Raw genomic sequence first — 57,671 nt, forward strand, 5'->3', positions numbered from 1 at the left:
AGTATTAATGTTTTGTTCCAAAACTTAATGTATGCCGCGGTTCGTAACCATCCCGCGTAAACAAAACTAGGAGGAGTTTAAGCAATATGTTTAATTTGATGTGGGGAGTTTTATTTGTTATTGTCAATTTTGCTTTTTTTCTACTCTGTTACCGCCTGTTCGGCAAAAGTGGAATGTATGCCTGGGTAGGTATCGCTACTGTAATTGCAAACATTCAGGTAGCTAAGACGATTGCTATGCCATTTGATATCGTGATGACACTCGGAAATACGATGTATGTCACTTTATATATGACCAGCGATTTGCTTAATGAGAAGTACGGAAGAGCAGAAGCACGTAAAGCGGTTTGGTTTGGCTTCTTCACTCTGCTTATGACGACAGTCATTATGCAGATGGTACTAGTATTTAAGCCACAAGAGACCGATATTGCTCAGTCTTCTTTGGAGACGATCTTTGGTCTGATGCCTCGACTAGCGTTGGGTAGTCTAACTGCTTACTTCATTAGTCAGTTCCTAGACGTTCGGTTGTACTCCTGGATTCGCAAATATTACAGCACCTCAAGTCAGTTGTGGATTCGTTCCAACGGCAGTACGATGGTTAGCTCCTTTGTGGATACACTAATCTTCTGTACCATTGCATTTGCTGGGTTGTATAACTGGAGTGTGTGGTTTGAAATTTTGCTTACAACGTATCTAGCGAAATTCTTACTAACCGCAGTAAGCACACCTATCTTATATATCGCCCGAACTTTTACTTTTGCTGAAGATGGAATACCATCATCCGCTCATAAGAAGGAATAAACAACAATACAGCCAGCGCGTACCGATCATAATCGATGCGCGCTGTTTGATTTTTTTAGTCGTAAGAGGGCTCAATCGTTCCATATAAATATGTACATAAAATTAATATAAAGCTAAAATAAGCTATCGTAGCCATTCTAATTGTATCCCGAGCGAAGAGAGTGTACATAATCGGTAGTCACAGAAATTACGAATAGGTGTGGTGAAGGATGAATCTAGTAGTTCCTATACTGCGTCATGCAGCAGAACAGCCCGACAGCATTGCCTTAACCCAAACCCAAGCAACTCATACCTATGCAACATTAGTGCAAGCGATGCGGAGAATTGCTAATGGTCTACAGCAAAAGGGCCTTAAGCATGACAAAATCGCTATTTTATCTACGAATCGCATTGAATTTGTCGAGGTTTTCTTGGGGGCTATTTATGCAGGCTGTGTTCCCATTCCTTTAGATCCTAAGTGGAGTGCAAATGAACTGCGGGTTATTATAGAGCAGTGCCAGCCGACAATGATATTTGCCGAGCCGGAAGCTGCAAAGAATTTGGTCTTCAAGGACCAAGCCATCCCAACGCTGACTTTTTCAAATGAACGAACAGGTTCCTATGATCAGTGGTTGAAGGCTCAGAAGCCAGAAGCTGAATTGGATGAGACGAACGAGTTATTATTTATCGGTTTTACTTCAGGCACAACTGGGCTACCCAAAGGATATATGCGTACCCATTTATCGTGGTTAAAGAGCTTTGAGGTATCGAGTGCTGCCTTTGAATTGGACGCTATGAAGGATGTTTTAGCACCGGGTCCGTTTGTGCATTCGCTGTCCTTGTTTGCTGTAATGCAGAGTCTGTATGGTGGAGCAAACTTTCATATTACGCAAAAATTTAGCGCCACACAGGTGTTAGAGCTGTGCAAGCAGATTCCGGGTGTGGTGTTGTTTGTTGTACCTACAATGCTTGAATCCATGATGCAGCAGGCTGTTCCTGGGCAGACGCAGATTGATGCGATTATTAGCTCAGGTGCAAAGTGGCCTTGGCTGTCCAAAAAAAGGGGCATAGAAGTGTTTGCTGGAGCGCGTCTCTATGAATCCTATGGTTCCTCAGAAGCGAGTTATATTAGTTATTTGGATGTTCTGGAGGAGCATAATCCGAACTCTGTAGGCAAGCCCTATCCCGGAGTGCAAATTTCCATTCGTGATGAAGAGTTCCGTGAAGTCCCTACGGGGGAGATTGGGCAGTTATATGTGCGAAGTGATATGATATTTCTAGGCTACCATCAATTGCCGAAGGAGACCGCAGCAGCTTTTCGAGAGGGATGGCTTGTGTTGGAGGATTATGTTTATCAGGATGAAGCTGGTTATTTATATCTGGCGGGTCGCTTGAAAAATAAAATCATCTCCGGTGGGCTGAACGTTTATCCAGAGGAAATAGAGCGGGTACTGGAGCATCTTCCGGAAATACAAGAAGTAATGGTGCTTGGCGTCCCTGACGATTATTGGGGAGAACAGCTGGCAGTCCTCGTGAAATGGAATGGTGCAAAGCATTTATCTATAGACGAAATAAAGAATTATTGTCGCCAGTATTTAGCAAGTTACAAAGCGCCGAAGCAGTTGCTGACAGTTGATGAGTTTATCTATACAAGCAGTGGCAAAATTGCCCGGCAAGCGATGAAAGACTATGTGAAAAGAGCGATGGTATGATAGAAGCAGTAATTGTTATGGCAAAACGTACACCGATTGGCAGGATGGGCGGCTTATTAAGTACATTTGAGCCGGAAGCATTACTGGCGCCGCTTATTCAGCATATTGTGGCAGAGACGAACCTGCCCGTCGATATGATCGATGATGTGATTATTGGAAATGTGGTCGGTCCGGGTGGAAATATTGCCCGGGTAGCTGCGCTTGAAGCGGGACTGCCTGTTTCGGTTCCGGGCGTTACTGTGGATCGGCAGTGCGGTTCTGGGTTAGAGGCCATTAATATAGCAGCACGGCTTATTCAAAGTGGCGCAGGTGAGATTTATTTAGCGGGCGGTGTTGAGAGCACGAGTCGTGCCCCTTGGAAAATGGCTAAGCCCCAAACCTTGATGGGGGTTCCGCAGCTATATACCCGTGCTCATTTTACACCTAGCGCTTACGGTGATCCGGATATGGGAATTGCTGCGGAAAATGTAGCGCGGAAGTATGGGATTTCGCGAGAAGAGCAGGATCAATATGCCTTGAAAAGCCATCAGAAGACCGTTCATGCTCAGCAAAGTGGCCGTTTTCAGCAGGAGATTCTACCTCTTCTGGTCGAGGGGGAGTGGGTGAACACTGACGAATGTCCAAGGGCTAATACGAGCCTGGACAAGCTGCGAAAGCTGCCTTCAATCTTCGAAGAAAAGGGTACTGTCACCGCTGGAAATGCCTGTCCTATTAATGATGGTGGGGCACTTCTATTAATGATGTCCCGTGAGAAATGTCGGCAACTCAAGCTTAAACCTATCCTGCGTATCGTAGATGCGCAAGCAGCAGGTGTAGATCCGAATTATTTAGGTATGGGCCCAGTTCCAGCTGTACAAAAGGTGTTACATCGTCAACAGCTGACCATAGCCGATTTAGATATCGTAGAGTTTAATGAAGCCTTTGCTTCGCAAGTTCTAGCCTCACTGAATGAGCTTCAGATCCCACAGGAAAAGGTCAATCTTGGAGGAGGCGCATTAGCTATCGGTCATCCATATGGGGCGTCCGGAGCTATTTTAATGACGCGTTTATGTGCTGAAATGCAGCATACGCCTTATAAAAGGGGACTTGCCACTTTGGGCATTGGCGGCGGGTTGGGGCTGGCTACGCTTGTGGAGACTACGGAATGAACAGCGTCCGACATCAGATTCTTATGACTGCTGAGTGGATATCGGATTACGCACAGAGTATTGAGGCACCTGTGCAGACGACTAATGGCAATCTGATTGCTCCTTCTACGATGCCTATTATTTTTTGGCAGGTCTTCGATATTCCTTGGCTTAGCAAGGGAGAGCCTTTGCTTCACGGCACTCAGAAATTCTCATATCAAGCTCCGATTACGGCAGGGATGACGTTAGATTGTGAATTAGCATTAACGAGCAAGGTGCAAAAAGATGGCCGGCAGGGCAAGCTGACCTTTTACACACATACGCTGGTTTGTAAATGTGAAGGCGAGCTTATAGTCACTGCCGAAACGGTGTTAATTCGGGTAGGTGATGATCATGATGAGAAAATGCATAACGGCTGAGGCCATCCGGCAATATGCAGCAGTTTCCCAAGATCTGGCCGCTATTCATCTAGATGAGGATGCTGCAGCTGAGGCTGGATTTAAGCGGCCCATTGCGCATGGGATGTATCTAATGGGATTAGCCCAATCCTTATATATCGAGGAGCATCAGGCACAGTGGATCACTCAATATGATATGAAATTTCATAAGCCTACAGAGGTCGATAATGTCGTGATTTTTGATTTTGCGGAGGATGACTGCCTGGTTAAAGTGACCCTTACAACAGAAGCTGGCGATGTTATTGCTTCGGGAGCTTTTTCAGTGAAAGAGGTGTAGTGATGAACAAAGTAGCCTTAATTACTGGAGCAACCAGAGGGATCGGGCGTAGTATTGCCGTGCAGCTCGGCAAGTCCGGTTATATAGTGGTTGTAAATGGTACAAAACAAGTCTTAATTGATGAGGTTGTCCACGAGATTCGTCAGGCGGGTGGTGAGGCATCAGGATACTCTGCTAATGTAGCAGATCCAGTTGCGGTCACTGCAATGGTGGATGAGGTTATTACACGGTATGGCCGTATTGAGGTATTGATAGCTAACGCTGGGAATTTGCAGGATCAGAAATGTCTACGGATGACGGATGAAGAGTGGAAGGCTGTGCTGGATGTGCATCTAAATGGCACCTACTATAGCATTCAACGCGTACTTCCATATATGCGCCAGACAGGTGGCGATATCCTGTTGATGACCTCTACGGCTGGACTAACAGGTTCTGTGGGTCAGGTGAATTATAGTGCAGCCAAAGCCGGAATACTTGGAATGACGTGGACACTAGCAGCGGAGCTGAAACGTGATCAAATTAGAGTCAATGCGATTTCGCCAGCCGCTTTAACAGATATGACTAGAACTGTCATTGATCATTTGAAAGCGAAACATGCCAGTCGTAATGAACCGTTCCCAGACTTTTGGCGAATAGGTGGCCCGGAGGATATTGCTTCCTTTGTGACTGCATTATTGAGTGAGTCTGACGCGGATTTAACCGGTGAAATCTTTGCTGTGAATGGATCAAAAGTGACGAAATGGGAGAAGCCTGCACCTGCATTTTCTGAGAACAGCATTGGGGCATTTTTCGCTACTTGGCATCGTCAAAAGGGGAGTGAATAAATGCTTACCTTCGATCAAGTTCATTTTTATTATAAAAAGGGTCAGCCTGTCCTAGAGGATATCAGCTTTACGATAGAAGCAGGAGAGTTTGTGGCGATTGTTGGCGCGAATGGCTCTGGCAAATCCACCATTGCAAAACTCATGGACGGACTGCTGCTGCCGCGAAAAGGGGCTGTACAGTTTAAGGGCCTAGACACCACAAAGGCAGCTGATCTTGCAGATATTCATCAGCAAATTGGCTTTGTTTTTCAGAATCCAGAGGATCAATTTATCACCACAACCGTTATGGATGAGGTGCTTTTTGGTTTGGAGAATGTTCGTGTGCCAAGGGAGGAAATGCGCAGCCGATTGGAGCATGCCTTGCAGGCTGTTCATATGGAGGATTATCTGGACGCTATGCCACATCAGCTCTCTGGAGGTCAGAAGCAACGTGTCGCTATTGCGGCTATATTGGCGATGCGCCCGCAAGTCATTATTTTTGACGAAGCCACCTCTATGCTTGATCCTCAGGGAAGGCAGCAGGTGCTTGCCATTATGCAAGAGCTGCATCGTCAAGGTCTGACCATTATTCAGATCACTCACCATATGGAGGAAGTGCTTTCAGCAGAACGATTATTACTCCTGCATCAAGGGCGACTTGTGTATGATGGTGCTCCACTGGCTTTTTTTGAAACGATGCCTGTTGCGGACTATCAATTACAACTGCCTTTTGCCGTACGTGTACATGCATTGCTCCATTCAGAAGTGCCGCCAACAGCCGATTGGAAGGGGATAATTCGATCACAATGGTCTACCAATTAGATAATTTAAGTGTAAACTATGCTGATCATATGGCTTTGCACAATATAAACTGCACCATAACTGCGGGCAAATGGATTTCGATTATCGGTCCCACGGGTGCAGGAAAGTCTACCTTTGTCAAAGTGCTGAAGGGCTTGATTCCCACCGTAAAAGGAGACTACTCCATTGATCAGCAGCCTGCTCCCAGAGATGCCAAAGGACAATTAAAGGTGCTCCCGGAGCTTGGCTTCGTGTTTCAATATCCAGAGCATCAGCTATTCGAAACTACGGTGCAAAAGGAGCTTTCTTTTGCTCTGAATCTGCAGGGTGCTTCACGCCAGCAAATCACGGAGGCGATTGAAAGGATTTTACCGCAAGTGGGTCTGTCAGAGGGCATTCTCCCGTTAAATCCATTCCAATTAAGCGGTGGAGAAAAGCGCCGTGTGGCCATTGCCTCCGTGTTGATGACGAATCCGAAGCTGCTAATTTTGGATGAACCGACAGCGGGGCTAGATCCAACTAGCCAAGTCTCTTTGCTGAAGCTACTGAAGACTTGGCAGCAGCAAAATCAGCGCACCATTCTCTTCGTTTCGCATCAGATGGAGGATGTTGCTGAGTACTCGGATGAGGTTTTGGTTTTTCATAAAGGTCAGCTAGAAGGACATTTTGACCCCAGAACATTATTTTTAGAAAAGGAACAATTATTGATGGAACTGGGCTTGTCTATGCCAGAACCCGTACAGCTTTTGAAGCTGGTAGAGGAATTATCCGGTCAAAAAATAGAGGTTTCTAGCTGTAAGGAGCAGGATATCTTTGATGCTGTTCTGCCAATTTGGCATTCGAGGGGGCGTCTACATGGCTGATTCTGTAATAGTGGGTCAATATGTGGAGACGCATTCGATTTTCCATCGTTTAGATCCTCGTATAAAGCTTGTTAGTATCGTGATTCTCATGCTTAGCTTTCTGATGCTTGGAACATGGCTTAGCTATGCAGTTGCAACTGTTTTTGTATTCGGAATTTTGCTGCTGTCGAAGGTTCCTATTCATTTCTTCTGGCGAGGGCTGCGGCCGTTATTATTTGTTTTGCTGTTTACCCTTCTGTATAATGCTGTGTTCACCAAAGGAACGATCCTCTGGTCTTGGTCCTTTATTGAGGTAACTGAAGAGGGACTGCGAACAGGATTACGTTTTGTTTGGCGTATTATATTGCTCATCTTATTAGCCTCAGTATTAACGTTAACGACTAAACCGCTAGACTTAGCATATGGTCTTGAAAAGCTACTTGCACCTCTATCCAAAATGGGGGTACCCGTAGAACAATTTTCCTTAATGATAGTGATTGCGATCCGGTTTATTCCTACCATCAAGGAGGAGCTGGATCGTATTCTTCTTGCACAAAAGGCTAGAGGTTATGATCTTACAGCATTATCACTACCAAAACGGTTATTTGCTTATGTCCCGATCATTATTCCTTTGCTCTTCACGACGATTCAACGTGCTGAACAGCTGAGCTATGCGATTGATGCGCGTGCTTATGGAAATGGTAAAGGAAGAACTTCTTATAGGGTATTGCAATTTCAGAAAATGGATTATCTGGCAGGGACAATTGCTCTTTTATTTGCTGTGATTCTGCTGTGGGTAAAGATAGGAAAGGTGTAGATGAAGATGAAATGGAACACCCGTATTACGGAGTTATTGCACATAGAGTATCCTATTATTCAAGGTGGGCTTGCTTATTTAGGTTATGCAGACCTCGCAGCTGCCGTTTCGAATGCTGGTGGATTGGGTCAGGTCACAGCGATGAGCCTTCCGAGTGCAGAGGCTTTACGTACAGAAATAGAACGGGTACGTACTTTGACGGACAAGCCTTTTGGCGTTAATTTTGCAATCGGTGTGCATGGTATCGGTTATGAAGATCGGGTGCAGGTCGCCATCGACGAGAAGGTTCCCGTGGTGAGTCTCACCGGTGGGAATCCGGCCCCAATACTGGAAATGCTACAGCAGACTAATATTAAAACGCTCGTGCTCGTCTCTTCACGCAGACAAGCCCAAAAAGCTGAACAATTAGGCGCATCTGCAGTTATTGTTGTTGGTCAGGAGGGAGGAGGCCACTTGGGACGTGATGATGTAGGGACTATGGTACTTGTTCCTCAAGTAGTTGATGCGGTTGATATTCCTGTGATTGCTTCAGGCGGGATCGGGGATGGCCGCGGATGGATGGCGGCCCATGCACTGGGGGCTGAGGGAATTGAAATGGGCACACGATTCGTTGCTACGGTTGAATGTGTTCATGCGGCGGCTTCTTATAAAAAAGCCCTAGTAGAAAGCTCCGAGTCAGATACAGTCGTAATCAAACGCTCTATCGGAGCGCCCGCGCGAGTGCTGCGTAGTGAATACATAGATAAGATTCTCGAAATTGAGCGTGTGACTCCGACTTATGAAGCCTTAAAAGAATATATTAGCGGTGCAGCCAATAAGCGCTGGATTTATGATGATATCAAAGAAGAGGGCATCGGCTGGGCAGGCCAAGTGACAGGGATGATCCATGATATTCCTACAGTCTCGGAGCTAATCGGCAGAATGGTCAAAGAGGCAGCGTCGATTCGCGGGATGTGGGGAATGCAGGCGTGAAGATGTCAGCAGAGCAGTTGTATCCAAAAGATGAATTAATGAACTGAAAGTTAGGTATTAGATTGACGCTGCTTTATTAAGCTAACGGGCAGGTTTGCTCAATCATCGGGCATTATCGGACTATATTTATGGGGAGCGATGGTGCGGCTAATCCGAGGCGTTATGCAAAAGAAGATAATAGTTGGTTGAATCTATCACGCTCCTCCAAAAAAGGGCAATGGCCGCTGTATTGGAATGGAACTAATTGCGAATTTTTAATCAGTTTATTTGTTTCCTGAGCTTGGGTAAACGGAACGACTTTATCATGAATTCCATGAATAATTAATGTGGGCACATCGATTTGTCCAAGATCGTTGTAAACATTCTCGTCTCTTAGCGTGACCATAATGGCGGAGGTCGACCAATTCGCAGCTTGTAAACCCATTAGAAAGAACCATTCGGATTTCGCTTCAGAAATGTACTGAAAGAAAAAAATCTCCGTTTGGTTTTGCAGCATTTTCGGACGGTCATTGTTTGTCTCTTCGATGATTTTATTCGTAAATTCTTTTGGAACGCTTGATGGAGACGCAGCGTCGATTAGGACGAGTTTAGATACCCCATACCCTTTATAACGAGCCATATAACGAATTGAGATCGCTCCTCCGGTAGAGTGTCCTGCCAGTGTTATGTTTTTTAGCTGTAACGCTTCGATGACCATACGAAGATCATCTGCTAATCTATCGAAACCGTAACCATCGAATGGTTTATCCGAATTGCCATATCCTCTCCAGTCCATTCCGATACAACGATATCCGAGCTTAGGAAGGAAATTGAACTGATATTCGAACTGGTTATGGTTTAGCGGCCAGCCATGAATAAAAAGTATCGTTTTATTTCCCTTCGGATTGATGTCCTCTATAAATACTTTTACGCCCGGTTCCACAGTAACGAAGTATCCCAAGTGTATCGCCTCATTTTTTTAATGTATTTCCCCGTTAAGATATTCGCCCTAGGCAAGGTTAATGCCTAATTTCTGCGTCAAATTGGGTTAAGATAGTACGTAGAGATTTCTGAGGAATAGCTTGAGTGAAACAATTTCTTCAGATCATTGAGCTCATGGGGTACGTTAGTGGAATAGCGGTTGCTTAGGCAGCCGTTTTTTTTATTTGTTCAACTAACTGGCAGTTTAGTTGAAAAGAACATGCTATAGTTTTCTTGTGAACAACAAACTCGCGAAATTCCAAGTCGGTATTTCTATATAATAGACATCAAGATGTCTTTATCGTCTGTTTCTCCTATATTAACTGTGGTAAATTATGGAGGGTGCTTATTTAAATATCTTAGAAGAAAATGACTAGGGGAGAAATACTTCGTGGAAACCCACTCATCCAAATATCAAATGAAAAAGAGCTATATCATATTATTGCTAGTTTTCATATTAGTTATTTTAACCGGTTTTCGCATTTTATGGATGGAAACGTTTCAATATCCCAAACAGGCGTCAATTCATAATGGGCAATTCGATTTACGCAATTGGAATGCAGAAGATGGCAGCATTCACTTGCTTGATGGGGAATGGGAGTTTTATCCCTCGCAATGGTTGATAGATGGTAGTCGGCAACAATTGTTAGGCGATAATGCGCCAAGACACATTCAGGTACCGGGAGGATGGAGTGAAGATTTGCATGCTGACAAGCCATCTCCATACGGGTATGGCTCTTATCGTTTGCTTCTTTATGTAGACCCGGCGAAGCATCTTAATTATAGTATTCGTGTACCCAGTGTACGCACTGCATCAGAGTTATATGTAAACGGTCGATTACTTACTAAATCCGGACAGGTTGCGACAACAAAGGATGAATATATTTCGAAGGACCTACCTTATTCTACAACCTTTACAGCAGATGACAACGGTGTAATCGAACTCGTGATTCAGGCGGCAAATTATGTGGATAGTCGAAGCGGGGGCATTGTCCGATCCATAAAGTTCGGTTCAGAAGAAGCCATTGCCAAAGAGATGAAGGCTTCTAATTTTATGCAGTTTTTGGCAGCAATTATTTTTATTATGCATGCTGTCTATGCACTTATTTTGTATTTGATAGGAAATAAGGAAAAGAAGCTGCTTTATTTTAGTTTGCTTGCATTATGTGTAACGATCACGAGTGTCTTTAGTACGGATGAGAAGTTGTTCCATCAGTTATTTTACATTGGAATTGATTGGGATTTTAGGCTGACTAATATTGCTTTCGTTATTGCAGCCTATGCTTTGCTCCAGTGTACGAATCATCGCGAGCTTCCATATTGGCGTAGGATGTATCCTGTCTATAAAATATTGAATCTAGGGACTGCCGGCATCACGTTGTTTTTAAATCCAACTCAGGTGATCATGCTCTTCCCTATTTATTATGTATTAGGTGGTACTGCTGCAGTTATAACGCTGATTACAATGTTTAAAAAATTAATTAAAGATTTAAAGAGCAATCTTTTACTGCTTTTCTCTTTTCTTGCGTTGATGAACTATGCTCTTTGGTCGTTAATCTTGCTGGATAGCGGTTTGAGTCTTGTCTACTATCCGTTCGATATGATTATTGCGATAGCTTGTTTAGCCTCTGTATGGTTTAAAGATTATTTTATCATGCATGCGAACACGAAAGAGCTTGCGACAACATTGCAAAGGATGAATGACCATAAAGATCAATTCCTAGCAAATACTTCTCATGAATTTAAAAATCCTCTTCATAGTATTCTTAATATGTCACAATCCGTTTTAAAACGGGAGCGGCATTTGTTGCAGGAAAGGAGTATCAAAGAGCTTGAAACGCTTTTATCTGTAGGACGTCGAATGACATTGATATTAGACGATTTAATTGATGTGATGAGTTTACGGGAAGGCAATCCGCGCATACACAAAAGAGTCATATTTATTCAGCCAATTGTGACCGGAGTACTTGATATGCTGCAATTAAATGCAGATGTGAAGTCTGTAAAAATTGCAAATCAAATTCCTGAAGATTTTCCTCCAGTAAATGCGGATGAGAACCGGGTTGTTCAAATCGTTTTCAATTTACTTCATAATGCTTTGAAATATACGAATGATGGAGTCATTTCGATTCAAGCTTTTGTAAAAGATGGACGAGCCTATATCGTTATTGCTGATACCGGGATCGGAATGGATGAGAACATGCTTAAGCGCCTATTCCGTCCGTACGAACAAGCCAGCACGAGTGAGACTATGATTGATGGTGGCTTTGGGTTGGGTTTAAGTATAAGCAAGCAACTGGTTGAGCTTCATGGAGGTACGTTAGTAGTGTCCTCTGTTTTAGGAGAGGGCTCAAAATTCACATTTTCATTAAGGCTAGCAGGTTTGGAAGAGGAGGAAGAGAATGATTTGACCAACTCATTTGAACCATTACAATCCATGCCGATTCAAGAAATAGCCTCCTCAGTGTATGTGGAGAAAGTGAAGATTCCGCCAGCTACGAATCAAACAACTTTAATAGAAATGAATTGTGAACGTCCGATTTTATTAGTTGTTGATGATGATCCTGTCAACCTTCAAGTACTTGAAGCCATACTACCACCAGACGAATATGATTTAACGATGGTAACGAGCGGTAAAGAGGCATTAGCTGTACTGGACACTAAGGAATGGGATCTGGTCATCTCCGATATCATGATGCCACAGATGTCCGGTTATGAGCTGACACGAATGATTCGTGGGCGTTTTACACTCACGGAGCTCCCTGTATTGCTCCTTACCGCAAGAAGCCAACCGAAAGATATTCAGAGCGGTTTTATAGCGGGGGCAAACGATTATGTGACGAAGCCAGTGGAAGCAATAGAAATAAAATCGCGGATTGAGGCGTTAGCTACGATTAAACAATCCGTTCGAGAACAACTGCGATTAGAAGCTGCATGGCTGCAAGCACAAATCCAGCCTCATTTTATATTTAATACGTTGAATGCTGTAACAGCTTTAAGTGATATTAATTTGGATAAGATGCGTATTTTGCTCGATGAATTTAGCAATTTTCTGAGGAATAAATTTGAATTTCAAAACATGGATAGGCTTGTTCCGATCGAAGAGGAGTTAAGTCTAGTACGTTCTTATCTATATATTGAAAAGGTTCGGTTTGAAGAAAGGTTACAGGTTAATTGGGAGACAGATGACTGTGGGGACATAAAAGTCCCATTTCTTACGATCCAGCCTCTCGTTGAAAATGCGATAAGACATGGCATAATGAAGCGCAATCGTGGAGGAACGATTCTTATTCGGATTTCTGTCTATGAGACGTATGCAGAGATAACCGTTGAAGACGATGGGGACGGAATAGACGGGGTCCAATTGCAACGAATATTAGAAAGGAAAGCAGATAGTCGTTCAGGCGTCGGATTGATTAATACTGATCTGCGATTAAAACGGCACTTTGGAACAGGACTCCATATCACAAGTACGTTAGGTACAGGGACAAAGGTAACTTTTCATGTACATAATAGGTTGAATAGCGGGGATAAAGCTAGATGATATATAAGTGATTTAATGAGGAGCAACCTTGGGTGCTCTATGCTACAGGGATCTGAAAATGTCGGCGGGTTGGAATTGTTACTGCTGGCTGCTCGGAAATCGCAAGGATAGTAAATTTTCCGAAGGGAAAAAAACCGATATTTTGGATGCGATGAGCGAAGAAACATGTGGAAAGGCGGGAGACGATGAACGCACTACAGGAAGAAGCGCTGGAAGAGATGAAAGCGGCAATTTATGAGTGGTTTGAGGAACAAGAGAAACGAAAGGACGTGGAGGGCGCTGTCAAGCGTACCACGCTGCAAGTGGGCATTTTTAACGACATTGTGCTGGATTATCGACCGGGTAGGACTAGCGTTGGCAGTTCGGATTTTAGAAGGAATGCTTCAGGGCGCAAGTCGATGAAGGTGTCTCCTTTTACACAGGAGGAGGTCTTGCATGAGGTGCAGCCCCGGTTGACGAGCATAGTAAGGGAGAAGCTGGACAAGTTGCATACGTCGGCCCTTATCGATTACCGATTTACCTTGAAGGGAAGATTCGCAACGGCAGACGGGCCCGTGAGATTAACGGTGTTTGACATCATATATGAAGAGAAAAAGCGGCAGCTTCTGGAGCGGGTCGAGTCCTATATCGAGCAAAAACTGGAGAAGGGCGCTTACCCGACAAAGCCGTTAGAAACTTTCTTTTTGACACGCCATCTGTTGGACCCATATTTGTTCAACGAACCGGACGTCGGACGGACGATTGCTATATTTGACCGGATTCAGGCGTTGAATAAAGAACGGGCGCAAGCGCTGAGGGAGCATCGAAGCGATATCATTCGAGCTTTAACCCACTGGACCGAGGAAGTATTCCTGCCACGTCACTATGATGTTACCCTTTCCGAATACAGAACCAATGAAAATGGAATCAAGCCGGATAAGGCTCTCAAGCATATGGATGAGCCGAACCAGCCTATCGATCTGCTGTTGTATGGCGCTGTAATGATTCTTCGTTACGAGCCAAGTTACAGTAAAGCCAAGGGCATGACTTTTCTGGAGCTTGCGAGGCAGCTGGGCAGCGGCAAAGCCGGACGCATGTTGAAGGAAGGTAGCGACACCTTCGCGCGAGAAGACGTTCATCTGCGTGACGAGTTGATTGAATGCAAGGCTAACGATGTGTTTTCCATCATTACGGTCGTTATTCGTAAAGAAGAGGCTGGTGCGTACGAACGGGCGATTTCGTTCATTCTCTCCCTACTCCGGAAGGGTTTCCCAAAAAGCTACAAAATCAAGCTAAAATCCAGCGTGAGAGAGGCATTACCCATTAAAGGACTTGCCAAATCGGATACGCATCGTTTTTTCGCAAATGCACTGGCCTATTCCGAGCTGTATCCGTTATTGGAGGAATACGCTCGTGAGGCGATGGAAGAGTTTGTGTGGTACGAGGATACGGAAGGTGAGAAAAGCGTCATGCCGGGCAGTTATGCCGTATTTGGGCTGGGACTCGCGGACGAGCGCTATTTTCCGTTGGTAGAGACCTACATGGCCCTTGTAGACGAGGAGCATCAGCTGGTGCAGGACAAGTTCACGGCTGTTTTCGCCGAGACCCATGGCATAACCGAACGCTCGATGCCCGCCTTGATCGCTTGCCTGCGATGCTCTCATGATTCGCTGAAGCTGAGGATTCAGCCTGAACTGGAAAGTGAAGACAAGCTATCGCTATTGGTGCAGCATGTCGAGGCTTTGGCGGATTACGAGGCCGAACGAGTGCTGTATCCGATTTTGGGCAAGGCGGAGAAGCTGGCTGCATTGGCTCGAAAGGCGCAGGAACCGCGTAAGGGGCTGTTGCTTCGTTTGCTAAAGGCAGCGGAACAAGCTTGACGATAGGGAGGCTATCCTGTGTGAAGATCATTTGCAAATTTGCATACCACGTCAAAAAACCTTGAGAAGACGATCGAAGCATTAAGAGCGTTAAACAAAGGAGCATGCCGCGGCAGCTCCTTTTACTTTTTTCGCCGCTAGCCCCGTTACGGTGAACCTACCCATAAGTGACATGTGATAGATCTTTTGAAACAAGAAGCCGAAAACTTCTGAATTTTAGTAGAGATTTCAAACACGTTTATCATAATAAAAAATACACCTACAGCGATTGGGGATTAGAAAACTTATAACTGTGAGAATTCTGGAAAATACAACTGCAGTTGTTAGGAACGTATTTTAACACAAAGTTTTTGAACAAACGGGAAACGTTAGTTCAATGACAATAGCAGCAGTCTATAACTTATTTTTCAAAAGCTGGCGATTCTTCAATTCAAAAACCACGCTAAATCTGAACGAAGGTGTAGGTATTACTGTAACTAATTGGGATCTCACTTATAAAACAAGAGTTTGTAAGGTTGAAAGGGGTTATAGATTTGAAAGGGTCTGAACAAGTCGAGTATGGTGCGGGAAAAAGACAAAGCCCATCACAGTAAGTTAAAAGTGATTCTTTTCTAACTTATTAGGGATAGGCTATCTTTGATTTTAATACTTATTGGATACTCTTGGTATCAATATTGGGCACAATTGAACTACGTCTATATTTTCTTTTCTATAAATGAAGAATAGTCAGTTCCTTAGGGAAGCTTGTTAAGGTTTCCGCACCTTCAGCTGTAATAATCAGATCATCTTCGATACGCACACCCGCTAGTCCCGGTACATAAATCCCTGGCTCGACAGTGAACACATTGCCGATCTCGATAATGTCATCGTTCTGTCCATGGAGTGATGGATATTCATGCACATCCATACCGAGTCCGTGTCCGACACGGTGCAAGAAATATTCTCCGAATCCGGCTTCCTCAATCACATCACGTGCAGCTTTGTCGACAGAACCGAAGGGAGCTCCAGGATTGGAAGCAGCGATCCCAGCTTCGTTGGCAGCCAGCACGGTGTTATAGATCGTGATTAGCTTGTCGTCCACGGATTCAATAGCAAAGGTACGTGTAATATCAGAAGCATAACCATCAGCATACACGCCAATATCAAACATCAGGAAGTCGCCTGGCTGAATGACCCGATTGCCTGGAACACCGTGAGGCAGGGCAGTTTTCGGACCAGAAAGCACCATAGTGTCGAAGGAAGGACCGGAAGCGCCAACCTTTTTCATTAGATATTCCAGTTCAGCTACTAAATCGTTTTCTGTAACGCCTGTTTTTACATGGGTAAGCACGCGGCGCAAAGCTTCCTCAACTAGCTCAGCGGCATGTTTCATGCGCTTCACTTCATCTGGGGTCTTTTTGGAGCGCATACTGCGCAGCAATGGACCTATATCACTAAAACGTTCTGCTGGAACGGCTGCAGTTAGATGCTCAAAACGGGCTACTGAGAAATGTTCCTTCTCTATACCAAAAGTACCTAGCTTACTGCTGCCGAAACAATCTTTAAGCAGGTTATAGGGATTATCGGTGTCATTATGTGTTAGGATTTTGGTGACCGAAGAAGCTGCTTGAGCCGCTTCTGCATCCAGTGCGGGTAGAATGAGCATCGGCTCTTCCCCGCGTATCAACAGCAGACCGAGAAAACGTTCATGCGGATCGCTGGCGAATCCGGTTAAGTAGTAGACATGTTTGGGATCTGTTACGAGCAGGGCATCAAGGCCTTCGCCCGCCATTTGCTGCTCTAGGCTTGTCAGAGCATTATTCATAGTTGGTGTTCCCCTTTCAATTTCACGATTAGAACTGCAATATTCCTATTATAGATCAAAAATAGACTAGACGCACGAGACGAACTACATCTATCGTTGGCTAATCATAACATGCCTATTCGCAAGCTTTCCGTAAACAAGGATGCATATTTGATCACCTATACTTTTAAAACCTGACAAGAAGCTTTTCTTGAGCCTACTAGTTGGTGTAACATAATCTTAAATATACTTCTCGTAAGGTTAGGCGGAAGCTTATTGGGGTACGGTTGTTGAGAGAGGAGTGATTCTTGGGATGAGAGGTAAAATTGCACTTGTAACTGGAGCGAATTCTGGTATGGGGCTAGCGACGACAGTTGAACTGGCTCGCAAGGGAGCCAAAGTAATTATGGTATGCCGTAATCGCCAGCGTGGAGAGGAAGCACTGGCTGCCGCCAAGCAAAAGAGCCACACCGAGGATATCGAGCTGATGTTGTGTGATCTGGCCTCGCTGGAGAGCATTCGCAGTTTTGCGGAGGAATTCACCCGGAAATATCCGATTCTAGATATACTCATCAATAACGCTGGGGTAGTCACGATTAAGCGTCAGCTTACGAAGGACGGCTTTGAGATGGATCTTGGTGTGAACCATTTGGGTCATTTTTTGCTCACGAATCTGTTACTGGAGCCTTTAAAAGCAGCAGAGCAAGGCCGTATCGTTGTGGTTGCTTCCGGTGCTTACAAAATAGGTGCACTTCACTATGAAGATCCAACTCTCGCACGCCGTTTCAATCCAGCAAAAGCCTATGCTCGATCCAAGTTAGCCAATATATTGTTCACAAAAGAGTTGGCAGCACGCCTGCAAGGGACAAGAGTAACGGTGAATTGTGTGCATCCAGGAGCAGTGGGCACAAATATAGGTGTTAACCGGGAGACAGGCTTCGGCAAGTCGATCCTTAAACTGCTGTCATACTTCTTTTTAACTCCTGAACAAGGAGCCGATACTGCGATCTATTTGGCTACAGAATCGGATTTGCAAGAGGTAACCGGTCAATATTATTATCGACGAAAGAATCAGGAGCTGACTCCCAGAGCGAAGAATAAACAAGAGGCGCAGCGGCTGTGGCAATGGAGCCAGGAGCAGGTCGGCCTGAGTGAATTAACACATTTGGAGGAATCAAGGGATGAATTGGGAGAATAGCAGGATTGAAGATGCAAAACCTACAGACTTAGCAGCTATTGTGGAGATTTATAACTCAACGATTGCTGGACGGATGGTAACTGCGGATCTGGAACCTATTACTGTTGCAGACAGAGAAAAATGGTTCAATGAGCATAACAGCCACCATCGTCCTTTATGGGTACTTAGGCAGGGAGATGAGATTGCGGCATGGTTCAGCTTTCAATCCTTCTATGGTCGTCCAGCGTATAATGCAACAGCAGAAATTAGTGTATACGTGAGTGAAAAGTTCCGTGGTGGTGGAGCTGGTAGAATTCTTTTGAAAGAGGCCATTGAGAAAGCACCTAGTCTCGGCATTAAGAATCTAGTTGGTTTTGTGTTCGGACATAATGATCCAAGCCTTGGTTTGCTAGAAAAATTCGGTTTTAAGCAGTGGGGATTACTACCCGGTGTAGCTGAATTGGATGGTATAGAACGTGATTTAGTGATTGTTGGACTTAAAATCTAATTGCCACAATTGAAACGCTTACATTTTGAGCGTTGAGCTTACGCTATTTGTGTCACAATCAATCCATATTTTTGACCAACGCTGCAAATCCCGGATAACGGTCTCCAAGGCAAGTCCTTTATCCGTTAAGGAATATTGGATTCGCACAGGTGTCTCAGGGAATACTTCTCGAAGGACAATCCCTTCCAGTTCCAGCTCTTTAAGTCGTTCGGAGAGCAATCTTCCGCTGATGGGTAAGGCTGCTTCAATCACATTGAAACGTTGCGGTCCTTGGAGGAGCTGGTAGATAATTAAACCTGTCCAACGCCTGCCGATAATATCCATACTTTTTTGTAGCTGGGGACATAAATCAGTGGACTTCATATGGATCACCTCTTAGTGAACATTATAAACGAAAAGACCAATAATTTAAACAAATTCCAATTTAATTCATTACTAGAAGGGATGATTGACAGTGGCTAAAAAAAAGAAAATGCCTACCACTCCGCGTCCTGCTGCGACCGATGCACCAGCTACGCTAAAAGACCTGTTGAGCAGTGATGTTCTTGGAAAGCTGAAGGCGCAATCTGATGCGTTGAAAGCGGAAGAGAATGACCGCAAGGAAGCTGCTCGTAAAGCGGTTGAAGATCAGCGAAAAGCTGAGCAAAAGCGGCTTGAGAATGATTTTGCACATCTGTTGGAGAACAGTAGTCAGGATTGGCACAAGTATAAATAACTGCTATAGCTAGCGGAAATAGATCATGTGATAAAGAGATGCCTATTAGGGTGTCTCTTTTTTAATGTAATTTATAAAATTCAATTGTTTTAAATTTTACTATACGAAAGGGTTGACCCTCAAAGTGGGCTTAGGTATAATCGAACATAGTGCAAATGAAAATCATTATCAATACAGATAATATCATCTATTTCCCAAACGATTTAACTATTAAACAGATAAGGAACAACTCATGAAACTAAAATATTTGTCCCTACTTCTAGTAGTATTCTCATTTATATCTTTGTTTATAGGCGTAAAAGACATTTCACCTTTGGATCTTTTTTCGCTTACGGAATCTCAGATGCAGACTCTGCTAGTCAGCCGGATTCCACGCTTAGCTGCACTGATTATAGCTGGTGTAAGCATGAGTATTGCCGGATTAATTATGCAGCAATTATCACGAAATAAATTCGTTTCTCCCACTACGGCGGGCACGATGGATTCTGCGAAATTCGGTATTCTCGTGTCCCTGATGCTGTTCACAGGGGCGACACCGATGCAGAAGCTGCTCGTTGCTTTTGTTTTTGCCCTACTGGGAACATTTATATTTATGAGAATCTTAGATCGGATTAAGTTCAAGGATAGTATTTTTATCCCGCTGGTCGGACTCATGTTCGGGAACATTGTAGGCTCGATTACTACATTTTTTGCTTACAAAAATGATTTGGTTCAGAATATCTCGTCTTGGATGCTTGGCGATTTCTCAACAATTATTAAGGGTCAATACGAATTGATCTATATCAGTATTCCACTTGTCATTCTCGCGTATGTTTTCGCCAATAAGTTCACCGTTGCCGGTATGGGGGAGGATTTCTCCGTCAATCTCGGTATGAACTACAAAGCGGTAGTAAACGTAGGATTGGTGATTGTAGCGTTAATCTCTTCAGTTGTTATTTTAACCGTAGGTACGATTCCATTCCTGGGTCTTGTTGTACCTAACATAGTAACGCTATACATAGGCGATAACTTGAAAAAAAATCTGGCGCATACTGCCATTCTCGGTGCGGTGTTCCTCCTGTTCTGTGATATTCTGGGCAGGCTCATTATATATCCATACGAAATATCCATCAGTCTCACGGTAGGCGTCATCGGAAGTGGTCTATTTATCTACTTGCTGATGAGAAGAAAGGCGAATTAGTGATGAAGACGAAACTAACTATATTATCCTTAAGCGCTGTTGCTCTCATCGTCTTGTTTATGACCTATCATGTTATGGGAAATTGGGATTATGTTCTACCCAGTCGGGGGAGAAAGCTGGCGGCCATTTTAATTACCGGAGCGGTGATAGCTGTCTCTACCGTAGTTTTTCAGAGCATTACGAACAATCGCATTTTGACACCTAGTATTCTGGGGCTAGACTCTTTGTACATGTTGATCCAGACGTTCGGTGTATACGCCCTAGGCTCATCAAATATGACGTTTATGAATAAAAATGTGAATTTCTTGTTCTCAGCTTGCATCATGGTTCTATTCTCAGGTGTGTTGTACAAGCTAATGTTCCGCAGAGAGGGTCAAAATATTTACTTCCTGCTGCTCGTAGGACTTATTATGGGGACGATGTTTCAGAGTGCATCTTCTTTTATGGAAGTGCTCATTGATCCGAATGAATTCCTGATTCTACAAGGAAAAATGTTCGCCAGCTTCAACAACGTCAGCAGTGATCTACTGATATTGTCTACAGTTGTTCTAGCGTTAACTACGCTGTATTTCATGCGATTTGTGAAGTATTTAGATGTTATTTCTTTAGGAAAAGATGAAGCCATTAACTTAGGGATCAATTATGACTATGTAGTCAAAAGGCTGTTAGTTATTGTATCCATCTACGTTTCGATATCAACGGCTTTAGTAGGACCGATCACTTTCTTGGGTTTACTAGTAGCCAATGTGGGGCATCAGTTGTTCCGTACGTATAAGCATTCCTATCTGATTCCCGGCACGATTTTGCTAAGCATTATTGCTCTTGTCGGGGGACAGTTTCTAGTTGAACGTGTGTTTGGATTCACTACTACGGTTAGTGTAATCATTAATTTTGCAGGTGGCGTCTACTTTGTCTATCTGCTGTTAAAGGAGAATAAGTCGTGGTAGAAGTTAAGCATGTAACCAAGCGTTATGGCGGAGTTACCGTCGTTGACGATGTGTCTTTATTCATTAAAAAGGGTACTATTACCTCGTTTATCGGCCCTAACGGAGCTGGTAAAAGCACGTTGCTCTCCATGATCAGTAGACTTATCTCCAAAGACGCGGGAGAAGTACTCATCGAAGGAAAGGAAATTGGCAGCTGTAAGAGTAATGAGCTTGCTCGTAAAATATCGGTGCTAAAGCAGTCCAATCATATCAGCGTTCGTCTTACCGTGAAGGAGCTTGTTTCTTTCGGAAGGTTCCCTTATTCACAGGGAAAGCTCACACCTGAGGATCGGGCGTTCGTTGACGAAGCGATTGCTTACATGGACCTTCAAGAGATGCAGGATAAGTATATTGATCAGCTGAGCGGCGGACAACGTCAGAGAGCGTATATTGCCATGGTTATGGCTCAGGATACGGAGTATATTTTGCTCGATGAACCACTCAACAATCTGGATATGAAGCATTCTGTACAAATTATGAAGGTGTTACGCCGATTAGTAGAAGAGAAGGGCAAGACGATTGTGCTCGTCATTCATGATATTAATTTCGCTTCTTGTTACTCTGACTACATCGTAGCGCTCAAGAATGGGCGGGTAGCTTCATCGGGTACGGTGGATGAAATTATTGATACGGCAGTGCTTAGGGATGTATATGACATGGATATCCCTATAGAAACAATAGGTGGTCGTAAGATTGGTGTCTATTTTTAAACCAGACGCCACTTACATTCGGAAATTATTATGACGTAACGCTAGAAGTGATAGGCGCCAGCTTCTTGACGTATACGCGAATAATTCAAATAGCTTGACTATAAATTATAGGGGTGAATATTTTGAAGAAGAACGTATCTTTACTAATCATGACAGTGTTTCTTGCCGTAATCTTGGCGGCCTGTGGCTCCAATAATGCAGCAACTTCAGATAATAATACAGCAACGGCAGGCAATACAGAGGCTACTACTGCACCGAATACAGAATCCAAAGAGCTTACTATTAAGCATGAACTTGGAGAAATTACGATTAAGACTAACCCGCAGAAAGTGGTTGTATTTGACTTCGGTACACTCGATACTTTGGATAAACTGGGCGTAGAGGTGACTGGAGTACCTCAAAGTAATGTACCCTCTTATCTCTCTAAATATAGCGATGCCAAATATGAGAATGTCGGTGGTTTGAAAGAGCCTGACTTCGAAAAAATAAACAGTCTTTCTCCTGATCTGATCATCATTTCCGGCAGACAGCAAGATTCTTATGATGAATTCAGCAAAATTGCACCTACATTGTACGTTGCTGTAGATAATGCGAATTACATGGAATCCTTCACGAAAAATGTGAAGACGCTGGGCCAAATTTTTGGCAAGGAAGCTGAAGTAGAAGCTGAGCTTGCGACTATTACTGACTCCGTTAAAGCTCTGAATGAGAAAGCTAAAGCCGATGGTAAAAAATCTCTTATTATTCTTGCCAATGAAGGAAAAATCAGTGCGTATGGTTCAGGTTCACGTTTCGGTATTATCCATGATGTATTCGGATTTGCACAAGCGGATGATAAAATCGAAGTATCTACTCACGGTCAAAGCGTATCTTACGAATATGTAGCCGACAAGAATCCGGATTATCTGTTCGTAGTAGATAGAGATGCGGCTGTGAAGAGTGATGGCAGCAAATCTGGCTCAGCGAAGGATGCGGTTGAGAACGATCTCGTGAAGAACACAAATGCTTTCAAAAATGGTAAAATCATTTACTTAGATCCTAACTACTGGTACTTGTCCGGTGGGGGTTTAGTCTCTGTTAGCGAAATGCTCAAAGAAGTTGAGGTTGTTCTGTAAGCAGAGTAACCTGGGAATTTGAACGATCAATGAATATTCCGATGATTATTAACAAGCCTGTTGGCAGGAGTGAACCTCCTTGTCAGCAGGCTTTTTTTCGCATTCTTCCATAGAAATACTGGTATATTCATACTAGTTGCTAAATTTAGCTGTAACTTTTTATTCGAGTATACGTGGTTAGGTTAAGGGGGGAGTGCATGAAGCGAAATTCACTGGATGAAATATATCAGATGTATGTGATGGATATTTACCGCTATTTGCGCTCCCTTTGTGGTGATCATCATGCGGCCGAAGATTTAATGCAGGAGACCTTTTACCGTGCTTATTTATATTTGGAGGATTGTAAAGACGAGAAGATTAAGCCGTGGTTGTTCCGTGTCGCGTACAATGCCTTCGTAGATTATAAGCGGAAGGAAGGACGCAGTACTGTTCAGAGTGAGGATTTTTTTAAACAGCTCGCCCATCCAGATACCACGGAAAGCACGCTGCTTCGGCAGGAACGTTGGGAAGAGATGAGGATTGCGATAGGTGAACTACCGGACAATCAGAGGCATGCACTGCTGCTACATGATTTTCATGGTCTTAGTTATCTGGAGGCATCGGACATTATGAATGTGGGTCTGTCCCAATATAAGATCTTAATCTTTCGAGCTAGACAGAAGCTGCGTGAAGCAGAGCGGAGGAGGAATGAACATGAGTGAGGAGTTCAAGGAGAAGTTAAGAAGGTACGGCGAAGGTACTCTTGCTGACGAGGATAGGGATGTAGTGGAGCGCGAACTGGAGAAGATGGAAGCTTATCAGGCTTATCTGGATGAACTCATGGGTGAAGAAAAGCCGGCTTCACGTGAGGATAAGAGCATAAAATACGGAAAGAGTAAAAGAGACAGACCTGGCAAGGAAAAAAAGATCATCCGCCGCGGTAAATGGAGAGCCCGTATATCGAATACTTTAACGGTAATTTCTGCGTTCTTAATTTTCATGATTATTTGCAGTATTATCAGTGCGATATTTTATGGCACTGGGGAGAGAGTAGAGAAATACCGTGATGTTGTTTCTTCCGCTATTGCTGTCTCACAGCCGAATACGATTGTACATTTGAGCAGTGGTACCGGTCCATTTTTTAGTATGAATCTGACAAGTAAGATAGAGAAACAAGTGGGAGATGAACAAATCACTGTCGGAGATTATTCAATGAAGCTTCTATTTGGCTGGGCTAGGCTCTACAACTATTCCTGGACAAATGAGAGTAGACGTGTTGGTTATTACTTTGTATATCCACAGGGGAAGAAGGATGCGGCAAATCGTATGGATGATAGCAGTGAGTGGGAGAGATTAGAGAAGCTCCCTGAGGGGACGGTGGCGGAAGCATACTTGTCTTTTGACCAATTATTTACGACAGATGAGCTGTTGAAGAAGTTTGAGCCTAAGAATCTTCAGCCTTTGTGGTTTGCGGCAGATACAGGTCCACGGACACGACAGCCAGTAGTTAATGATCCATTAGGTTTTCCATATATGCCAATTTGGCATGCGGATGATATGAAAGTGACGCAGGAATCAAAGGAGAAGCGAGGATGGTTTGGAGGGGTGACTAGCCGTTCGAGTGTTTCTCCATCTGTTGAGTCGTATGGGGATGGTGAACTGCGTAATGCGAACTTCCTCAAGACGCTGCACTTGATGCAGCAGTATAAATCCATCTCCAAAAGGGTGATTCCATTCATTGATCTGGATGATTCCATTAGATATATAGAGAAGAATGGAGTTAAGCTCTATGGAGCTGTTGTAACCGGTCCGGTGAAAGAACTGCTCAAACTGAAGGAAGAAACATGGGTCAACAGAATGCATGTTGGGGAAGTAAGGCTGTGGAATTGGCAGGATAGAGAGAACTAGCTGCGGAGTGGAAGAAGTCACAGAACTTGCTTCTCGCTTAAGCAAATCGTACAATTATTTGAATATTAGATTTATGGATATGTGTGATAACTAAGGTTGAGTATGATAGATTAGGAGCTGAGATTTATGAAAGTAGGAGTCGTATCTGATACACATATGTCAAGAATGGCTAAGTCTCTGCCAAAGGCGTTGATAGCAGAGTTTCAAAATGTGGATATAATCTTGCATCTCGGTGATTGGGTGAGTATGGGAATCTATGATTTACTGTCAGAACTAGCACCGGTAGAGGGGATTGCCGGAAATAATGATGGCGATGAGATCATTGCGCGTTTCGGAGAGCGCAAGATCATTACCCTTGAAGGAATCCGGATTGGCATGGTACATGGACATACGCCACATTCCCGTAAAGGAACGGATGGGAATGCACTGCTTGCTTTTGCGAATGATGAGGTGGATTGCATTCTCTTTGGTCATTCACATCAGCCCTTGCTAAGAGAGGAGAATGGTATCCTGCTATTTAATCCAGGTTCTCCTACAGATAAGCGGCGTGAGAAATTGTATTCTTTCGGAATTTTAAATATCGAAGCGGGTAAAGTTAGTGCCCGGCATGTGTTCTATGATTCAAAGGAATAAGGCTCAATTGTCCAAATCATTCGGCGTTCTCTCCATGGTGAACGGCTCGGCAACCATTTACAATGAGGTTAAAACGGCGAAGCCGGAAAGTGAGCGCTGATGATGAACAATTATCGGATAGAACGAGTGGTTCTGGATGATTTAGAACGGCTCATCCCATTATTTGATGAGTATCGAGTATTTTATGGAGCAGCCTCAGATCGGGAAGGTGCACGCGTCTTCTTAGCCGACAGACTAAAGCTGAATGAATCTGTGATCCTTATGGTGGTTGAGGGGGAAGGTGATGTGGAACGCGCGCGGGGCTTCACACAGCTCTATCCTTCTTTTTCATCGGTTACGATGGAGCGCCTTTGGATACTGAATGATTTGTTCGTTACTGCAGAAATCCGAGGGCAAGGGCTAGGTGCTATGCTGCTGGAAAGTGCTAGAGATTATGCGGTCTCTACGAATACGAAGGGCTTATCCCTGACAACGATGACGGAGAATGTGGTGGCGCAGCGGTTATATGAAGCGCATGGCTACATTCGGGATGATGAATTTTTTACCTATAACCTTTTTTTCTAAAGCAGCTAGAGAGAAAACGAGTAAGGGGCGTTAAAGTGGAAACAAGTCATAAATTGGCAATCTTTTTTGACCTCGATGATACGTTGTATGATCATCTGGTACCATTTAAAGAAGCGGTACGGGAAGTGCTCAGCCCAGATGAGAGTAGTCTGGACTATGCGGAATTATTCTATAAAGTGAGACATCATAGCGATGTGTTGTGGCCGATGTATTTGCGCGGTGAGATTCCGCTTGAAGAGACGAGGGTGCGCCGGTTGGAGCTTGCTTTTGCCGAGTATGGTTTGCAGATTGATCGTGATCAAGCCACAGCGGTTCAAGCCGCATATATTGGACGTCAATATACGATTCAGATGATTGATGGCGTGCGTGAGCATCTTGAACGATTTATTGCGGATGGTCATAAGGTAGGCATTATTACGAATGGACCGAAGGATCATCAGATGAGTAAGATTCGTGGACTAGGCTTAGATCAGATTATTCCCGAGGATATGATCTTTATTTCTGATGCTGTAGGTCTTGCTAAACCGGACCCAGAAATATTCATACACGTAAACCAAAAGACGGGTACTTTAGCGGACAATTCGCTTTATATAGGTGATACTTGGGCTAACGATGTAGTTGGAGCACTTGCGGCTGGATGGAAGGTTTGCTGGTACAATCCGAGAGGCAGACAACCGGCTACGGATCATAAGCCTAGTTATATTTTTACTAATTATAAGGAATTTGGCGAGCTTCCTTTGGTGTGAGAGAACAAGTACTCCAAAGATATTAGAAAGCCATGCGAGAGAAATCTGTGCATGGCTTTCATTATTTTATAACTAATTTCCGGGTAGTTGGATGCCGCGCCACCCGCTTACATCGCATTGACCCTGTTCGTTATTACCCACAGCAACCACGGTACCGTCCGATTTAAGACCGATGGTATGAGTGCAACCTGCCGTTATGGCCACCATATCGCGCCAGTCACTTATATTGCATTCGCCGTACTTATTCCAACCCACAGCAACCACGGTACCATCTGATTTAAGACCGATAGTATGATGACTGCCTGCCGCTATAGCCACAATACCATGCCAGCCGTTTACATTGCATTGGCCTTCATGATTTCGACCCGCAGCAATCACTGTACTGTCCGATTTAAGACCGACTGTATGAAGGTAACCCGCCGCTATAGCCATTATGTCATGCCAATCATTTACATTGCGTTGGCCATACCGATTATTACCCACAATTGTCACCGTGCTGTCCGATTTAAGACCGACTGTATGCCAATCACCAGCCGCAACTGCTACTATATCACGCCAGTCACTTACATTGCATTGGCCTTCATTATTTCGACCTACAGCAACTACCGTGCCATCCGATTTAAGTCCGACGGTACGACGCCAACCCGCGGCTACCGCCACAATATCAGCCCAGCCGCTTACATCGCATTGGTCATACTTATTCCAACCCACAGCCGCCACCGTACCATCCGATTTAAGCCCGATGGTATGAGCATTACCGGTATGAGCATTACCCGCCGCAACCGCTATCATATCGCACCAGTCACTTACATCACATTGGCCATATTTATTATCACCCACAGCCGTCACCGTGCCGTCAGATTTAAGGAGGGCGGTATGACGATAGCCCGCTGCTATGGAAGTTAGGGGGTTCACAAGGTTCATAAATCTTGCTCCTTAGTTGATGGTGGATGTTTCGATTTTAGGGTTCATCTTTATTAAACCATAGTTCTTTCTTCTTCTCATGTTTCGCAGAGGGAGAAGCGTTCTTCTTGTTGCTCCTTCTATCCAAAAAAAAGCTTGCTCCCTAGAAAGCCAGCTTAGGCTCAATGGGAGAAGCTTTTTTCGTTTACTCTGCGAAGCTGTACGTTGGATCTGTCAGGTTCATTCTTTCTTTTATGCCTTTAGTGGCATAGATTTTGTTGTCGTCGGTAATAAAGAAAGCTTCAACATCATCAGGTAAAGATTCAAGATATTTCATGCCCTCCTCGATTCCCATCAGGAATACCCCAGTGGATAAGGCGTCCGCATCTGTTGCATTCGGGCTCATAATGGTAAGGCTTTTGAGACCGTTCTGTGAAGGATATCCTGTGCGTGGATCAAGGATATGATGATAACGAACATTATCCTGCATAAAATACCGTTCGTAAACACCAGAAGCATCGATGACCTCATCTGAGATTTTAATGGTTCCTAGCTGTGTGCCACGGCTTTGATCGGGGTCCTGCAACCCAATATTCCAATCCGTGCCGTTTGGTTTCTTACCGAGTGCAATGATACTGCTGCCTCCGAGGTTAATCATAGCGCTATTTAGACCTTGCTCTTTCAAATAATCAGCGATACGATCAGCAGCATAACCCTTACCGATACCGCCCAGATCCAGCACCATATTTTCCTTCAATAGCTTTACAGTTTTCGCAGCTTCATCAATTTCAACGTCCTTGTAATTGGTTAGGCTCTTCGCTTTATCAATATCAGCTTGGGGAGGGACCTTATCTCCACCGCTACCGATATTCCAAAGATCGATTAACGGACCGATTGTAGGATCAAATAGCCCGTCCATTTCCTTAGCGTATTGTATGGATTGTTTAATTACATCCAGGGTCTCGTCAGAAACAACAACCGCTTCTTTTCCTGCTGCCTGATTGACTGCGTAAGTCTCTCCACCTTCTTTGGTGCGGCTAAGCTCCATATCCATTCGCTCCAGCATCTGCTGGATATCATCCATATTTTTCTGTTCTACTGTAGCACCGAACACTTTGATATTCACAACAGTGTCATAAATATAAAAGGTTTGTGAGAGAGACTTTTCCTCTCCTTTTCCGGATGTTGTTGCGCTACCCGTAGTTCCCGCTGTTTTATCGTCCTTATCCTTAGTAATTAGCCAAGCGCCGACAGCAATGAGGGCGATGACGATTACAACGAGGATCAGCGTCGTTTTTTTGTTCTTGAACATATTCCACCATCCATAAAGTTAATTTCTAAAACAAAACACATTATTTATATCATACCCCAGATAACAAGTTGATGGAAATTAATTTCATGACACATTTAGGGATATAATTGGGCGACATAGAAAAAAGCCCCGCATCCTGATTCGGACCGGTGCTACAGATTTAGAAGTAAACGATGCTACTTAATCGAGCATATATTCACTATATTTATTCTTGCGAGGATTTAATACGAAGAGGATACCCTTGGCATATCCGCTAACGGCTTTGAAATTCCGTTTTAGAGTTGCTTTAGCAGTCAGACAAGTCAGTGTCCAGATCAAGGCAGCATAATTCATAAAAGGAGCTTTACGCAAGTTGAGCAGATAGTAGTGGTTGATGGCGGTAGCTCGTGCTACCACGCCTGCCTTATCGCGAGAGCCTGGTGACTCATGATGGATGATTTTCATGGCGGGATTAATCACAAGCTTGCCATAGCGGCTGGCCAAATGAGACAAATAAATATCTTCGGCTATGGAATAGCTTGTCATCCATGGATAGGGTTTAATATCACGCAGTGCCGAGCGCCGGAAGGACATATTGCAGCCGTGAAAAAAATCCGTTTCAAATACATGCTTCTTCTCTCCCCAAAGGAATTGCGAGCCTGCAAACATACTTGCCGACAATCTGCCTGGTGATCCGGACATTTGTCCGGTTAGCATACCGAATAGCCTGCTTGGCATGCTACTATGTATACCTTTGGCTACACCACCTACACCAACTATGGAATCATCGGCTGCATAAGTATCTAGCAGTCGTCGAATATATACGGAGTCATCTAACTCTGCATCGTCATCTAAGTTAAGCATAATTTCTGCATGGATCAGTCCTAGTGCTTCGTAACGGGAAAGCCAGAGACCAGGCTTAGTTTTGCGATGATAATGAAGTTTAGCCTGCGGTAATCCAGTTAGTATTTCACGATAATATGCTAATCTTTCCTCAGGGATCTCACCGTCGTCCACAATCCATAGCTCGATGGAGATGTCCTCAAGCTGTGTCTGCTTGCCAATGGATACTATGCACACCGTAAGGTCGTCAATTCGGTTACGGGTAGGAATCACTATAGATAGATCATACATTTCTTGAATCTCCCTTCAGGACTTCTTTCGTCCGCTAATCTGAATGTAATCTTCCGGCGAAATGGTTACCTTGATTCTATCGTTCCTGAAGAAGAGCGTATATACCACTTTCGTATACTTTTAGTTGGGGTTCAGGTCTAATGAGATTTTTTGAAAATAAAAGTTAAGTTTGTATTTTTCGGTTTTTAACTATATAATAGTAAGCGACGAATATTTAGTTATCAATCTTATTCAGCAGTTACAAATGAACAATAATATTAGGAGGTTTTTTTCATGAGAATAGATATTTGGTCCGATTATGCATGTCCATTTTGTTATATTGGTAAAAGACGTTTGGAGAATGCGCTGAGTCAGTTCCCGAACAGAGATCAAGTAGAAGTGGTATTCCGTAGTTTTCAACTGGATCCTCATGCAAAATTGAATGAGACTCAGAGTATTCATGAAATGCTGGCTTCCAAATACGGTATGACGATTGAAAAAGCAAAAGCAATGAATGCTCAGTTAGCTGAGCAAGCCCAAGATGTGGGATTGGATTTCCAATTCGATACGATGAAGCATACGAATACTTTCGATAGTCATCGCCTGAGTCACTTTGCAAGCTCAAAAGGAAAAGGTGCAGAAATGTCCGAACGTTTGCTACGTGCCTACTTTACAGATTCATTGAATCTTGGAGACCGCAGTGTACTTGCTACACTTGCTGCTGAGGTAGGGCTGGATCAGGCAGAAGTTTCGGCAATGCTGGAGACAGATGCTTACACAGCTGAAGTGAACGGCGATATCGAAGAAGGAAGCCGCCTTAATATTACCGGTGTACCATTCTTCGTGTTCAACAATAAATATGCGTTATCCGGTGCTCAGCCAGGACCTGTATTTACAGAGGTGTTGGATACCGTATGGGCGGAGGAGCAAGCAGGACCAACGCTGCAGGTGGTTGGCAATGGAAAATCCGAAGTATCCACGGATGATGGCTGCGCGGACGGATCTTGCAATATATAAAGTTTGTATAGTGTGGAGAAGAAGAGATGGAGAAGTTTCCATTTCTTCTTTTTTAGTTCCGAAACTCTGCTCTTGTTAATTCATAATCAATAGAAGATTGCCATTCTCCGAGTTGATTTCTCCACGAATTCAAATGAAGGGCAACTTTACGGAAGCCAATGTTCTCATATACATGCTGAGCTCTTGAATTCTTGGCATTGGTATCGAGAACGATTATGCGATAGCCCATATTCACAAATAAGAAGTTAATCAGCATCGTTAAAAATACAGTTCCAAAGCCTTTATCCTGTGCATTAGAATCACAGATTTTGATGCCAATTTCTGCAGTGCCGTCGGCAATGGTTCTGTAGTTCATTTCTCCTAATGGAACACCATCGATGTCCAGTATCAAGCGACGATTAAGATCGGTGTCAGCCAGAAGGTTCTCCAATATATCCTGCTCTGTGCAGCCGATGCCATTTGGAAAGCCGGCATGTGCCATAATCTTTCCGTCGTTCCACCAACTGTATAAGAGGGGGACATCATTTACTGTTGCATTGCGTATGACTAAATTTCCATTCACTATATACATAAATTTCTCATCCATTCTTTTGAAATTCATGTTGAGCTTAACATACACACGATTTCACCTGGAATGGAGAGTTCATATTAAATCAAGTTTTACACACCAAAAAGACAAGCGCCCCTGAATCTATCCAGAAGCGCTTGTCTCTTTATGATGTGTTTATCTAAAAGAAGTGATAAAGCTTGTGAACAAGGTGCGGACATCGTACTGATGCTGATTGATTGGCTCGATAGGCCGGTTAATGCCGAGCAATGTGTATACTGCAGTTCTTGCTGCTCGGATAGAGTATTCTTCCGTGAATACAACATCATCTGGAATTTCGCAATATTGGCCAACGAAGGCAAGGTTAGTGGAGCCTTCAGGAACTACTTTAGGTCGGTCGCTATTTAATCTAGGCATGAATTGTGAAGTGATATAAGGCATCATACATGGAATACAATTAGCAGTTGCCATGATCTCGTCCTTATGTTCTTCGAAATGAAGATGACCGATTAATTCTTCCATAATTTCTTTACCGGTACATTCACTCATTTTCTTCTTCACGAAGTCTCCTACGTTGTCAGGGTACAAACCGTAACCCCAGAATACTTTTACATGCTCTGGTTGATTGCGGAAATGCGGTTGGAAAGCTAAGACAACGGACATTAACCAGCTCGAATCTTTAAAGGTAACCAATGCGCCAGTACCTGCACGATTACGAGTGAATTTCTCCATAAGATCGAAGAATTTGGAATCTTGGAAGGTCACGGTAAAGGACTCCCATTTCGAACCATCGACATGATCATCGAAGGAGGATGGATTGCCGAGACCTGTTTTTTTGGCGGCGATGTTCTCCCATAACTTCCATGAGCTACCCTTTCCATTGAGACGTGGGGCAGAGGTCATGGATCCAAGGCTTGATCCTTCAGTCATGGAGCCGTTCGTGACGATTACGATATCATCTTCGCTTATATTAATAACGTCTGGGACACCTTGGCGCAGGACGTTCATTTGGGTTACGGTAATGCCATCTCCGTCTTTGAACTGCAGGTCAGTTACTGTACATTTCAGTGTAAAGTCTACGCCGAAGCCTTCGAGATATTTGTGCATAGGTAAGATGATGGAATCATACTGGTTATATGGAGTGCGGGTTACGCCTTCCAGGGTTTGAATTCTTGGGAACTCATGAACGAAGCGAATCATATATCGTTTAAGCTCTACAGCGCTATGCCAAGGTTGGAAGGCGAAAGTAGTAGCCCACATATACCAGAAGTTCGTGGTGAAAAAGTGTGGACCAAACCAGTCGTTAATCCGGGCTTTTCCCATTTTTTCTTCTGGTGTAATAATCAATTTACCCATCGCAAGCCGGTCAGCCATATCGAAGCCCATGGATAATACATCTTCCACCTCACCGCTCTGATTAACGAGTCTAGTGTTAGCATGTGTTGGATTGGCGGTATCGAATTCTATAATCTCTTCTCTAACGGATTTCTCAGGATGGTCGAGGGAGGGAATCGACATGAGTAGATCCCATGTATTCTCATAGGTCTCATCGTTTAACATCCGGCCACCGCGAATGACATAACCGTGCTCAGCGTCACCTGCGCCGTCGTTGCTGCCACCGAGAATCTTCATCTCTTCAATAATGTGAATGTTCTGTCCCGGAAAGTCACAGTCTCTGACCAGGTAAGCCGCGCCCGCTAAGGATGCAATTCCGCCACCGACAAAATAAACCTGTTTATTACCGTACTCTTTTTTCACAATGGTCGCCTCCAAGTTGTTGTTGAAATAATCACACTCTTAATGTAAACCAACTCCAATTCCGAAGGTATAATCAAACCTTTTAGAGTGTATGGATTTTAGTCATTATGGTCCATGTGTCTAGTTTTTTGATAAGCATAAATACCTTGGGCGTCCTTATAAGGACGGTAGGTATTTATGCGAAAAATATAAGACATAAAGTATAGTGGGGAATTTATACTTTCTTATATATCAAAAAAAACCGCTGCAACCCAAAGGTTACAACGGTTTGTTCTCATATTTGTGCAAGGCTTTAAGAATATTTCCCTCAATGAGTACACTTAGTTTCTCGATAATATGATCCGGATGTTCCTTCATCCCGTCTCTCATCCACTGAATAACAAGGCCTGTGAAGGCTAGCGTATAGAAATTAGCAATGAAATGCTTATCTTCTTGACTAACCTCCATCTCAGTGGACAGTTCGTTTATGACACCCATAATGAGATCATTAGTCACTTCGTATAGATACGCATCCAGATGATTTCTGCCCAGTGAGTTCAAGGTATTGCAGCAAAAAGGTTTATTCCGTTCGATATAGCAGAAGATTCTATAAAAACCGTCCGTCCACGTACTGTAGCTACGATACTGGGCGATGCTTTCTACAGCCTCAGTCTTATAGATCCAACCCAGCAAATCAAATATATCTTGAAAATGATAATAGAAAGTTTGACGATTTAGTCCACAATGGTCCACGAGCTGTTTGACTGTAATTTTATTGAGCGACGTATGTTCCATTAGTTCTTTTAAGGAATGGGACAATGCATTTTTGGTGAGAAAAGAATTGGACAACGATCGATCATCTCCTCCATTCAAGCTTTCGGCCACTGCTTAACCAGCAGACGAATTCCTTCCGCCAATAAACCGAGTGCAAATCCGCCACTTGTAAAAAAGAAAAAAGCCAGAAATCCCGCCAGATCCTCCCAACCGGACATCTCTCTATAGGTGTAGCTAAGCATAATTACCGAACCGATGAGTATTCCTGTTGTAGTGATTAACCAGAGTAGACGAGCTCCGAACCATGCTAAGACGTTAACGATACCAGATACGACAATGGAAAAGAGTGCGAAGCGCAGCAAGAGTGTGACATCCAATGTATGAGCCATCATAACGAATCTGTGCAGAATGAAAAGTAGCCACAGAAAAACACCATAAACAGCCATCCAGATAAACCAACGGTTACTTTTGGCAGCAGGCAGGAATTTCATTTCTTGCTCACCTCTTTTTCCAAAGTACGAACGGTGTACCGTAGGGATTATACAGAGAAAGATTCCAATTCTTCTACACTTTGCAGCAGATGATTCAGCAGGTTCGGAATATCCTCCATCTGCTCCTCCGTGATTTGCCTTTTGAATCGCAGCTCGATGCAGTTATTGTAGGTTTCGCCTTCTTGCCCATAAATGAAGCTTAAAGACTGCACGGGCTGGAATTCAGGTCCCCATATCGCTTTGAGAATACTCTCAATCGCTTGACATTCAGCAGGGATATCTTCGATTTCCATATAAAAACGTAACGAAAGATTGCAGCCGGGATCTGTGTTAGGCACTTCCAATATTTCATCGCTAAGATCTTTCACAGATGAAGTAAGAAAGACTTCGGCGGTTACGCTCCTGCCAGTCGTCAATTGGAAGGAAAGGCTAAATTCTCTGGACATCAATGCCATATTCAGAAGGTCGGAACGATCCGTAACTACTAGAATTCCGTCCAAATTATCGTAATCGTAGATTTGGTTCTCAAAAGCAATTTTTATATTATCGAAGACAGTAGGATGGAACAATAATGGCACCTTCTTTTGTTTATTAGTATTGTAACATGATCTAAATAGAAGTGAAAAAGATGCCCAGGGACCATATGGACCGGGCATCTTTCGCTTGTTACTCCATGACCTTGAACATGCCCGTCATACCGGGGGCGTGATTCTGAAAGCCGTATCGTCCGTAAAAGGTATCATTCCCATGTGATGCGAAAAGTCCGACGAACGCGCCAGAAAAACAATGAGATCGAATATAGTGTATTAGCTGCTCAATAATGACATTACCAATGCCTTGGCCCTGAAATCCGGGAAGCACGGCTACGTCCTGAATATAGAAATACATATGACCATCGCCGACGATCCGCCCCATACCGATTACCTTGTCTTCCTGTACAACGACCATACCATACACCGAATGAGCCAGAGAGGCTGCGGTCATTTCCGTATTCACGTTCCCCCAACCGACAGCTTCCCATAAGGAGGCATGCTCCTCAGTCGTGGGTAAACGTTCAATACATTCATAATGATGTGCTGTTGTCATAGCTAATCACCCATTCTTTGTTAAGTTATTGTAGCGATTGTAGTGTAGTAAGCTCCACTGTAATCAGCCCCCTTAGGATGAATGGGTATTCACTGTGATCTTGTTAGTTCGTAGGTGCAGGTGCGGTATATTTCAGGAATGTCTTCGGAATTGGGCTTTCGAAGGTCATTAACTCTCCTGTAGCAGGATGAATAAAAGAAAGTACACGAGCATGCAGACCGAGACGGCCTACCGTTTTGGTCTCTGCACCATACTTCTTGTCTCCTGCAATCGGATGGCCGATATCTGCCATATGAACACGAATCTGATTTTTGCGTCCAGTTTCAAGCTTTACCTCAAGCAACGAGAAGTGGCGGTTCGCCTGAATGAGCTTATAATGTGTGATCGCATGTAGACCATCGCCTTCATGTGGACTGGAGTACATTTTCAGGGTAGAGGTCTCTTTTAGCCAAGAGCTCACTGTACCTTCAGGTCTTTTAACGGCGCCTTCGACTAGAGCTACGTAAGAACGTTCTTTCACGGTATCCTTCCACGTAGTTTGCAGTGCTTGCTGGATCCGTTCGCTTTTGGCAAACATCATTACCCCAGATGTATCGCGGTCCAAGCGGTGCACGACAAAAATTCGATTCTTAGGATTGCTGATGCGGACATGCTCCATAAGCTGGCGGTAAGCTGTTAATTCATTTTCTTCGGCAGTGGCAATCGACAGCAGTCCAGCATCCTTCTGAATAATGATTAGATCATCATCTTCATGGACGATGGTGAGTCCGATCATTTCCGCTACTTGTACAGGCTTTTCTTGATCAATCGTCACAGTTTGACCCGGATGCAATTGAAAATTATGCTGTGTGACTACTTTGCCATTCACTGCTACTTGTCCACGCGAGAGGATAGATTTAATAGCATTTCGTCCACGACCTGTGATATGGATGAGTAAGAATGGTAACAGCTCAGAAGGTTCATTTACTGAAAAAGACTTGGGCGCTGCGGGTGCTTTAGCTTTATGATTAAGCTTGCCATTTGGCTTGCTGTGGGAACGAGTACCTCTTTTGGCTGTTTCTTTAGGATTTCTTCTTGTGTTCATGACTGCATTCTCCGTCCTTTAATATTGTACTCCTCAATATACCATGGGCGGTTAAGAAATACTATGTGAAGGGCAGCAAGAAACGAATTCGATTTATAGATAGAATAGCTGAGCTAGTCCTATCAGCAGGAATAAGCTGAAATATATCCAACCGATCACATTAGCGTATTTCTTTTCTCGGTGCATAGCATTGACTGCATATATTTTAGTATCCACAGTAAGCAGCAGAACACTGGAGATCAGTAACGCAACAATTACGTAGGTTAGCTGGTGATAGAACATAGTAGAGCCTCCTATAAAGGTCATTTAATTTTGTTTAAGACCTACTCTGTCGATGTGAATTTTCAACTTAACTTCAATACTGAGATTGGAATACTGCTGCTCCCAGTCATGTTTGTCACGAACATGGGCTTTCCAGTAGGAGGGAGCATATGCACGAATATATTCACCCATGCCAAAGACATCGGAATGCGCTTGTTGAGTTTCTTCGATAAGGTGGTTGAAAATACCGATCACTCTCTTTTGAAAGATATCTTCAATCTTTTCTAAAGAACGGCTGGAACTGATAGGGATATCACTACGTAAATGCTCATCTAGAGCCGCCTCTAAAGAGAGGTTATAGGTGATATGAGGTTTGCCCTCTTTGAATTGAACTTTCACTCTCGTGAAACGGTCGTTGACCTTGAGCATTACCGGACCGAATTCTTCAGCATTGAAAAGATCGGAGTATCCCCCGGGATTAATCCCCTTCATGGACATATATGCACCGATTTCTATAGGAATCGTCGAACCCGCCATTAACCCGCCGCTAAAATAAGCTAGGCCTTTAATCATGATATTGTCTTCCTGATGTAATGAGACGTAAGGCAGATAACCACTTTCGCCCCATTTGGAATCTGCTGACCAGAATACACCTATATAATCAGCGGGAAATTTTCCCGATGTCACTGCTTTTTCCATGGTGGAGAGGATGTAAAGGGTCGGCACTCGCTGCAGCGGAGGATTAATATTCATGAATTTGGCAGCTTCCCCTTCGGATACTAGCAGCCAGGTCCGGCGACGAACTTCTGGATTTCGCCGCAAATAATCATTTAAGTCATCCATGCTTTTTCTTGCTATGTCCTCACTAATAATAATCACTCGTAAATGAATTAGATAACGTGGATCAGAAATTTGCTGCTGCAAATTGTTCATGGCGTCATCTAATGTGTATCCGTATACTTCTACGACCCATACTGGATTTTGATTTCCGCCTCCGGCTTCACCCCCACTGCCTGGTCCGAGTGGAACTCTTCCCGGAACCGCAATTTGGGCGGTTACACGAATTTGGGGTAGGTTAATATTTGCGCTTTTAAGATGAGTGGTTTGGTCATCATTTGTTTTGCTGTCTGGAGGGACGGAATCAATGGATAACCCTAGTACCAATGCACGGTCTTCTATTTCAAGCTGGTCCCAGCACCCCGAGAGTAAGCCAGACATGAGTGAGAGGATAAATATAAGAACTACACGCTTGTAAATTTTTTTATTCATGAGTAATGGCTCCTTTATTTCGGATTAAAGAGACTAACCATAATAAAAGAGGATAGAAGGTCAAAAAAATCAAACCGATTATCGCTGTAATGCTAGCAAATGAATAGACCTGAAATATATTTCTAGGCAAAAGTGAAAAAGTGATGATAAGTGGAAGTAAGAAACTGGATATTAGGCGGTGATCCTTGTGCCGCAGCACTTGTTGCAGAGAGTATGCGGCTAAGTAGTAGTTCGTAAAGATGGAAGTGAATATAGAAACTACCCAAATTATTATAAAAAGAGCATCAAATCGTTCTAATAGTCCTGCGCCGATGGATATGGAGCGAGCTGCTTCTAGGGTTGGATAGGAAAGTAATTTGGTTTCTTGAGCTCCAAACATGCCTAAAGTGACCCAAACGATCATTACATAAATGAATCCAATGATACCAAGCGCAATAGTGCCTGCTTTAAGGATCTGTTGAGGTTTTTTCATTAGAGGAACCAGCAGGATGATGACAAATGTGCCTTGATAAAGGCCAGCGGACGTAATCGTTCCTTTAGAAAAGCTTGAAAAGGTGGTGTAATTTCCGGTGAGGGGTAGCAGGTTCAGAACATCAACATTTCTCATAGCTACCAATATAATTGCGATAACGGATAATAGAATAAAGGGTAAATAAAAAACATGTACATAAGTGAATTTTACGATATTTCTACGGATTGATAAGGCAACCAGTAGGAGCATTAAGAGAATTACTGCTTCGATGGGTGTCTTTTTAAAGACAACCGCAACACATACTTCTCCGAATTGGCGCATGGTGATCCCGGCAGAGAAAGCAAAAAACAAAGAAATAAGCATGGAGAAAGTATCTGCGAGCCAAGTTCCGAGAAGGCGGCGGCTGAATACGAACAACGTTTCGTTGGGAAATTTTCGGCAGACAACCGCTGTAAACCAGTAACCCAAAAAAGCAACAGGTACGCCAGAAGCAGTTACAAGCGGTGCACCACTGTCTCCGGCTTCAGCCATATAACGAGGAATACTTAAGATTCCTATGCCTATAATCGTACTGATGATTACAGCCATGACTTGGATCGTTGTTATGGGGCGGTTACTATTCATCTGCTTCACTTTTCTCCTTATAAATCAGATCGGTATGCATTTTGGGGATATCCTTCGCAAGAAGATCAGGATCAGGTGTATTGAGAAAGCTTGGGCGACTTCGCATCCACCATAAAGGTACCCGAACGATACTATCCTTAAGGTCCTTCCATATCGTAGGCACAAAGGGTGTCATGTAGGGAACGCCAAAGGATTCCAGGAATAATAAGTGGTTAACAATAACAATAGTGCCAAGCATGACTCCGTACAGGCCAAAGCAGCCTGCCAATATGATCAATGGAAATCTAAGCATTCTTGAAGAGATTGCGGCATTGTAAGCGGGTGTGGCAAAAGACCCTATGGTCGTTATAGCGATAACAACTACGGTAGTTGGACTCGCCAGACCTGCTGCTACGGCTGCCTGACCAATGACAAGCACACCTACAATAGAAAGAGCCCCGCCAATCATTTGCGGTAAGCGAATGGTTGCTTCTCGCAGCACCTCCATGAAGACTTCCATAATCAGAACTTCCAATACAGCTGGAAAGGGTACGCCAGCTCTTGCACCAGTTATTGCTACGGCGAACTCTGTCGGCAATAGCTCAGGATTGAAAGAGATAATGGATACATATAAGGCAGGAAAGAAAAGGGAAAATAATAATGCGATCAGGCGGATCATTCTTAGGAGGCTTCCTACAACAAAACGTTCTGTATAGTCATCCATCGTCTGAAAGAACTGATTGAAAAGCGCCGGGACGATGAGGCAGAATGGTGAGCCTTCTACAAGGATGATGACTCGTCCTTCTAATAAAGAGGCTATTGATTTATCTGGACGTTCGGTTGGCTGAACCTGTGGAAACGGGGAAAGTGGATGATCCTCTATGAATTGCTCGATATACCCCGCATCAAGGATGCCGTCTACATTTATTGCTGATAATCTCTTCATCACCTTTTGAACTAGTCCTGGATCGACTATTCCTTCGATATAACAAACGGCTACTTTTGAACGTGTCCGTACGCCAAGAGGCGCAGTTACTACACGGAAATCTGGAGTTTGCAGTCGGTAACGAAGCAAGGAGAGATTAGATTCTAAATTCTCTATAAACCCATCACGTGAACCACGAATGACTTGTTCAGTTTGAGGTTGCTCAATGCTACGATGCTCAATTTTACGCAGATTGAAGTAAAGTGCCTGATCCATTCCATCTATGATGAGAACTACATTTCCCTCCAACAAGATAGAGGCTAGAGTATTTATATCCTTAGTACGGTTACCTTGTGTTACTTGTACTGTCATACTCCAGATGTAATCAGGTAAATCCTTTAGATCTTTTGGAATTTCTGAGAGATCAGAGGAAACATTCATTAATGGCTTTAAAACATAGTTCTGAATTTGATTCTGGTCCACCACAGAAGAAAAAAAGATAATAGCCGCATCATGTCTACCGTACACCTTGAAGTTACGGACTATAAGATCGCTGTCTTCTCCAAAGACTTGTTGAATGAAGCTTATATTGCTCTCCAGGCTGGAATCCAGTGGCTTTACCGGACGATTGTCCTGGGCAGAGGACTCTTTGCGTGCAGGCTTATGTTTAAAAGAGGTATATTTTTGTTTCCAATTTTGCACGGTCGCTCCACCCTTCTATGAAATCTCTCTTCTTAAAGCTTGGCTTAAAAAAAGGCCTTTTATGTAAATATTTCAAAGGAAGAACATGGTGACCATAGTTAAGGAGTGTTGCTCAATACACTTTTGACCGCTAAACTAAAGATAGAAACGCTTAAGGAGTTATGAGAGATATGATGATGCAAGCACCTACTATTGAACAGGCGCAGGCTGAGCTGCAAAAATATTACGGTTATCCGGATTTTCGGGATGGTCAGAAGAAGATTGTTCAGAACTTGCTGGAAGGTCGCGACACACTCGGTATTCTTCCTACGGGAGGTGGGAAATCGATTTGCTATCAAGTTCCCGCACTGCTGCTTCCTGGGCTGACACTGGTGATCTCACCATTGATCTCTCTGATGAAGGATCAGGTCGATGCGTTAACCACGGCAGGTATTCCGGCAGCCTTTATTAATAGCACGTTAAGCGGGAAAGAAGTAAATGAGCGGATTCGGGCTGCCCGTCGCGGCGATTTGAAGCTGCTTTATGTCGCGCCCGAAAGGCTAGAGCTGGACTGGTTCCGACTGGAGATGGCTGAGCTGGCGATTTCCTGCGTGGCTGTGGATGAGGCGCACTGTGTATCTCAGTGGGGACATGATTTCCGTACAAGCTATTTGTCGGTATCCCCTTTTGTGAACGAGCTGCCAGAACGGCCAATCTTGGCTGCATTTACAGCGACGGCAACACCAGAGGTTATGGAGGATATGGTTCGGCTGCTACGTCTGCGCGAGCCGGGTATTTTCATGACTGGACTCGGAAGAGATAATCTAGCGATGTCTGTGCTACGTGGAGAGAATAAGCGGGAATTCGTCATGGATTACACCGCAACGCATTCTCATCAGCCGGGTATTGTTTATGCGGCTACACGCAAAGAAGTGGATGATTTATATCAAAGGCTGCAGGCTTCAGGAATAGCGGCAGGCCGCTATCACGCAGGTATGAATGATCAGGAGCGGGCAGATAGCCAGGAAGGCTTCCTATATGACGATATCCGGGTCATGGTGGCCACCAACGCTTTTGGGATGGGGATTGATAAATCCAATGTCCGGTACGTAATTCATTATAATATGCCCAAAAATATGGAAGCTTATGTTCAGGAAGCGGGCCGTGCTGGACGTGACGGGGAGCCGAGTGAATGTATTTTGCTTTTTAGCGCGCAGGATATTATGACGCAAAAGTTCCTGATCGAGCAGAATCCGCAGGATACGGACCGTAAAGCTAACGAATATCGCAAGCTTCAGCAAATGATTGATTATTGTTATACTACCCGCTGCTTGCGCAGTGCCCAGCTGGATTATTTCGGGGAGGAGCATGAGGACAAGTTATGCGGCATTTGCAGCTCATGTACAGATGAACGAGAGCTTGTAGATATGACCGTAGATGCGCAGAAGATATTCTCCTGCATTCACCGTATGCGGGAACGTTATGGAGTTGCGTTGGTGGCTTCTGTGCTGAAAGGTTCTCGTAATCAGAAGGTGATGCAATATGGTTTTGACAAGCTGCCAACGCATGGGGCGATGTCGAGCCGGACAGAGAAGGAGATCTCAGAGAGCATCAATGTGCTCATCTCAGAGGGATATCTTGCTTTGTCTGAAGGACAATACCCCGTAGTGCGGCTCCAGCCTTTGGCTGCTGAGGTACTGCGCGGACAGCGTGAGGTCATGCAGCGAGTAGCTCGGCCATCACGAGCAGGTGCGGCATCTGGTACGCGAGTTCGTAGCCGCGGGCATGACCTGTCACCTTCGGCAGTCAATGAGACTGTCTTTGAGCAGCTGCGTCTGATCCGGCGAGAGTTGGCGGGACGTGAGCATGTGCCCTCATATATTATTTTTAATGATGCCACGCTGCGTGAGATGAGTGTGGTTTGCCCGCAGACCGAAGCGGAAATGCTGAGGGTAAAGGGTGTCGGGGAAGTGAAATACCGGAAGTATGGTAAGGCATTCCTAGAGTTTTTTCAAAATGAAATGTAGAAAAGGTCGTGTAGCATTGAAAATCGTTCTGACCACGCTAAACGCAAAATATATCCATACCTCACTGGCGATCCGTTTGCTTAAAGCTTACAGTGAGCATGAATTTAAAGATATTCATTTGGTGGAGTACACCATTAAAGATCCCGTGATGAATATCGTGTCCGACTTGTTTCAGAAACGGCCAGATGTGATTGGCTTCTCCTGTTATATATGGAATATCGAAGAGACGCTCAAGCTGATCGGAATTCTTAAGCAAGTGATGCCTGAGGTTACGATTGTTCTCGGAGGACCGGAAGTTTCTTATGAGCCGCTGCATTGGATGAAGAGAGAAGCTGGCATTGATTTTATCGTCAACGGAGATGGAGAAGAGACGTTCCATCATCTGCTGCAGGAGCTGAGAGACGACCGGAAATTTCATTTTGTGTACGGAACTGCTTATCGTAAGGGAGAGGAGATCATTGTAAATCCACCTCGTCCCAAAAGCGATCTAAATACGCTGCCTACACCGCATCGTTTTCCAGAGGATATTCCAGATCTGAGCAAACGTATTGTTTATTTTGAGACAAGCCGTGGGTGCCCGTTTAACTGTCAATTTTGTTTATCCAGTATTGAGGTAGGCGTACGTTACTATGATATTGAACGAGTGAAGTCGGATTTACTCTACTTAATTGAAAATGGCGCCAAAATCATTAAATTCTTGGACCGCACCTTCAATATCAACCGCAACTATGCGATGGAAATGTTTCAATTCCTGATCGATAATCATCAAGGCTGTGTGTTCCAGTTTGAAATCACAGCAGATATCATGCGGCCCGAAGTTCTGGATTTCCTGTCGAACAATGCGCCTCCGGGCATCTTTAGATTTGAGATTGGTGTACAGTCTACAAATGATGAGACGAACGAGCTTGTTAAACGCCGCCAGAATTTCAAGAAGCTCTCTCGTACGGTAATGAAGATTAAGGAAAGTCGTAATATCGATCAGCATCTGGATTTAATTGCAGGGCTTCCAATGGAGGATTACACCACCTTCCGCAAAACCTTTAACGATGTATTCGTTATGGAGCCAGAAGAGCTGCAGCTTGGATTCCTCAAAATGCTTCGCGGGACGGGTCTGCGTGCACAGGCGGCAAAATATGAGTATACGTATATGGAACATGCCCCTTACGAAATTCTTAGCAGTCATATGATGACCTTCTCGGATATTATTCGTTTGAAGCGGCTTGAGGATGTGCTGGAGAAATACTGGAACAGCCACCGGATGGACCATACAGCCAAATACTTGATCCGTCACGTGTTTGATTCACCATTTGATTTCTTTCAGGAGTTCGGTGACTACTGGGAGGAGAGAGGCTGGCAAAAGATTGGGCATCAGCTAGAAGATCTCTTTACCCGTTTGCAGTCCTTCTTGATAGATCGTGGGACTCCATCTATGGATATTATTACTGGGCTAATGAAGCTTGATTATTTCCTAGGACACAAGTATAAGCCTCGCAAAATCTGGTGGGATTTCGTACTGGATAAGTCAGATTGGTCGAGTTACTTGAGGGATATCGCTGCTAATCCGGGTCAAATCTCTGCGCAATTGGCAGAAGCCGGACTCAGTGAAAGAGAGCTGCAAAAATATACGGTGCTTGAAGTGCTACCGTTCTCGCTTGAAGCGGTGCTGGAATCCATCAGCGGTCTACGGGCGGATGGGGGTTCAGAGGAAGAGGAAGCAGGCGATGCTAACGACGGGGCTGTACCTTCTCCTGAGTCATTAATACAGGGAGTTACAGAGAGTAGTTTAGAAGAGTCTGTCCAAACCACTAGCTCATCTGTAGCCGTAGCTGAATCACCTTCCGTTCGAGAAGGTCGTACACTGCTAATCGTAATGTATCAGCAGAATGAGAGCCAACGCGCTCAGTATTATACGCTGCCTTTGTAATAAGGCGATTGTGTTGGGAGGAAAGACCGTTCCTTTGGGGGCGGTCTTTTTGTTACATGCGCAAACGTCTTCTGAATTCACAAGTGGTGGAGGGAAGTGATGATTGGCCATAAAAGATATCTAAATCCGAAAATGAAGGGGATAGTAATGACTGGCCAAAAGTGAGAGCGGAGGGGAAGAAAGGAGCAAGGAGAAATGTAAGCTGCTCACAACCCAAAACGAAGAGCAGCGATACCCCAATAATGGGAGGATCGCTGCTCTTCTGTCTAAAACAAACCGAAAAACCTCGTTTTACTCTTAATTTGTAGTCGTAACCTCAGAAGGGAGATGCAGTTCTAACCAATTCAGCACATCGGCTGTAACTTGATCCCGGTTCACCTCATTAAGCATTTCATGCCTGCCACCTGGATAGAGCCGATACTCTACGTCCGATATTCCTCGTTTCTTGTACAACTCCGCAAGACGAGGAATGCCTTGGCCGCTCATCCCTACAGGATCCTTATCCCCACCAAAAATATAAATAGGTTTACTTGTACATAATGTCCTAAGTGATTCCTCGGAATGGATCTCCCTTAGGAGGTGGAAAAAACCACGGAAAAAGCGTGTTGTACAAATGGCTCCGCAGAATGGATCGGCAATATACTTATCTACTTCCGCATCATCGCTGCTCAGCCAGTCATATGCAGTTCTTACGGGAGAAAAAGCACGGTTGTAACTGCCGAATACTAAGCTGTTTAGTAGTACACTTCGGTGATGTTCACCCTTTAACTTGAGCTGTGCACTAGCCAGAGATTCTCCAAGGCGCAACATACCGCGAGGACCATTTGTACCGCTTAGGATAAATCCTGCATAGATTTCGTTACCCTCTTCACACATCAGCTTTTGAGCCAGAAAGGAACCCATGCTATGAGCGAATAGAAAGATGGGCTTACCTTCATGTTTGGAGAGTGCTTTGGCTGCTACCTGGAGCAGATTGCGCCGCATCCAGTAGAATCCGTCCTCACCAACATCGCCAAGCAGATCGACTTGACCAGCGGTTTTACCATGTCCCCGGTGGTCATTGACATATACTGCATAACCTACTCCGGTTAATGCTTCCGCAAAACGAGCATATCGGACAGCTGTTTCACACATACCGTGAGAAATTTGCACGATTCCTCTAACTGGCACATCGGATTCAGGTAACCATTCATAGACATGGATATTTACACCTATGGGATCCGTTAGGGTAAAACTATTTTCCTTCATGGTCCATTCCTCCTAAAGGTTCTCGACTTATGGTAAATAAGAGCGAAGCACAGTAGAATGACCTTCGATAGCGTAACGGCCGAGACTGGAAGGAATCAGATAGCATTCTCCTGCAGCATAAGGTTGGGAGCCTCCATCCCAAGTAAGATGTCCGCTGCCTTCACAGATGACTAGAATAGTGAAGCTGTCTTCTGTAGTGGTGAGGTCCCATGAACCATTTACGATTCCTTTTTCTACGATAAAATATGGCGAAGCGGCAAGTTGCAGCCACTCTCCAGGGACTGCGTTATCTGTCTTCATCGAAGTAGCCCCGGCGCCTTCATAAGCTGTAACATTAAGTGAATCTTCAATATGAAGCTCACGTGGTTTTCCGTCCAGGCCTGGACGGTCATAGTCATAAATGCGGTATGTAGTGTCGGAATTTTGCTGGATCTCTGCTACAACGACACCAGCGCATAGCGCATGAACGGTTCCGGCTGGAATATAGAAGGAGTCTCCTGCAGAGACAGATACTTCTTGAAGGCTATCCATAACGGTGCCTTTCTCCAGTGATTCGCGCAATGTTTCACGATCCACGCCTTCTTTAAGGCCATAGATGATTTTGGCACCTGGCTTAGCGTCTAACACGTACCACATCTCTGTTTTGCCCAGTTCACCTTGTGGCAATCCCTCATAATCATCTGTAGGGTGGACTTGAACGGAAAGATTGTCGTTGCAGTCCAGCAATTTGATTAGTAGAGGAAATCTTCCACCCGTTTCTGAAATCCCTTTGCTTCCGAACCATTCATGGCCGAACTGCTCACGAATTTGATCTAAGCCTTGACCGGCTAACTCTCCGTTTACCACCGAAGACGTTCCATTCGCGTGATCGGCGATCATCCAGCCTTCGCCAATATGTCCTTCAGGTAGGTCTAGGCCGAATTTCTCCAGCGCGCGGCCTCCCCAGACACGTTCTTTAAACTCCGGTTGAAATTTCAAAGGATATGGTTGAGTCATTGCTACATCTTCCTTCCCAAATATAAAATAGTTTGATGCTTACAGTTTAAGAGGGGTTTCCTTTTTTCTTTTCGAGCGCAATCATATAAGGTGAATCCGTGCGCTGCAGCTGACGATAAACAATGCTTTGTGCTACCTTTTGAGAAACAGCTTCTGCCCAAGATTCAACAGCAGCGGCTTCTTTATCTCCGCCTGCATGGCCGGGATAAAGAACTGCCGTAATGATCCCACCTGGACGCAGTAACTGTAGAGAAGCTTCCAAGGCTGCAATGGAGCTGCCCGGCTGAGTAATGATGTTCTTGTCGGCATCTTCTGAAGGCAAGTAGCCTAGATTGAACATTACAGCTCCAACGGTGCCATGCCAGTTCGCTGGAACTGCTTCAGCCATTTCGACGTGACTACGTTCCAGTAAGGTGACGGTGGCGAGCGAGGGAGCTTCCTCTTTTGCAAGCCGCAGGCGCTCTTCAGCCAGGTTCAGCGCTGCAGCTTGAATGTCAAAGCCGTAGACTTCACCGCGAGTTCCGGTTGTTTTGGCTAGAAAAAGCGTATCAGCACCAGTACCCACAGTGGCATCAATCGCACGATCACCTAAAGTTAACCGCTCAGAGATTAATTTATGAGCAAAGCTTAAAACGGACATAAAGCCCATTAGCTCTTCCTCCAATACTTACCCTGCCAAGTATCACGAGCAACTAGCTCATCGTCAATGGCATTTAGCACTTCCCATTTCTTGAGGCTCCACATCGGTCCGATTAAGAGATCCCGAGGAGCGTCTCCAGTCAAGCGATGTACAATCATTTCAGGGGGCAAAATTTCGAGTGAATCGGCAATGAGCTTCACATACTCGTCCTGTTCCATGAATCGTAGCAACCCAGCTTCGTATTGCTTCACCATTGGTGTTTTACGCATGAGATGTAGAAGGTGAATCTTAATTCCTTGTACATCCATGCGAGCCACAGCAGATACCGTTTCAAGCATCATTTCATGCGTCTCCTGTGGGAGACCGTGAATGATATGGGTGCAGACACGAATGCCGTGACGCCGCAACTTCTCAACAGCATCCACATAACACTGGCTGTCGTGAGCCCGGTTAATTAGCTCAGAAGTGGAGTCGTGTATAGTCTGGAGCCCCATCTCTACCCACAGATACGTGCGCTCGTTTAGCTCTGCCAAATATTCGACAACATCATCCGGCAAACAGTCAGGCCGTGTAGCAATAGATAGTCCAACGACACCTGGCTGCTGTAAAATCACTTCGAAATATTCTCTAAGCTCTTCGACCGGAGCGTACGTATTCGTATAGGCCTGAAAATATCCGATGTATTTAGCATTTGGCCATTTTAGATGCTGCTTGTCACGGATATTATTAAATTGGGTGACGAGATCATCTCGGCGACTTCCCGCAAAATCACCAGAACCTCTGGCACTGCAAAAAGTACAACCACCTTTAGCGATGGAGCCGTCACGGTTGGGACAGGTAAAGCCTGCATCAAGCATAACTTTGAATACCTTGGTGTTCAAATGTTCACGCATTTCGTAATTCCAGGTATGAAAACGTTTATCTCCCCAAAGCTGCGGAGGAGTAGTGTATTGAAGATTAGACACGAGGAGCTCCTTTCTGAAAATATAAACATGGAAAAGTATCCTTATATTTTTCTGAGACGGATGGCATCCTTATAAAAGAACACACAGCCGTTTTTTATAATCCAATACATTGTATCAAAAAACAGAGCTCGGCGTAACATTCACTCCCGGTACTGGCATGAAAAATAGGCCGAAAGTAAGGCGCTTTCAACTTGAAAATGCTTACATAGTATGTTATATTCAGAGTGTGAAAAGCTGCTGTGGCTTAAAGAAATTCAGCCAGGAGTTCATAATTTCGTGTCGTCCGATCCATAATAATAACCGTGAGGTGATAGCAATGAATTCTCAAACGGTATATGCTGAGGGTAAAGATTCGATTGAAGTCCACTTAACGCCAGATGAAGCCCTTGCACTAACAGGCGTGGAATTTAACGGCAACCCTAAGATCAAGACAGATGCACAGCGTAAAATTCGCAACGCATTCGAAAAAAAGACATTTGCTACAAGCTCAAACACAAAGTAGTCCTAATCTACCGGACAAGAATGAGCCTTAATTCCAAATATACACAACGAAGGAATTCCCCTGGATAGCTCATTTAAGAGCTGAGCCAGAGAATTCCTTTTTCTTTTTTACCCCAATCCCTTTACTTTTCGGGACAATTTCGGCACAATATTGCAAGTGACAGTTATCGTATAAGAGATAATCGGAGGAATACCTATGCGTTTACGCGGAAGAAAAGGAATACGTGAAAGTTTGGAAGAACAGACCGATCTAGTCATTCTTGACCCTCGGAGTTATAAAGGTGAGTGGTCTAAGCTGTTCGGAAATGATCATCCGATCCATGTGGAGTTCGGAATGGGCAAGGGACAGTTTATCAGCCAAATGAGCTTCAAATATCCCGATATTAATTTTATCGGCGTTGATATGTATGATGAGCTGATCCGCCGTGCTGGAGATAAGGCTAGAGTAGTATGGGAGCCGGCAGGTCATGAGACGCCGCCCAACCTGAAATTGGCACTCGCCAATATTGATTATGCAGAGGAAGTATTTGCTCCAGGAGAGCTGGAACGAATTTATCTTAACTTCAGTGATCCGTGGCCAAAGAGTAAGCATGCTCGTCGTCGTTTGACACACCCGCGTTTTCTTGACAAATATCGGGGGCTGCTAAGCGACTTAGGTGAAATTCATTTGAAAACAGATTCTCGAAGCCTATTTGAATTCTCATTAAATGCATTTGCGGACTTCGGTTTACAGATGAAAAATATCTCGTTAGACCTACATGCGGACGGCATCATAAATGAGGACCATATTATGACGGAATACGAGACGAAATTTGTCGGACGTGGCGTGAATATCCATCGTTGTGAGGCCATTGTAGGTGCGGAAGCGCTCAAGCAGTATCAAGCTACCCGTTTGGACAAATATCGGTTGTAGTTACAAAGCACTGCTCCAAAAGATGTGCTTCAATAATAAAGCGGCAGCCTTCAAGTGGTTTGGAGGCTGCCGCTTTTAAAATTAATTATTCCAGTAATTCGATAATGCTCTGAGCACATTGCAAAGGGTGGTAACGGGCGATTTCCTCAAGATGACGTTTTCGCTTATTCTGCACATCCTCGTAGTTGTTTAATAGACGTTCCATCCACATTACGACTACGTCTAAAGACTCTATCGGCTCTCCGAAACCTGCTGCGGTAAAATAGCGGCAATTCTCCTCCTCCTGCCCGGGCAGAGGGTTATAGAAAAGCATCGGTATTCCTTTAGCGAGCCCTTCACTGCAGGTCATTCCACCCGGCTTCGTGACGAGCAGATCGGACACCTCCATCAGCTTGTCAATCTCACGCGTAAAGCCGATCAAGGATATATTAGGATGATTATAACGTGAGTCTTCTTTCATTTCCTGAAGCAGCTCTTCATTCTTGCCGAGACAGAAAACAATCTGAATCTTCTCACGCCATTCCGCCAGACAGGCATTTACAACCTGATCGTTCATGATCCCCCAGCCGCCGCCCATGACTAGTACCGTTGGCATATCCCTGAGATTGAATTGCTGTCGAATTTCCTGCTTTCCAGGATGCTGCCAAAAGTTAGGGTGTACGGGTATCCCTGTAACCTGAATTTTCGCAGCAGGAATGTTTCGCATGCGTAATTTGGATTTAACCTCTGGTGTTGATACCAGATAACGGTCTACCTCTGGACTGATCCAGCTGGCATGCGCGTCATAATCCGTTATAACAGTTACGAGTGGCACCTTTAAGGTAGGATCCAATCTCTTAAGGCGAGATACTACAGCACCCGGAATGAAATGTGTGCAGACGATAACGTCAGGTTTTAACTGCATAACAACATTTTTGGTATGTGTATAAAATATACGATGCAGGGCAAGCGTGGTAAGACGATTAAATGATTTCTGGTGACGGTAGACATACCCCATCAGCTTTGGCTGTGTCGTTACCGTCTTACGGTAAGCGGACAGAATAATGGGTGCCATTTTGGGGTTTAGGAAATTCCCAAGTTCTAGCACCTTCGTTTGTAAATTAGGTGACAGTTGGCGCAGACTGCTCGACAGCGCATATGCTGCTTGAGTATGTCCCGCGCCAAAGCCTTCTGAGAGTATTAAAATTCTTTTTTTTTGCAATTTTGATTCACCTATTCTCAAAGGTTTTCCCGGTTTAACCATATATACTTCAGATCCATAAGGCTATAGTGCCCGCTGCAACACTGGTTCCGATCACTAAGCCTGCAAAGACATCAGATGGATAATGTAATCCCAGATAAATGCGTGAAAACCCGACAATACAGGCCAGCGGCAGCAGAATAACGGTCAAGGCAGGAAATGCTACCATATATGGGACCGTTGAAGCAAAGATAGCTGTAGTATGACCAGAAGGAAAAGAATGATCCTTTAATGGATTACGAAATGTGTTCGTATCCGGTAGCGCCAGATAAGGCCGCATGCGTGGATACAGTTTTTTGGCGACAGCAACGGGCAAATGACTAACAGCTAGAGCCGTCATTGCTTGCAGGCTAGCGGTTCTCCATGGCTGAGGAGCAAATGCCCATATCAGTATGTTGATAACAATTGTGCTTGTAGCTCCACCCAAATGAGTGAGATAGAAGAGCCAAAAGTTCAGAAAACGATTATGCATTCGTCCGTTGATCCACTTAAAAAGGTGCCGCTCCCAGAGATGTAGCTTCATGAATAAATGTCTCATATCTTGTCCCTCCGCCAGTCGGCTACCGATAACAGGTGCTTATGAGCAGTCCGTTCTTTAGCATTAGATCTGTCTTAATCATACTTTTTAAAGGTAGTCCATTTCAAGGAAAAGCTCAGTTTTGCTAGAAATTTGCTAGTTTTGACTTAGAGCCGCTAACGCCGTACAATGATTCAAGCGGACTAAACATGTTTAAAAGGGTAAGAGATAAATAAGGATCCAAATAAATGGAATCCATACAATTCTTTTAAACAACACATATAAAAATTGTGAAGTCTGCCTAGAATAAGAATACTCTTGGTCTATTGTTAAGGGATGCAACAAAAGGGTCAGAAGGAACGTCAAGCAAGCTAGAGAGAAAAAAAAGAACACCGAGAGTGAAAAAAGGGGGCATCAAAAGGTCATGACAGACGCACTGTTTGTTACGCTCCAAGTGATCTTGGCAGCAATCGCAGTATATCAGTTTACCTTTTCGTTATTTGGTCTGCACAAGAAAAAGACAAAGACAAAGTATAAGCCAGAAAAAACATTTGCAGTACTTGTTGCTGCACATAACGAGGAAGAAGTCGTCGGCGCTTTAATGGAGAACCTGAAGCAGCTTAACTATCCTTCAGAACTGTTTGACGTATTTGTAATTTGTGACAATTGTACAGATGGCACAGCTCGCATCGTTAGAGAGCACGGAATGAACGCTTGTGTCCGTACTAACCCGAATCTACGTGGTAAAGGTTATGCCATTGAATGGATGCTCAAGGAGCTTTGGGGCATGCAGCGTCAATATGACGCAGTTGTAATGTTTGATGCCGATAATCTGGCACATACTGAATTTCTGATGGAGATGAATAATGATCTTTGTTCAGGAGCGCGTGTTATTCAAGGTTATATTGACACCAAGAATCCAGAAGATTCCTGGATTACTGCAGCGTATGGTGTGTCGTATTGGTATATTAACCGTTTGTGGCAACTTTCACGCCATAATTTGAATATGGCGAACTTCCTTGGCGGAACAGGAATGTGTTTCGAGACCAATCTCCTTAAAGAGATGGGCTGGGGAGCTACAAGCTTGGTTGAGGATCTGGAGTTTACGATGCGCAGTGCATCTCATGGTGTATATCCTAAGTTCAACTATGACGCAAAGGTATTTGATGAGAAGCCTCTAACTTTCAAGGCCTCTTCAAGACAGCGTCTGCGCTGGATGCAAGGACACTTCACTGTAGCTCGTCGTTATTTTTTTCCATTACTTTGGCAAAGTATTAAAGAACGTAGCTTAACGAAGTTTGACCTTGCGCTTTACGGAGCAAATGTGTACATTGTTTTGCTCACCTTCTTGATGACGGCGGTAATGTGGGTGGATATGGCCCTATTTAACGGACCGAATATTGCTAATATTTACGGCAGCTTGCCAGTCTGGCTCGGTTTCCTTGCGATCGGTTTGAATCTGGTGACCTTTGGGATTGCGATGGCTTTGGAGAAGGTTAAATTTAAGAAGGTGTACGCTTATCTGGTGTTCTTCCCAATTTACCTGATCTCTTGGTATCCTATTACGTTCTATGCGTTCTTCACGCAGAACAACAAGCAATGGAGCCATACCAAGCATACGCGTGTCGTAAGACTTGAAGAAGTGCAAAGCAAGCAGGTATAAGATATTTAAGAATATTGAATAAAAGAATTGACACTCCGTTTGGAGTGGTGTATAGTATTCAAGTACGCAAATCATAGGGATTGCAAGAAGAAGCACCTGCTTCTCACCTGACTGGCACATTCGCCGGCTGGTTTTGATCTCAATGCTTTATGAATGTTAATGTTCATGAACGTTGATCAAACACGGGGTGTCGGGTGTTACCGGCACCCCTTTTTTATGGAGTAAGGCAGTATATTTGTTAAAAAGATCCGGAGGTGGAGAGTTATCAGTAAGGAACATATGATCAATGATGAAATTCGGGCCAAAGAGGTACGGTTGGTTGGTGCGGAAGGTGAACAAATCGGAATTAAACCGATCCGCGAAGCGTTGCAAATGGCGATCGATCTTAATCTAGATTTAGTCAATGTAGCACCACAGGCTAAACCGCCGGTATGCCGCATCATGGATTACGGCAAGTTCCGTTATGAAACGCAGAAGAAAGAGAAGGAAGCCCGTAAGAACCAGAAGATCGTTGATATCAAGGAAGTCTGGTTCCGTGCTAACATTGAGGAACATGATTATCAAACCAAGTTCCGCAATGTGATCAAGTTCTTGGGTGAAGGCGATAAAGTAAAGTGCTCCGTTCGTTTCCGCGGACGTGAGATTACACATGCGAATATCGGCCAGAAAATCCTCGAGCGTGTTAAGAACGAAGTGGCTGATATATCTGTTGTTGAGCGCCAGCCTAAGCTGGAAGGTCGCAGCATGATTATGATCTTGGCTCCTAAAGCCCAATAAATCTGGAGTCACTTGCTTACATGCAATTTGGCGCCGCATAATATTCAAGGAGGAAACACCATGCCTAAGATGAAAACACATAGCAGCCTGAAAGGCCGCTTCAAAATTACCGGAACTGGTAAAGTAACACGTTACAAAGCTCACAAAAACCACTTGCTGTCCCACAAATCTAAACGCGCTAAGCGCGTTCTGAACGGTAATCCAGTAATGGCCCCTGGGGATGTAAGACGTTTGAAACAAGGATTGGCTAACTTGAAATAGTTTATCACACATTTTTGGGAGGTTTATTAATATGGCAAGAGTTAAGGGCGGATTTGTAGTTCGTCGTAGACATAAAAAAGTATTGAAATTGGCAAAAGGTTATTTCGGTTCTAAACACCGCATTTTTAAAACAGCTAAAGAACAAGTAATGAAATCGATGGTTTACGCTTACCGCGACCGTCGTCAAACTAAACGTAACTTCCGCAGACTGTGGATCGTTCGTATTAATGCAGCAGCTCGTTTGAACGGTCTTTCTTACAGCAAGCTTGTATACGGCCTGAAATTGGCTGGTGTAGAAGTTAACCGTAAGATGCTGGCTGATCTGGCTGTAAATGATCTTAACGCATTCAACTCCTTGGCTGGTATTGCCAAAGAGAAAATCAACGCGTAAGTGTTGTAATATAATCGAAAAGCACCGCCTGCGTGTTGCCCATGCAGCGGTGCTTTTTTGTGTGGTATGAAGTATATAGAATGCGGAAATATTTCTCTGCCGTAAAAAACGAGAAAAAAACTCTGCATTAAGCAGAGTTATTCCCAGTACTTCACAGTATTGAGCTCGGCAGCGAGTTTTTTACTGATGGTTCTTCTTACTTTGCGTAGCTCGGAACGTTCATTAGCTGATTCGCTGATCAGTTTCTCTTCATCGGTCTCTGGGATTATGGCAGGAACTGGAGTGGGAGTGCCATCCTCCCCAACTGCAACAAAGGTAAGGAATGAAGTGGCAGCGACGGCGCGCTCACCCGTATATAAGTTTTCTGAAATGATCTTTACAAATACCTCTATGCTTGTACGTCCGGTCCAAGAAACGAAGGATTCGAAGCATACGGAGTCTGTAGGTCGGATGGGCCTCAAGAAGTCAACAGAGTCTGTAGAGGCTGTAACGACATTAGCACGGCAATGGCGCATAGCTGAGATGGAGGCTACTTCATCAATGCCGCTCATAAGCTTACCGCCAAACAATGTTTTGTGATTATTAACATCATTAGGGAAAACGCGTCCGGTTTTGAAGACACGGGATTCACGGCAATATTTAAAAGCCGGCATCGTTTGTGGATTTTTTTCATCGGTCATATCTGATAACTTCCTTTCAGTGCAAATACTAAGCAATTATAATAATAGAAAACACATAAGTGTGCAATAATATTTGTAATGTGTTGGAATACTATACAAAGTAAAATAAGGTTTTCTAACATGATTCAAACATGATGATAACATGTCGTGTCATGGAAAGCGGTTACTTGCGAAAAAGTACAAATATTTATTGACCTGAGGTCATTTATGGACTGGATTTTAGATTTTATTGCAGTTATAATTTGATCTATGGAATGTCCAAGTAGAACACAGATGACATCCAATATTTTAAGGGGGATCACATTCAATGAAAAAAGTTTTCAAGCTATCTCTTGTAATGTTGCTGGCATTCACAGTAGTATTGGCCGGTTGCGGAAACAACAACGCTAAGAATGCTGCAAATGGCGAGACTAATGCAGGAACAAATGGCGGAACAAATGCCGCAAAATCTGATTTCAAATTTGGTATGGTTACTGACATCGGAGGCGTAAACGATAAATCGTTTAACCAATCCGCATGGGAAGCATTACAAGCTCTTGAAAAAGAAACAGGTTCTTCCGTTAAATATTTGCAAAGTAAATCAAACGCTGACTATGAGCCAAACCTTAACCAATTCGTTAAAGATGGCTACAACTTGACTTGGGGTATTGGTTTTGATCTTGGCGACGCAATTAAAAAGGTTGCTGGTGAGAACGCAAATGCTAACTTGGCAATTATTGATAGCGTTGTAGATGCTCCTAACGTAGCATCCGTTACTTTCTCTGAGAACGAAGGTTCCTTCTTGGTTGGTGTGGTTGCTGGTTTGACTACAAAAACTAACAAGGTAGCTTTTATCGGCGGTATGGAAAGCCCAGTAATCAAACGTTTTGAAGTAGGCTTTAAAGCTGGTGTATTAGCAGTTAAGCCTGACGCTAAAGTTACAATTACTTATGCAGGTGCATATGACAAACCAGATACTGGTAAATCTCTTGCCGCTACATTATATAACGATGGTAATGACATCATCTTCCCTGCTGCTGGTGCAACAGGAAATGGCGTCTTCAACGAAGCTAAATCCCGTAACAAAGCTGGTGGTGCTAAAGTATGGGTTATCGGTGTAGATAAAGACCAATCCATTGAATTTGGTACAGACGTAACTTTGACTTCCATGATCAAACGCGTTGACGAAGCTGTTAAGAAGGTTTCCAAAGAAGTAATCGATGGTACTTTCAAAGGTGGTACTACAACTGTTCTTGGTTTGAAAGACAATGGTGTAGGTATCTCTGATACATCTAAAGTTAACGTTTCTGAAGAGATCTTGGCTAAAGTTGAAGATTTCAAAAAACAAATCATTGATGGAACAATTACAGTTCCTTCCGAATAAGATCTTCCTTTTTTAACGGATTACAATAAGCGATAAACAACAAAGAATAAGGCCGGTTATGCGCTGGCCTTATTCCTTTTTAAAGCACTGGTAATGATAAGCTGGACACAGTTATACCGCCTTGAAGAGGGCGGTACATCCTTGTCCACATTGTAGTTATATATTCTGTGATGAGGGTGATACCATGAGTGCTGCGGCTCCTGTCGTAGAGTTGAAGCAAATCACAAAGCGATTTCCCGGAATTGTTGCTAACGATTCCATAAGCTTGACGTTAAAAAAGGGAGAGATTCTTGCATTGCTCGGTGAGAATGGTGCAGGGAAATCAACCCTAATGAATATCGTATTTGGATTGTACC

Annotated in this window: 59 protein-coding genes, 1 pseudogene and 1 riboswitch (1 of these 61 running past the window's edge); of the genes and pseudogenes, 36 read left to right on the top strand and 24 right to left on the bottom strand. The window is 44.0% G+C overall.

From position 1 onward, the window contains the following. The first annotated feature begins 30 nt into the window (after positions 1-30). Positions 31-76: riboswitch (PreQ1 riboswitch) on the top strand. Positions 77-86: 10 nt separating this feature from the next. The 10 genes from ACWNM1_RS09035 to ACWNM1_RS09080 all read left to right on the top strand — a co-directional run bounded on the left by ACWNM1_RS09035 (position 87) and on the right by ACWNM1_RS09080 (position 8,588). Beyond that, on the top strand, positions 87-800 hold the full coding sequence (locus ACWNM1_RS09035) for a queuosine precursor transporter (RefSeq protein ID WP_042185630.1): 714 nt from the start codon (positions 87-89) through the stop codon (positions 798-800). Positions 801-1,009: 209 nt separating this feature from the next. Further along, positions 1,010-2,491: an AMP-binding protein gene (locus tag ACWNM1_RS09040; protein ID WP_449600735.1), complete on the top strand. Its 1,482-nt coding sequence runs from the start codon at positions 1,010-1,012 to the stop codon at positions 2,489-2,491. Further along, positions 2,488-3,639, top strand: a complete 1,152-nt coding sequence (locus ACWNM1_RS09045; protein ID WP_449600736.1) for a thiolase family protein — start codon at positions 2,488-2,490, stop codon at positions 3,637-3,639. Before ACWNM1_RS09040 ends, ACWNM1_RS09045 begins: the two co-directional genes overlap by 4 nt. Then, the gene (locus ACWNM1_RS09050) at positions 3,636-4,037 is read left to right on the top strand and encodes an FAS1-like dehydratase domain-containing protein (RefSeq protein ID WP_341126005.1); all 402 of its coding nucleotides are present in this window, start codon (positions 3,636-3,638) and stop codon (positions 4,035-4,037) included. Before ACWNM1_RS09045 ends, ACWNM1_RS09050 begins: the two co-directional genes overlap by 4 nt. Then, on the top strand, positions 4,012-4,353 hold the full coding sequence (locus ACWNM1_RS09055) for a MaoC family dehydratase (RefSeq protein WP_449600737.1): 342 nt from the start codon (positions 4,012-4,014) through the stop codon (positions 4,351-4,353). Before ACWNM1_RS09050 ends, ACWNM1_RS09055 begins: the two co-directional genes overlap by 26 nt. Before the next feature lie 2 nt (positions 4,354-4,355). Next, positions 4,356-5,177 (top strand): SDR family NAD(P)-dependent oxidoreductase, encoded by an 822-nt coding sequence (locus ACWNM1_RS09060; protein WP_449600738.1) that lies wholly within the window; start codon positions 4,356-4,358, stop codon positions 5,175-5,177. Then, positions 5,178-5,978: an energy-coupling factor transporter ATPase gene (locus ACWNM1_RS09065; RefSeq protein ID WP_449600739.1), complete on the top strand. Its 801-nt coding sequence runs from the start codon at positions 5,178-5,180 to the stop codon at positions 5,976-5,978. It begins immediately after the preceding gene. Continuing rightward, positions 5,963-6,820, top strand: a complete 858-nt coding sequence (locus tag ACWNM1_RS09070) for an ATP-binding cassette domain-containing protein (protein WP_449600740.1) — start codon at positions 5,963-5,965, stop codon at positions 6,818-6,820. The genes ACWNM1_RS09065 and ACWNM1_RS09070 overlap by 16 nt, the downstream gene beginning before the upstream one ends. Next, entirely contained in the window at positions 6,813-7,616 is an 804-nt protein-coding gene (locus ACWNM1_RS09075) for an energy-coupling factor transporter transmembrane component T family protein (RefSeq protein WP_449600741.1), read from the top strand. Before ACWNM1_RS09070 ends, ACWNM1_RS09075 begins: the two co-directional genes overlap by 8 nt. A 6-nt stretch (positions 7,617-7,622) precedes the next feature. Continuing rightward, on the top strand, positions 7,623-8,588 hold the full coding sequence (locus ACWNM1_RS09080; protein WP_449600794.1) for an NAD(P)H-dependent flavin oxidoreductase: 966 nt from the start codon (positions 7,623-7,625) through the stop codon (positions 8,586-8,588). A gap of 160 nt (positions 8,589-8,748) precedes the next feature. On the opposite strand, the gene ACWNM1_RS09085 is transcribed toward ACWNM1_RS09080, so the two are convergent. Then, a complete protein-coding gene (locus tag ACWNM1_RS09085; protein WP_149645143.1) occupies positions 8,749-9,528 on the bottom strand; it encodes an alpha/beta fold hydrolase in 780 nt (259 codons plus the stop codon). Between the two features lie 411 nt (positions 9,529-9,939). Between ACWNM1_RS09085 and ACWNM1_RS09090 the strand changes: the two genes are divergently transcribed. The 3 genes and pseudogenes from ACWNM1_RS09090 to ACWNM1_RS09100 all read left to right on the top strand — a co-directional run bounded on the left by ACWNM1_RS09090 (position 9,940) and on the right by ACWNM1_RS09100 (position 14,951). Continuing rightward, positions 9,940-13,092 (top strand): ATP-binding protein, encoded by a 3,153-nt coding sequence (locus ACWNM1_RS09090; RefSeq protein ID WP_449600742.1) that lies wholly within the window; start codon positions 9,940-9,942, stop codon positions 13,090-13,092. A 49-nt stretch (positions 13,093-13,141) separates the two neighbouring features. Beyond that, positions 13,142-13,252 (top strand): annotated as a pseudogene (locus ACWNM1_RS09095) (DNA alkylation repair protein); the annotation flags it as partial. A gap of 25 nt (positions 13,253-13,277) precedes the next feature. Next, positions 13,278-14,951: a DUF6138 family protein gene (locus ACWNM1_RS09100; protein ID WP_449600743.1), complete on the top strand. Its 1,674-nt coding sequence runs from the start codon at positions 13,278-13,280 to the stop codon at positions 14,949-14,951. 709 nt (positions 14,952-15,660) lie between these two features. On the opposite strand, the gene ACWNM1_RS09105 is transcribed toward ACWNM1_RS09100, so the two are convergent. Continuing rightward, positions 15,661-16,755 carry a M24 family metallopeptidase gene (locus ACWNM1_RS09105; protein WP_449600744.1) on the bottom strand — a complete coding sequence of 365 codons (1,095 nt, stop codon included), beginning with the start codon at positions 16,753-16,755 and terminating at the stop codon, positions 15,661-15,663. A 292-nt stretch (positions 16,756-17,047) separates the two neighbouring features. On the opposite strand from ACWNM1_RS09105, the gene ACWNM1_RS09110 reads away from it, so the two are divergent. Together ACWNM1_RS09110 and ACWNM1_RS09115 are read left to right on the top strand one after the other, a co-directional pair. Beyond that, positions 17,048-17,932, top strand: a complete 885-nt coding sequence (locus tag ACWNM1_RS09110) for an SDR family oxidoreductase (protein ID WP_449600745.1) — start codon at positions 17,048-17,050, stop codon at positions 17,930-17,932. Then, entirely contained in the window at positions 17,916-18,419 is a 504-nt protein-coding gene (locus ACWNM1_RS09115; protein ID WP_042185652.1) for a GNAT family N-acetyltransferase, read from the top strand. The genes ACWNM1_RS09110 and ACWNM1_RS09115 overlap by 17 nt, the downstream gene beginning before the upstream one ends. 18 nt (positions 18,420-18,437) lie before the next feature. Here ACWNM1_RS09115 and ACWNM1_RS09120 read toward each other — a convergent pair whose 3' ends face one another. After that, positions 18,438-18,782, bottom strand: coding sequence for a winged helix-turn-helix transcriptional regulator (locus ACWNM1_RS09120; protein ID WP_042185654.1), 345 nt, complete (start codon positions 18,780-18,782; stop codon positions 18,438-18,440). A 91-nt stretch (positions 18,783-18,873) separates the two neighbouring features. Here ACWNM1_RS09120 and ACWNM1_RS09125 point away from each other — a divergent pair, with 91 nt between their 5' ends. The 10 genes from ACWNM1_RS09125 to ACWNM1_RS09170 all read left to right on the top strand — a co-directional run bounded on the left by ACWNM1_RS09125 (position 18,874) and on the right by ACWNM1_RS09170 (position 26,955). Then, the gene (locus ACWNM1_RS09125; RefSeq protein ID WP_042125008.1) at positions 18,874-19,134 is read left to right on the top strand and encodes a YqkE family protein; all 261 of its coding nucleotides are present in this window, start codon (positions 18,874-18,876) and stop codon (positions 19,132-19,134) included. Between the two features lie 232 nt (positions 19,135-19,366). After that, positions 19,367-20,314, top strand: coding sequence for an ABC transporter permease (locus ACWNM1_RS09130; protein ID WP_449600746.1), 948 nt, complete (start codon positions 19,367-19,369; stop codon positions 20,312-20,314). 2 nt (positions 20,315-20,316) lie between these two features. Continuing rightward, positions 20,317-21,261, top strand: coding sequence for an iron chelate uptake ABC transporter family permease subunit (locus tag ACWNM1_RS09135; protein ID WP_042125012.1), 945 nt, complete (start codon positions 20,317-20,319; stop codon positions 21,259-21,261). Beyond that, positions 21,255-22,010, top strand: a complete 756-nt coding sequence (locus ACWNM1_RS09140) for an iron ABC transporter ATP-binding protein (RefSeq protein WP_449600747.1) — start codon at positions 21,255-21,257, stop codon at positions 22,008-22,010. Before ACWNM1_RS09135 ends, ACWNM1_RS09140 begins: the two co-directional genes overlap by 7 nt. A 122-nt stretch (positions 22,011-22,132) precedes the next feature. Next, a complete protein-coding gene (locus ACWNM1_RS09145; RefSeq protein WP_449600748.1) occupies positions 22,133-23,125 on the top strand; it encodes a siderophore ABC transporter substrate-binding protein in 993 nt (330 codons plus the stop codon). Between the two features lie 197 nt (positions 23,126-23,322). Next, positions 23,323-23,826 carry a sigma-70 family RNA polymerase sigma factor gene (locus ACWNM1_RS09150; RefSeq protein ID WP_042185661.1) on the top strand — a complete coding sequence of 168 codons (504 nt, stop codon included), beginning with the start codon at positions 23,323-23,325 and terminating at the stop codon, positions 23,824-23,826. Further along, positions 23,819-25,012 (top strand): anti-sigma factor, encoded by a 1,194-nt coding sequence (locus tag ACWNM1_RS09155; protein WP_449600749.1) that lies wholly within the window; start codon positions 23,819-23,821, stop codon positions 25,010-25,012. The genes ACWNM1_RS09150 and ACWNM1_RS09155 overlap by 8 nt, the downstream gene beginning before the upstream one ends. Positions 25,013-25,138: 126 nt before the next feature. After that, complete coding sequence (locus ACWNM1_RS09160) at positions 25,139-25,645, top strand: metallophosphoesterase family protein (RefSeq protein WP_449600750.1); 507 nt, start codon at positions 25,139-25,141, stop codon at positions 25,643-25,645. A 99-nt stretch (positions 25,646-25,744) separates the two neighbouring features. After that, the gene (locus ACWNM1_RS09165) at positions 25,745-26,209 is read left to right on the top strand and encodes a GNAT family N-acetyltransferase (RefSeq protein ID WP_449600751.1); all 465 of its coding nucleotides are present in this window, start codon (positions 25,745-25,747) and stop codon (positions 26,207-26,209) included. Between the two features lie 35 nt (positions 26,210-26,244). Then, the gene (locus ACWNM1_RS09170) at positions 26,245-26,955 is read left to right on the top strand and encodes an HAD family hydrolase (RefSeq protein WP_449600752.1); all 711 of its coding nucleotides are present in this window, start codon (positions 26,245-26,247) and stop codon (positions 26,953-26,955) included. Positions 26,956-27,027: 72 nt separating this feature from the next. Here ACWNM1_RS09170 and ACWNM1_RS09175 read toward each other — a convergent pair whose 3' ends face one another. From ACWNM1_RS09175 to ACWNM1_RS09185, 3 genes are all read right to left on the bottom strand, one after another. Then, complete coding sequence (locus tag ACWNM1_RS09175; RefSeq protein ID WP_449600753.1) at positions 27,028-27,879, bottom strand: RCC1 domain-containing protein; 852 nt, start codon at positions 27,877-27,879, stop codon at positions 27,028-27,030. Between the two features lie 184 nt (positions 27,880-28,063). Further along, the gene (locus tag ACWNM1_RS09180) at positions 28,064-29,170 is read right to left on the bottom strand and encodes an FAD:protein FMN transferase (protein WP_449600754.1); all 1,107 of its coding nucleotides are present in this window, start codon (positions 29,168-29,170) and stop codon (positions 28,064-28,066) included. 180 nt (positions 29,171-29,350) lie between these two features. Continuing rightward, a complete protein-coding gene (locus tag ACWNM1_RS09185; RefSeq protein ID WP_449600755.1) occupies positions 29,351-30,283 on the bottom strand; it encodes a glycosyltransferase family 2 protein in 933 nt (310 codons plus the stop codon). Positions 30,284-30,556: 273 nt separating this feature from the next. Between ACWNM1_RS09185 and ACWNM1_RS09190 the strand changes: the two genes are divergently transcribed. Then, complete coding sequence (locus ACWNM1_RS09190) at positions 30,557-31,279, top strand: DsbA family oxidoreductase (protein WP_449600756.1); 723 nt, start codon at positions 30,557-30,559, stop codon at positions 31,277-31,279. 52 nt (positions 31,280-31,331) lie between these two features. Here ACWNM1_RS09190 and ACWNM1_RS09195 read toward each other — a convergent pair whose 3' ends face one another. The 11 genes from ACWNM1_RS09195 to ACWNM1_RS09245 form a co-directional block, all read right to left on the bottom strand. Further along, a complete protein-coding gene (locus tag ACWNM1_RS09195) occupies positions 31,332-31,850 on the bottom strand; it encodes a GNAT family N-acetyltransferase (protein WP_449600757.1) in 519 nt (172 codons plus the stop codon). Between the two features lie 153 nt (positions 31,851-32,003). Beyond that, entirely contained in the window at positions 32,004-33,584 is a 1,581-nt protein-coding gene (locus ACWNM1_RS09200; RefSeq protein WP_449600758.1) for an oleate hydratase, read from the bottom strand. 258 nt (positions 33,585-33,842) lie between these two features. Then, positions 33,843-34,412: a TetR-like C-terminal domain-containing protein gene (locus ACWNM1_RS09205; RefSeq protein WP_449600759.1), complete on the bottom strand. Its 570-nt coding sequence runs from the start codon at positions 34,410-34,412 to the stop codon at positions 33,843-33,845. A gap of 20 nt (positions 34,413-34,432) precedes the next feature. Beyond that, on the bottom strand, positions 34,433-34,828 hold the full coding sequence (locus ACWNM1_RS09210) for a hypothetical protein (RefSeq protein ID WP_449600760.1): 396 nt from the start codon (positions 34,826-34,828) through the stop codon (positions 34,433-34,435). Between the two features lie 47 nt (positions 34,829-34,875). Next, entirely contained in the window at positions 34,876-35,397 is a 522-nt protein-coding gene (locus ACWNM1_RS09215) for a hypothetical protein (RefSeq protein WP_449600761.1), read from the bottom strand. Positions 35,398-35,494: 97 nt separating this feature from the next. Beyond that, positions 35,495-35,914, bottom strand: coding sequence for a GNAT family N-acetyltransferase (locus ACWNM1_RS09220; protein WP_449600762.1), 420 nt, complete (start codon positions 35,912-35,914; stop codon positions 35,495-35,497). A 103-nt stretch (positions 35,915-36,017) separates the two neighbouring features. After that, positions 36,018-36,998: an RluA family pseudouridine synthase gene (locus ACWNM1_RS09225; RefSeq protein ID WP_449600763.1), complete on the bottom strand. Its 981-nt coding sequence runs from the start codon at positions 36,996-36,998 to the stop codon at positions 36,018-36,020. A 93-nt stretch (positions 36,999-37,091) separates the two neighbouring features. Beyond that, positions 37,092-37,280 (bottom strand): CLC_0170 family protein, encoded by a 189-nt coding sequence (locus ACWNM1_RS09230; protein WP_042185688.1) that lies wholly within the window; start codon positions 37,278-37,280, stop codon positions 37,092-37,094. 24 nt (positions 37,281-37,304) lie between these two features. Continuing rightward, positions 37,305-38,528 (bottom strand): Ger(x)C family spore germination protein, encoded by a 1,224-nt coding sequence (locus ACWNM1_RS09235; RefSeq protein WP_449600764.1) that lies wholly within the window; start codon positions 38,526-38,528, stop codon positions 37,305-37,307. After that, complete coding sequence (locus ACWNM1_RS09240; RefSeq protein ID WP_449600765.1) at positions 38,521-39,624, bottom strand: GerAB/ArcD/ProY family transporter; 1,104 nt, start codon at positions 39,622-39,624, stop codon at positions 38,521-38,523. The genes ACWNM1_RS09235 and ACWNM1_RS09240 overlap by 8 nt, the downstream gene beginning before the upstream one ends. Continuing rightward, complete coding sequence (locus ACWNM1_RS09245) at positions 39,617-41,230, bottom strand: spore germination protein (protein WP_449600766.1); 1,614 nt, start codon at positions 41,228-41,230, stop codon at positions 39,617-39,619. Before ACWNM1_RS09245 ends, ACWNM1_RS09240 begins: the two co-directional genes overlap by 8 nt. Positions 41,231-41,400: 170 nt before the next feature. Here ACWNM1_RS09245 and recQ point away from each other — a divergent pair, with 170 nt between their 5' ends. Together recQ and ACWNM1_RS09255 are read left to right on the top strand one after the other, a co-directional pair. After that, the gene (gene recQ, locus ACWNM1_RS09250) at positions 41,401-43,236 is read left to right on the top strand and encodes a DNA helicase RecQ (protein WP_076284133.1); all 1,836 of its coding nucleotides are present in this window, start codon (positions 41,401-41,403) and stop codon (positions 43,234-43,236) included. 16 nt (positions 43,237-43,252) lie between these two features. After that, positions 43,253-45,160, top strand: coding sequence for a B12-binding domain-containing radical SAM protein (locus tag ACWNM1_RS09255; protein ID WP_449600795.1), 1,908 nt, complete (start codon positions 43,253-43,255; stop codon positions 45,158-45,160). A 297-nt stretch (positions 45,161-45,457) separates the two neighbouring features. On the opposite strand, the gene ACWNM1_RS09260 is transcribed toward ACWNM1_RS09255, so the two are convergent. The 4 genes from ACWNM1_RS09260 to ACWNM1_RS09275 are packed head-to-tail and all read right to left on the bottom strand — an operon-like array spanning position 45,458 to position 49,009. Continuing rightward, on the bottom strand, positions 45,458-46,408 hold the full coding sequence (locus ACWNM1_RS09260) for an alpha/beta fold hydrolase (RefSeq protein WP_449600767.1): 951 nt from the start codon (positions 46,406-46,408) through the stop codon (positions 45,458-45,460). A 27-nt stretch (positions 46,409-46,435) separates the two neighbouring features. After that, the gene (locus ACWNM1_RS09265) at positions 46,436-47,404 is read right to left on the bottom strand and encodes a type I phosphomannose isomerase catalytic subunit (protein ID WP_449600768.1); all 969 of its coding nucleotides are present in this window, start codon (positions 47,402-47,404) and stop codon (positions 46,436-46,438) included. Between the two features lie 46 nt (positions 47,405-47,450). After that, positions 47,451-48,053, bottom strand: a complete 603-nt coding sequence (locus ACWNM1_RS09270) for a class I SAM-dependent methyltransferase (RefSeq protein ID WP_449600769.1) — start codon at positions 48,051-48,053, stop codon at positions 47,451-47,453. Next, positions 48,053-49,009, bottom strand: coding sequence for a TIGR01212 family radical SAM protein (locus ACWNM1_RS09275; RefSeq protein WP_379422980.1), 957 nt, complete (start codon positions 49,007-49,009; stop codon positions 48,053-48,055). Before ACWNM1_RS09275 ends, ACWNM1_RS09270 begins: the two co-directional genes overlap by 1 nt. A gap of 316 nt (positions 49,010-49,325) precedes the next feature. On the opposite strand from ACWNM1_RS09275, the gene ACWNM1_RS09280 reads away from it, so the two are divergent. Both ACWNM1_RS09280 and trmB read left to right on the top strand, forming a co-directional pair. Continuing rightward, positions 49,326-49,511 (top strand): hypothetical protein, encoded by a 186-nt coding sequence (locus tag ACWNM1_RS09280; RefSeq protein WP_449600770.1) that lies wholly within the window; start codon positions 49,326-49,328, stop codon positions 49,509-49,511. Positions 49,512-49,706: 195 nt separating this feature from the next. After that, complete coding sequence (trmB, locus tag ACWNM1_RS09285; RefSeq protein WP_449600771.1) at positions 49,707-50,423, top strand: tRNA (guanosine(46)-N7)-methyltransferase TrmB; 717 nt, start codon at positions 49,707-49,709, stop codon at positions 50,421-50,423. A gap of 85 nt (positions 50,424-50,508) precedes the next feature. Here the strand turns inward: trmB and ACWNM1_RS09290 are convergent, their stop codons facing one another. Together ACWNM1_RS09290 and ACWNM1_RS09295 are read right to left on the bottom strand one after the other, a co-directional pair. After that, complete coding sequence (locus tag ACWNM1_RS09290) at positions 50,509-51,624, bottom strand: MGDG synthase family glycosyltransferase (protein ID WP_449600772.1); 1,116 nt, start codon at positions 51,622-51,624, stop codon at positions 50,509-50,511. Positions 51,625-51,673: 49 nt separating this feature from the next. After that, positions 51,674-52,201 carry a phosphatase PAP2 family protein gene (locus ACWNM1_RS09295; protein ID WP_042185706.1) on the bottom strand — a complete coding sequence of 176 codons (528 nt, stop codon included), beginning with the start codon at positions 52,199-52,201 and terminating at the stop codon, positions 51,674-51,676. 403 nt (positions 52,202-52,604) lie between these two features. On the opposite strand from ACWNM1_RS09295, the gene ACWNM1_RS09300 reads away from it, so the two are divergent. The 4 genes from ACWNM1_RS09300 to rplT all read left to right on the top strand — a co-directional run bounded on the left by ACWNM1_RS09300 (position 52,605) and on the right by rplT (position 55,272). Next, complete coding sequence (locus tag ACWNM1_RS09300) at positions 52,605-53,843, top strand: glycosyltransferase family 2 protein (protein ID WP_042185708.1); 1,239 nt, start codon at positions 52,605-52,607, stop codon at positions 53,841-53,843. A 279-nt stretch (positions 53,844-54,122) separates the two neighbouring features. After that, positions 54,123-54,620 (top strand): translation initiation factor IF-3, encoded by a 498-nt coding sequence (gene infC / locus ACWNM1_RS09305; protein ID WP_042125071.1) that lies wholly within the window; start codon positions 54,123-54,125, stop codon positions 54,618-54,620. A 60-nt stretch (positions 54,621-54,680) separates the two neighbouring features. Next, positions 54,681-54,881 (top strand): 50S ribosomal protein L35, encoded by a 201-nt coding sequence (gene rpmI / locus ACWNM1_RS09310; protein WP_036679507.1) that lies wholly within the window; start codon positions 54,681-54,683, stop codon positions 54,879-54,881. Between the two features lie 31 nt (positions 54,882-54,912). Beyond that, the gene (gene rplT, locus ACWNM1_RS09315) at positions 54,913-55,272 is read left to right on the top strand and encodes a 50S ribosomal protein L20 (RefSeq protein WP_042125073.1); all 360 of its coding nucleotides are present in this window, start codon (positions 54,913-54,915) and stop codon (positions 55,270-55,272) included. A gap of 137 nt (positions 55,273-55,409) precedes the next feature. On the opposite strand, the gene ACWNM1_RS09320 is transcribed toward rplT, so the two are convergent. Then, a complete protein-coding gene (locus tag ACWNM1_RS09320; protein ID WP_042185711.1) occupies positions 55,410-55,952 on the bottom strand; it encodes an acyl-CoA thioesterase in 543 nt (180 codons plus the stop codon). A gap of 307 nt (positions 55,953-56,259) precedes the next feature. Between ACWNM1_RS09320 and ACWNM1_RS09325 the strand changes: the two genes are divergently transcribed. Together ACWNM1_RS09325 and ACWNM1_RS09330 are read left to right on the top strand one after the other, a co-directional pair. Continuing rightward, positions 56,260-57,315 (top strand): BMP family lipoprotein, encoded by a 1,056-nt coding sequence (locus tag ACWNM1_RS09325; RefSeq protein ID WP_449600773.1) that lies wholly within the window; start codon positions 56,260-56,262, stop codon positions 57,313-57,315. 184 nt (positions 57,316-57,499) lie between these two features. Continuing rightward, positions 57,500-57,671, top strand: the start of a protein-coding gene (locus tag ACWNM1_RS09330) for an ABC transporter ATP-binding protein (protein WP_283910668.1). 1,367 nt of this gene lie beyond the right edge of the window; 172 of the gene's 1,539 nt are visible here — the first part of the coding sequence; it begins with the start codon at positions 57,500-57,502; the stop codon falls past the right edge of the window.

The organism is Paenibacillus sp. Marseille-Q9583 (assembly GCF_976954365.1).

Coding starts and splice junctions, on each gene's coding strand:
- ACWNM1_RS09240 (WP_449600765.1), bottom strand. CDS start 39,624: ATGAATAGTAACCGCCCCATAACAACGATCCAAGTCATGGCTGTAATC.
- ACWNM1_RS09100 (WP_449600743.1), top strand. CDS start 13,278: ATGAACGCACTACAGGAAGAAGCGCTGGAAGAGATGAAAGCGGCAATT.
- ACWNM1_RS09130 (WP_449600746.1), top strand. CDS start 19,367: ATGAAACTAAAATATTTGTCCCTACTTCTAGTAGTATTCTCATTTATA.
- ACWNM1_RS09300 (WP_042185708.1), top strand. CDS start 52,605: ATGACAGACGCACTGTTTGTTACGCTCCAAGTGATCTTGGCAGCAATC.
- rplT (WP_042125073.1), top strand. CDS start 54,913: ATGGCAAGAGTTAAGGGCGGATTTGTAGTTCGTCGTAGACATAAAAAA.
- ACWNM1_RS09270 (WP_449600769.1), bottom strand. CDS start 48,053: ATGGGCTTTATGTCCGTTTTAAGCTTTGCTCATAAATTAATCTCTGAG.
- rpmI (WP_036679507.1), top strand. CDS start 54,681: ATGCCTAAGATGAAAACACATAGCAGCCTGAAAGGCCGCTTCAAAATT.
- ACWNM1_RS09325 (WP_449600773.1), top strand. CDS start 56,260: ATGAAAAAAGTTTTCAAGCTATCTCTTGTAATGTTGCTGGCATTCACA.
- ACWNM1_RS09120 (WP_042185654.1), bottom strand. CDS start 18,782: ATGAAGTCCACTGATTTATGTCCCCAGCTACAAAAAAGTATGGATATT.
- ACWNM1_RS09260 (WP_449600767.1), bottom strand. CDS start 46,408: ATGAAGGAAAATAGTTTTACCCTAACGGATCCCATAGGTGTAAATATC.
- ACWNM1_RS09065 (WP_449600739.1), top strand. CDS start 5,178: ATGCTTACCTTCGATCAAGTTCATTTTTATTATAAAAAGGGTCAGCCT.
- ACWNM1_RS09150 (WP_042185661.1), top strand. CDS start 23,323: ATGAAGCGAAATTCACTGGATGAAATATATCAGATGTATGTGATGGAT.
- ACWNM1_RS09265 (WP_449600768.1), bottom strand. CDS start 47,404: ATGACTCAACCATATCCTTTGAAATTTCAACCGGAGTTTAAAGAACGT.
- recQ (WP_076284133.1), top strand. CDS start 41,401: ATGATGATGCAAGCACCTACTATTGAACAGGCGCAGGCTGAGCTGCAA.
- ACWNM1_RS09175 (WP_449600753.1), bottom strand. CDS start 27,879: ATGAACCTTGTGAACCCCCTAACTTCCATAGCAGCGGGCTATCGTCAT.
- trmB (WP_449600771.1), top strand. CDS start 49,707: ATGCGTTTACGCGGAAGAAAAGGAATACGTGAAAGTTTGGAAGAACAG.
- ACWNM1_RS09050 (WP_341126005.1), top strand. CDS start 3,636: ATGAACAGCGTCCGACATCAGATTCTTATGACTGCTGAGTGGATATCG.
- ACWNM1_RS09190 (WP_449600756.1), top strand. CDS start 30,557: ATGAGAATAGATATTTGGTCCGATTATGCATGTCCATTTTGTTATATT.
- ACWNM1_RS09230 (WP_042185688.1), bottom strand. CDS start 37,280: ATGTTCTATCACCAGCTAACCTACGTAATTGTTGCGTTACTGATCTCC.
- ACWNM1_RS09155 (WP_449600749.1), top strand. CDS start 23,819: ATGAGTGAGGAGTTCAAGGAGAAGTTAAGAAGGTACGGCGAAGGTACT.
- ACWNM1_RS09035 (WP_042185630.1), top strand. CDS start 87: ATGTTTAATTTGATGTGGGGAGTTTTATTTGTTATTGTCAATTTTGCT.
- ACWNM1_RS09070 (WP_449600740.1), top strand. CDS start 5,963: ATGGTCTACCAATTAGATAATTTAAGTGTAAACTATGCTGATCATATG.
- ACWNM1_RS09040 (WP_449600735.1), top strand. CDS start 1,010: ATGAATCTAGTAGTTCCTATACTGCGTCATGCAGCAGAACAGCCCGAC.
- ACWNM1_RS09160 (WP_449600750.1), top strand. CDS start 25,139: ATGAAAGTAGGAGTCGTATCTGATACACATATGTCAAGAATGGCTAAG.
- ACWNM1_RS09295 (WP_042185706.1), bottom strand. CDS start 52,201: ATGAGACATTTATTCATGAAGCTACATCTCTGGGAGCGGCACCTTTTT.
- ACWNM1_RS09320 (WP_042185711.1), bottom strand. CDS start 55,952: ATGACCGATGAAAAAAATCCACAAACGATGCCGGCTTTTAAATATTGC.
- ACWNM1_RS09135 (WP_042125012.1), top strand. CDS start 20,317: ATGAAGACGAAACTAACTATATTATCCTTAAGCGCTGTTGCTCTCATC.
- ACWNM1_RS09185 (WP_449600755.1), bottom strand. CDS start 30,283: ATGTATGATCTATCTATAGTGATTCCTACCCGTAACCGAATTGACGAC.
- ACWNM1_RS09075 (WP_449600741.1), top strand. CDS start 6,813: ATGGCTGATTCTGTAATAGTGGGTCAATATGTGGAGACGCATTCGATT.
- ACWNM1_RS09235 (WP_449600764.1), bottom strand. CDS start 38,528: ATGAATAAAAAAATTTACAAGCGTGTAGTTCTTATATTTATCCTCTCA.
- ACWNM1_RS09210 (WP_449600760.1), bottom strand. CDS start 34,828: ATGAAATTCCTGCCTGCTGCCAAAAGTAACCGTTGGTTTATCTGGATG.
- ACWNM1_RS09045 (WP_449600736.1), top strand. CDS start 2,488: ATGATAGAAGCAGTAATTGTTATGGCAAAACGTACACCGATTGGCAGG.
- ACWNM1_RS09225 (WP_449600763.1), bottom strand. CDS start 36,998: ATGAACACAAGAAGAAATCCTAAAGAAACAGCCAAAAGAGGTACTCGT.
- infC (WP_042125071.1), top strand. CDS start 54,123: ATGATCAATGATGAAATTCGGGCCAAAGAGGTACGGTTGGTTGGTGCG.
- ACWNM1_RS09165 (WP_449600751.1), top strand. CDS start 25,745: ATGATGAACAATTATCGGATAGAACGAGTGGTTCTGGATGATTTAGAA.
- ACWNM1_RS09060 (WP_449600738.1), top strand. CDS start 4,356: ATGAACAAAGTAGCCTTAATTACTGGAGCAACCAGAGGGATCGGGCGT.
- ACWNM1_RS09115 (WP_042185652.1), top strand. CDS start 17,916: ATGAATTGGGAGAATAGCAGGATTGAAGATGCAAAACCTACAGACTTA.
- ACWNM1_RS09110 (WP_449600745.1), top strand. CDS start 17,048: ATGAGAGGTAAAATTGCACTTGTAACTGGAGCGAATTCTGGTATGGGG.
- ACWNM1_RS09280 (WP_449600770.1), top strand. CDS start 49,326: ATGAATTCTCAAACGGTATATGCTGAGGGTAAAGATTCGATTGAAGTC.
- ACWNM1_RS09195 (WP_449600757.1), bottom strand. CDS start 31,850: ATGTATATAGTGAATGGAAATTTAGTCATACGCAATGCAACAGTAAAT.
- ACWNM1_RS09180 (WP_449600754.1), bottom strand. CDS start 29,170: ATGTTCAAGAACAAAAAAACGACGCTGATCCTCGTTGTAATCGTCATC.
- ACWNM1_RS09220 (WP_449600762.1), bottom strand. CDS start 35,914: ATGACAACAGCACATCATTATGAATGTATTGAACGTTTACCCACGACT.
- ACWNM1_RS09055 (WP_449600737.1), top strand. CDS start 4,012: ATGATGAGAAAATGCATAACGGCTGAGGCCATCCGGCAATATGCAGCA.
- ACWNM1_RS09080 (WP_449600794.1), top strand. CDS start 7,623: ATGAAATGGAACACCCGTATTACGGAGTTATTGCACATAGAGTATCCT.
- ACWNM1_RS09105 (WP_449600744.1), bottom strand. CDS start 16,755: ATGAATAATGCTCTGACAAGCCTAGAGCAGCAAATGGCGGGCGAAGGC.